This is a genomic window from Pseudomonas antarctica, from assembly GCF_900624995.1.
Classification (GTDB): Bacteria; Pseudomonadota; Gammaproteobacteria; order Pseudomonadales; family Pseudomonadaceae; genus Aquipseudomonas; species Aquipseudomonas antarctica.
In genome coordinates this window covers 1-56,829 of record NZ_UYXQ01000015.1, presented here as the reverse complement: position 1 = coordinate 56,829, position 56,829 = coordinate 1, and the positions used below count along the sequence as shown (strand labels likewise).

At 59.4% G+C, this 56,829-nt stretch carries 52 protein-coding genes, 1 other RNA gene and 1 pseudogene (1 of these 54 only partly in view); 28 read left to right on the top strand and 26 right to left on the bottom strand.

All coding sequences use genetic code 11. The annotated features are described in order from the left end of the window. From E0F99_RS12045 to E0F99_RS12010, 8 genes are all read right to left on the bottom strand, one after another. Window positions 1-185, bottom strand: the 5' end (the start) of a protein-coding gene (locus tag E0F99_RS12045) for an ABC transporter ATP-binding protein (protein ID WP_083357390.1). It extends 541 nt beyond the left edge of the window; the window shows 185 of its 726 coding nt (coding positions 1-185); its start codon is at window positions 183-185; its stop codon lies beyond the left edge, outside the window. 1 nt (window position 186) lies between these two features. Continuing rightward, on the bottom strand, window positions 187-966 hold the full coding sequence (locus E0F99_RS12040) for an ABC transporter permease (RefSeq protein ID WP_083357389.1): 780 nt from the start codon (window positions 964-966) through the stop codon (window positions 187-189). Next, window positions 963-1,541 carry a dTDP-4-dehydrorhamnose 3,5-epimerase gene (rfbC, locus tag E0F99_RS12035; RefSeq protein WP_083357388.1) on the bottom strand — a complete coding sequence of 193 codons (579 nt, stop codon included), beginning with the start codon at window positions 1,539-1,541 and terminating at the stop codon, window positions 963-965. The genes E0F99_RS12040 and rfbC overlap by 4 nt, the downstream gene beginning before the upstream one ends. Then, window positions 1,541-2,422 carry a glucose-1-phosphate thymidylyltransferase RfbA gene (rfbA, locus tag E0F99_RS12030; protein ID WP_083360383.1) on the bottom strand — a complete coding sequence of 294 codons (882 nt, stop codon included), beginning with the start codon at window positions 2,420-2,422 and terminating at the stop codon, window positions 1,541-1,543. The genes rfbC and rfbA overlap by 1 nt, the downstream gene beginning before the upstream one ends. A 5-nt stretch (window positions 2,423-2,427) precedes the next feature. Beyond that, window positions 2,428-3,324 (bottom strand): dTDP-4-dehydrorhamnose reductase, encoded by an 897-nt coding sequence (rfbD, locus tag E0F99_RS12025; RefSeq protein WP_083357387.1) that lies wholly within the window; start codon window positions 3,322-3,324, stop codon window positions 2,428-2,430. Beyond that, a complete protein-coding gene (rfbB, locus tag E0F99_RS12020) occupies window positions 3,321-4,391 on the bottom strand; it encodes a dTDP-glucose 4,6-dehydratase (RefSeq protein ID WP_083357386.1) in 1,071 nt (356 codons plus the stop codon). Before rfbB ends, rfbD begins: the two co-directional genes overlap by 4 nt. 5 nt (window positions 4,392-4,396) lie before the next feature. Continuing rightward, a complete protein-coding gene (locus E0F99_RS12015) occupies window positions 4,397-5,371 on the bottom strand; it encodes a glycosyltransferase family 2 protein (protein WP_269457883.1) in 975 nt (324 codons plus the stop codon). Window positions 5,372-6,008: 637 nt separating this feature from the next. Continuing rightward, window positions 6,009-6,869, bottom strand: coding sequence for a DMT family transporter (locus E0F99_RS12010; RefSeq protein WP_083357384.1), 861 nt, complete (start codon window positions 6,867-6,869; stop codon window positions 6,009-6,011). Window positions 6,870-7,290: 421 nt separating this feature from the next. Here E0F99_RS12010 and E0F99_RS12005 point away from each other — a divergent pair, with 421 nt between their 5' ends. Both E0F99_RS12005 and E0F99_RS12000 read left to right on the top strand, forming a co-directional pair. Beyond that, on the top strand, window positions 7,291-8,082 hold the full coding sequence (locus E0F99_RS12005; protein WP_083357383.1) for a CPBP family intramembrane glutamic endopeptidase: 792 nt from the start codon (window positions 7,291-7,293) through the stop codon (window positions 8,080-8,082). A 74-nt stretch (window positions 8,083-8,156) separates the two neighbouring features. Next, on the top strand, window positions 8,157-9,722 hold the full coding sequence (locus tag E0F99_RS12000; protein WP_083357382.1) for a methyl-accepting chemotaxis protein: 1,566 nt from the start codon (window positions 8,157-8,159) through the stop codon (window positions 9,720-9,722). A 115-nt stretch (window positions 9,723-9,837) separates the two neighbouring features. Here E0F99_RS12000 and E0F99_RS11995 read toward each other — a convergent pair whose 3' ends face one another. Then, window positions 9,838-10,527: an alpha/beta family hydrolase gene (locus tag E0F99_RS11995; RefSeq protein ID WP_083357381.1), complete on the bottom strand. Its 690-nt coding sequence runs from the start codon at window positions 10,525-10,527 to the stop codon at window positions 9,838-9,840. A 79-nt stretch (window positions 10,528-10,606) separates the two neighbouring features. Between E0F99_RS11995 and ccoN (E0F99_RS11990) the strand changes: the two genes are divergently transcribed. The 16 genes from ccoN (E0F99_RS11990) to hemN all read left to right on the top strand — a co-directional run bounded on the left by ccoN (E0F99_RS11990) (window position 10,607) and on the right by hemN (window position 25,368). Continuing rightward, window positions 10,607-12,031 (top strand): cytochrome-c oxidase, cbb3-type subunit I, encoded by a 1,425-nt coding sequence (gene ccoN / locus E0F99_RS11990; protein WP_083357380.1) that lies wholly within the window; start codon window positions 10,607-10,609, stop codon window positions 12,029-12,031. 10 nt (window positions 12,032-12,041) lie between these two features. Then, the gene (ccoO, locus tag E0F99_RS11985) at window positions 12,042-12,650 is read left to right on the top strand and encodes a cytochrome-c oxidase, cbb3-type subunit II (protein ID WP_017134815.1); all 609 of its coding nucleotides are present in this window, start codon (window positions 12,042-12,044) and stop codon (window positions 12,648-12,650) included. Between the two features lie 3 nt (window positions 12,651-12,653). Then, window positions 12,654-12,854, top strand: a complete 201-nt coding sequence (locus E0F99_RS11980; protein WP_083357379.1) for a cbb3-type cytochrome oxidase subunit 3 — start codon at window positions 12,654-12,656, stop codon at window positions 12,852-12,854. Continuing rightward, window positions 12,851-13,798, top strand: coding sequence for a cytochrome-c oxidase, cbb3-type subunit III (gene ccoP / locus E0F99_RS11975; protein WP_083357378.1), 948 nt, complete (start codon window positions 12,851-12,853; stop codon window positions 13,796-13,798). The genes E0F99_RS11980 and ccoP (E0F99_RS11975) overlap by 4 nt, the downstream gene beginning before the upstream one ends. A 350-nt stretch (window positions 13,799-14,148) precedes the next feature. Then, entirely contained in the window at window positions 14,149-15,591 is a 1,443-nt protein-coding gene (gene ccoN, locus E0F99_RS11970) for a cytochrome-c oxidase, cbb3-type subunit I (protein WP_083357377.1), read from the top strand. After that, window positions 15,591-16,199, top strand: a complete 609-nt coding sequence (ccoO, locus tag E0F99_RS11965) for a cytochrome-c oxidase, cbb3-type subunit II (RefSeq protein WP_083357376.1) — start codon at window positions 15,591-15,593, stop codon at window positions 16,197-16,199. Before ccoN (E0F99_RS11970) ends, ccoO (E0F99_RS11965) begins: the two co-directional genes overlap by 1 nt. A gap of 5 nt (window positions 16,200-16,204) precedes the next feature. Next, window positions 16,205-16,390 (top strand): CcoQ/FixQ family Cbb3-type cytochrome c oxidase assembly chaperone, encoded by a 186-nt coding sequence (locus E0F99_RS11960; RefSeq protein ID WP_003183474.1) that lies wholly within the window; start codon window positions 16,205-16,207, stop codon window positions 16,388-16,390. Next, on the top strand, window positions 16,387-17,364 hold the full coding sequence (gene ccoP, locus E0F99_RS11955) for a cytochrome-c oxidase, cbb3-type subunit III (RefSeq protein ID WP_130908778.1): 978 nt from the start codon (window positions 16,387-16,389) through the stop codon (window positions 17,362-17,364). The genes E0F99_RS11960 and ccoP (E0F99_RS11955) overlap by 4 nt, the downstream gene beginning before the upstream one ends. A gap of 157 nt (window positions 17,365-17,521) precedes the next feature. Then, window positions 17,522-17,776, top strand: coding sequence for a type II toxin-antitoxin system Phd/YefM family antitoxin (locus E0F99_RS11950; RefSeq protein WP_016979309.1), 255 nt, complete (start codon window positions 17,522-17,524; stop codon window positions 17,774-17,776). Beyond that, window positions 17,776-18,186, top strand: coding sequence for a type II toxin-antitoxin system VapC family toxin (locus E0F99_RS11945; RefSeq protein ID WP_083357374.1), 411 nt, complete (start codon window positions 17,776-17,778; stop codon window positions 18,184-18,186). The genes E0F99_RS11950 and E0F99_RS11945 overlap by 1 nt, the downstream gene beginning before the upstream one ends. A 207-nt stretch (window positions 18,187-18,393) precedes the next feature. Then, complete coding sequence (gene ccoG / locus E0F99_RS11940; RefSeq protein ID WP_083357373.1) at window positions 18,394-19,809, top strand: cytochrome c oxidase accessory protein CcoG; 1,416 nt, start codon at window positions 18,394-18,396, stop codon at window positions 19,807-19,809. 18 nt (window positions 19,810-19,827) lie between these two features. Continuing rightward, entirely contained in the window at window positions 19,828-20,367 is a 540-nt protein-coding gene (locus E0F99_RS11935) for a FixH family protein (protein ID WP_083357372.1), read from the top strand. A 149-nt stretch (window positions 20,368-20,516) separates the two neighbouring features. Further along, window positions 20,517-22,967 carry a heavy metal translocating P-type ATPase gene (locus E0F99_RS11930; protein ID WP_083357371.1) on the top strand — a complete coding sequence of 817 codons (2,451 nt, stop codon included), beginning with the start codon at window positions 20,517-20,519 and terminating at the stop codon, window positions 22,965-22,967. 22 nt (window positions 22,968-22,989) lie between these two features. Continuing rightward, window positions 22,990-23,202, top strand: a complete 213-nt coding sequence (gene ccoS / locus E0F99_RS11925; protein ID WP_017735332.1) for a cbb3-type cytochrome oxidase assembly protein CcoS — start codon at window positions 22,990-22,992, stop codon at window positions 23,200-23,202. Beyond that, entirely contained in the window at window positions 23,195-23,878 is a 684-nt protein-coding gene (locus E0F99_RS11920) for a sulfite exporter TauE/SafE family protein (protein ID WP_083357370.1), read from the top strand. Before ccoS ends, E0F99_RS11920 begins: the two co-directional genes overlap by 8 nt. Window positions 23,879-23,985: 107 nt before the next feature. After that, a complete protein-coding gene (gene hemN, locus E0F99_RS11915) occupies window positions 23,986-25,368 on the top strand; it encodes an oxygen-independent coproporphyrinogen III oxidase (RefSeq protein WP_083357369.1) in 1,383 nt (460 codons plus the stop codon). Window positions 25,369-25,374: 6 nt separating this feature from the next. Here the strand turns inward: hemN and E0F99_RS11910 are convergent, their stop codons facing one another. After that, on the bottom strand, window positions 25,375-25,845 hold the full coding sequence (locus E0F99_RS11910; RefSeq protein WP_083357368.1) for a hypothetical protein: 471 nt from the start codon (window positions 25,843-25,845) through the stop codon (window positions 25,375-25,377). A gap of 153 nt (window positions 25,846-25,998) precedes the next feature. Between E0F99_RS11910 and fnr the strand changes: the two genes are divergently transcribed. Beyond that, window positions 25,999-26,733, top strand: a complete 735-nt coding sequence (fnr, locus tag E0F99_RS11905) for a fumarate/nitrate reduction transcriptional regulator Fnr (RefSeq protein WP_083357367.1) — start codon at window positions 25,999-26,001, stop codon at window positions 26,731-26,733. Window positions 26,734-26,814: 81 nt separating this feature from the next. After that, window positions 26,815-27,363, top strand: coding sequence for an adenine phosphoribosyltransferase (locus E0F99_RS11900; protein WP_083357366.1), 549 nt, complete (start codon window positions 26,815-26,817; stop codon window positions 27,361-27,363). Between the two features lie 21 nt (window positions 27,364-27,384). Here E0F99_RS11900 and E0F99_RS11895 read toward each other — a convergent pair whose 3' ends face one another. The 5 genes from E0F99_RS11895 to dnaX form a co-directional block, all read right to left on the bottom strand. Then, a complete protein-coding gene (locus tag E0F99_RS11895; protein WP_083357365.1) occupies window positions 27,385-28,533 on the bottom strand; it encodes an acyl-CoA dehydrogenase family protein in 1,149 nt (382 codons plus the stop codon). 198 nt (window positions 28,534-28,731) lie between these two features. Further along, a complete protein-coding gene (recR, locus tag E0F99_RS11890) occupies window positions 28,732-29,334 on the bottom strand; it encodes a recombination mediator RecR (RefSeq protein WP_083357364.1) in 603 nt (200 codons plus the stop codon). A 66-nt stretch (window positions 29,335-29,400) separates the two neighbouring features. Next, a complete protein-coding gene (locus E0F99_RS11885; protein WP_083357363.1) occupies window positions 29,401-30,435 on the bottom strand; it encodes an NADP-dependent oxidoreductase in 1,035 nt (344 codons plus the stop codon). Window positions 30,436-30,616: 181 nt separating this feature from the next. Beyond that, a complete protein-coding gene (locus E0F99_RS11880; RefSeq protein ID WP_083357362.1) occupies window positions 30,617-30,955 on the bottom strand; it encodes a YbaB/EbfC family nucleoid-associated protein in 339 nt (112 codons plus the stop codon). A gap of 48 nt (window positions 30,956-31,003) precedes the next feature. Then, window positions 31,004-33,064: a DNA polymerase III subunit gamma/tau gene (gene dnaX / locus E0F99_RS11875; RefSeq protein WP_130908777.1), complete on the bottom strand. Its 2,061-nt coding sequence runs from the start codon at window positions 33,062-33,064 to the stop codon at window positions 31,004-31,006. A 133-nt stretch (window positions 33,065-33,197) separates the two neighbouring features. On the opposite strand from dnaX, the gene E0F99_RS11870 reads away from it, so the two are divergent. Next, window positions 33,198-33,965: a substrate-binding periplasmic protein gene (locus E0F99_RS11870; protein ID WP_083357361.1), complete on the top strand. Its 768-nt coding sequence runs from the start codon at window positions 33,198-33,200 to the stop codon at window positions 33,963-33,965. A gap of 54 nt (window positions 33,966-34,019) precedes the next feature. Next, window positions 34,020-34,391 (top strand): VOC family protein, encoded by a 372-nt coding sequence (locus E0F99_RS11865; protein ID WP_083357360.1) that lies wholly within the window; start codon window positions 34,020-34,022, stop codon window positions 34,389-34,391. On the opposite strand, the gene E0F99_RS11860 is transcribed toward E0F99_RS11865, so the two are convergent. Beyond that, on the bottom strand, window positions 34,305-35,264 hold the full coding sequence (locus tag E0F99_RS11860) for a DMT family transporter (RefSeq protein ID WP_083357359.1): 960 nt from the start codon (window positions 35,262-35,264) through the stop codon (window positions 34,305-34,307). The two genes, E0F99_RS11865 and E0F99_RS11860, sit on opposite strands and share 87 nt — an antisense overlap. A 102-nt stretch (window positions 35,265-35,366) precedes the next feature. On the opposite strand from E0F99_RS11860, the gene E0F99_RS11855 reads away from it, so the two are divergent. After that, a complete protein-coding gene (locus E0F99_RS11855; RefSeq protein ID WP_083357358.1) occupies window positions 35,367-36,230 on the top strand; it encodes a LysR family transcriptional regulator in 864 nt (287 codons plus the stop codon). Between the two features lie 60 nt (window positions 36,231-36,290). Next, window positions 36,291-37,193 carry a DUF2167 domain-containing protein gene (locus E0F99_RS11850; RefSeq protein WP_083357357.1) on the top strand — a complete coding sequence of 301 codons (903 nt, stop codon included), beginning with the start codon at window positions 36,291-36,293 and terminating at the stop codon, window positions 37,191-37,193. Window positions 37,194-37,278: 85 nt separating this feature from the next. On the opposite strand, the gene E0F99_RS11845 is transcribed toward E0F99_RS11850, so the two are convergent. From E0F99_RS11845 to E0F99_RS11830, 4 genes are all read right to left on the bottom strand, one after another. Then, on the bottom strand, window positions 37,279-37,869 hold the full coding sequence (locus E0F99_RS11845; RefSeq protein WP_083357356.1) for a hypothetical protein: 591 nt from the start codon (window positions 37,867-37,869) through the stop codon (window positions 37,279-37,281). 1 nt (window position 37,870) lies between these two features. After that, complete coding sequence (locus tag E0F99_RS11840; RefSeq protein ID WP_083357355.1) at window positions 37,871-38,917, bottom strand: N-acetylmuramidase family protein; 1,047 nt, start codon at window positions 38,915-38,917, stop codon at window positions 37,871-37,873. 156 nt (window positions 38,918-39,073) lie between these two features. Then, on the bottom strand, window positions 39,074-40,072 hold the full coding sequence (locus tag E0F99_RS11835; protein WP_083357354.1) for an N-acetylmuramidase family protein: 999 nt from the start codon (window positions 40,070-40,072) through the stop codon (window positions 39,074-39,076). Window positions 40,073-40,239: 167 nt separating this feature from the next. Then, a complete protein-coding gene (locus tag E0F99_RS11830; RefSeq protein ID WP_083357353.1) occupies window positions 40,240-42,198 on the bottom strand; it encodes a hypothetical protein in 1,959 nt (652 codons plus the stop codon). A 147-nt stretch (window positions 42,199-42,345) separates the two neighbouring features. Between E0F99_RS11830 and E0F99_RS11825 the strand changes: the two genes are divergently transcribed. After that, complete coding sequence (locus E0F99_RS11825) at window positions 42,346-42,858, top strand: hypothetical protein (RefSeq protein WP_173667111.1); 513 nt, start codon at window positions 42,346-42,348, stop codon at window positions 42,856-42,858. 104 nt (window positions 42,859-42,962) lie between these two features. Here the strand turns inward: E0F99_RS11825 and ffs are convergent. The 6 genes from ffs to E0F99_RS11795 all read right to left on the bottom strand — a co-directional run bounded on the left by ffs (window position 42,963) and on the right by E0F99_RS11795 (window position 52,199). Continuing rightward, window positions 42,963-43,059, bottom strand: an RNA gene (gene ffs / locus E0F99_RS11820) — signal recognition particle sRNA small type. A gap of 115 nt (window positions 43,060-43,174) precedes the next feature. Next, a complete protein-coding gene (locus E0F99_RS11815) occupies window positions 43,175-44,338 on the bottom strand; it encodes a zinc-binding metallopeptidase family protein (RefSeq protein ID WP_083357351.1) in 1,164 nt (387 codons plus the stop codon). A 133-nt stretch (window positions 44,339-44,471) separates the two neighbouring features. Further along, complete coding sequence (gene ligA / locus E0F99_RS11810) at window positions 44,472-46,838, bottom strand: NAD-dependent DNA ligase LigA (protein WP_083357350.1); 2,367 nt, start codon at window positions 46,836-46,838, stop codon at window positions 44,472-44,474. Window positions 46,839-46,925: 87 nt separating this feature from the next. Next, window positions 46,926-47,789, bottom strand: a complete 864-nt coding sequence (gene zipA, locus E0F99_RS11805; protein ID WP_130908776.1) for a cell division protein ZipA — start codon at window positions 47,787-47,789, stop codon at window positions 46,926-46,928. Window positions 47,790-48,048: 259 nt separating this feature from the next. Continuing rightward, window positions 48,049-51,537 (bottom strand): chromosome segregation protein SMC, encoded by a 3,489-nt coding sequence (gene smc / locus E0F99_RS11800; RefSeq protein WP_083357348.1) that lies wholly within the window; start codon window positions 51,535-51,537, stop codon window positions 48,049-48,051. A gap of 2 nt (window positions 51,538-51,539) precedes the next feature. After that, the gene (locus E0F99_RS11795) at window positions 51,540-52,199 is read right to left on the bottom strand and encodes a GntR family transcriptional regulator (protein WP_083357347.1); all 660 of its coding nucleotides are present in this window, start codon (window positions 52,197-52,199) and stop codon (window positions 51,540-51,542) included. A 280-nt stretch (window positions 52,200-52,479) separates the two neighbouring features. Between E0F99_RS11795 and xdhA the strand changes: the two genes are divergently transcribed. The 3 genes and pseudogenes from xdhA to E0F99_RS11780 form a co-directional block, all read left to right on the top strand. Next, on the top strand, window positions 52,480-53,928 hold the full coding sequence (gene xdhA / locus E0F99_RS11790) for a xanthine dehydrogenase small subunit (protein ID WP_083357346.1): 1,449 nt from the start codon (window positions 52,480-52,482) through the stop codon (window positions 53,926-53,928). Beyond that, window positions 53,921-56,308, top strand: a complete 2,388-nt coding sequence (xdhB, locus tag E0F99_RS11785; RefSeq protein ID WP_083357345.1) for a xanthine dehydrogenase molybdopterin binding subunit — start codon at window positions 53,921-53,923, stop codon at window positions 56,306-56,308. The genes xdhA and xdhB overlap by 8 nt, the downstream gene beginning before the upstream one ends. A gap of 120 nt (window positions 56,309-56,428) precedes the next feature. Beyond that, window positions 56,429-56,815 (top strand): annotated as a pseudogene (locus E0F99_RS11780) (XdhC family protein); the annotation flags it as partial. Window positions 56,816-56,829 lie beyond the last annotated feature (14 nt).

The window sequence follows — 56,829 nt, the reverse complement described above, 5'->3', positions numbered from 1 at the left end:
ACTCGATCACCGTCCTTGAGCGTCAAGTTTATATTTTTAAGTGCTTGAATATGGACCGTATGAGAATTATCGCTTGAGATAACCCCACCGGTGCTCATCCTCACTAACTGTTTTCTCAGGGACGCGCCTGCCTCAGTTATTACAGGAAACGTCAGTGACAGATCTTTAAGCTCTATAAATGCCATGTCAAATCCAGAAAACAATATGTTTTTTGTGGCGACCAAAAACCGCTAGCGCCAACGTCCAACCCACCACGCTAAAGACGGCCATACTGGCATAGTCAAGCGAATGGACAGGCAACGAGAGCAATGGATTCTTAACTAACGAAAACAGTGTCGCAATTGGATTATAATCAAACCATGCCGCCGCCGAGACGACGTCGGACTTCTTATAAAGAATGGGTGTCAGGAAGAAAAGAATCGGCATCAGCGCATCAATTGACGGCCCTAAGTCCCGAAACCGAGCCCCCAGCGTAGACACCAGCAGCGAAATCCACCAAAGATTTAGTATGACCAGCAATAAACCCAACAACGCCCAGCCGGCATTTATAAGCGACGGAAAGCCATAAATACAGAACACGACAAGCACAATCGATATGTTATGCCCGAAGTTTATTATATGTTTTGACAGCAGTCGCAACGTGTGCAACGACAACGGCAACGGGTAGTTCCTGATGATTGCCGCCTGGTTTGTAAAGCCGTTTGAAGACTCCGAAATCACCCCAGAAATCATAAACCACAACACTAGGCCAACCGCCAGGTTTGGAAGCATGACATGCAGGTCGACGCTCATCACGGCGCTCCACACCAGCCCCAGCCCGACCACACCCAATGCCGTCCCTAAGGTAATCCACCAGGGCCCTAGCGTACTTCTTGCATACCTTGCTTTAGTGTCACTGATAGCGAAATACAACCAAATATCTCGCCGGGAAATAGCCGCAACTAGATCACTTATACCCTCCCTCATTTACCACCCTCTTGATCAGACAAAAAGCCTGAAGGAAAATATTCCGCATCCTTAAATAGCGAAGCCGCCTTATCCTTAGCGGAAAGGGTCGGATCAATAGACGCTGGCCACTTAATATTTAACTCGGTGTCACTCCAGAGAATTGAGCGTTCCGAGTCAGGATCATAATAGTTAGTGGTTTTATATAAAAACTCAGCACTTTCACTTAGCACAACAAAACCATGCGCAAAACCTTCAGGTACCCACAGTTGTTTTTTATTCTCTGCGCTCAGGTACTCCCCCACCCACTGACCGAATGTGGGAGACCCAAAACGAATATCAACGGCCACGTCAAACACTTCACCCTGCACAATGCGTACAAGTTTACCCTGAGGCTGCTTAAGCTGATAATGCAAGCCTCTGAGCACATTCTTGGCTGAGCGTGAGTGATTGTCTTGTACGAAGGTAACTGATCGCCCTATGGCGCCTTCAAATAGGCGCTGATTGAAACTTTCAAAAAAAAATCCACGTTCGTCACCGAACAACGTCGGCTCAAACAAAAGCACATCTGGAATCGCAAGTCGGTTAGCTTTCATCAATACACGGTCTCATTCAAAATGCGCATCAAATACTGGCCATAGCCATTTTTCAACAACGGTGCTGCAAGTTTTTCCAACTGCTCGCTGCCAATCCACTTCTGTCGAAACGCGATTTCTTCAGGGCACGCAACCTTGAGGCCCTGGCGATGCTCGAGCGTTGCAATAAAATGGCTGGCTTCAAGCAATGAGTCGTGCGTACCTGTGTCCAACCAAGCATAACCACGCCCCATAATCTCCACCGACAGGTTGCCCTGCTCCAGGTAGACACGGTTGAGATCTGTAATCTCCAACTCACCCCGTGGTGAAGGTTTTATGCTCTTGGCGATCTCTACCACATGCTCATCGTAAAAATAAAGACCGGTCACTGCATAATTTGACTTTGCTTTAACCGGCTTTTCTTCCAAGCTGATTGCTTTACCGAGAGTGTCGAACTCTACAACCCCATAACGCTCGGGATCATTGACGTGATAGGCAAAGACACTGGCGCCACCCTGCCTAGCCATGGCGCTACTCAGCAGCGCATCAAAGTGATGCCCGTGGTAAATATTGTCACCCAGCACCAGCGCAGACGGGTCACCACCAATAAAGTCTTCACCAATTATAAAGGCCTGCGCCAACCCATCCGGTGAGGGTTGTACTGCATAGGAAATATTCAAGCCCCAGTTACTGCCATCCCCAAGAAGCTGTTCAAAACGAGGGGTGTCCTGCGGTGTTGAGATGATCAGAATGTCGCGAATTCCCGCCAACATCAGCGTCGTCAGGGGGTAATAAATCATCGGTTTGTCATAAACCGGTAACAACTGCTTTGAAATCGCCAAAGTAGCAGGGTGCAAGCGCGTCCCTGAGCCGCCAGCCAGAATGATTCCTTTACGTTTGATCATATTCATTTCTCTAGTGTTTCTGTAAGCATCCGTGCCACGCCAATTTGCCATTCAGGCAAAACTAATGTTAAGGCATTTTGCAGTTTTTTGGTATTAAGCCGAGAGTTAAGAGGACGTTTAGCGGGCGTAGGATAAGCCGCCGTCTCTATTGCCCCCATATTCGCCGGCGAAACCATTAATGACACTCCAGCAGCTTGAGCCTGCTCAAGTACGAAATGGGCGTAGCGATACCAAGTGGTCTCGCCCGCCGCCGCCAGGTGATAAATGCCTCCCAATTTCGGCTCATAGTTCATGGCACGAATAGCATGAGCGGTGACGTCAGCCAACAGGTCTGCACCTGTCGGTGCACCAAATTGATCGTCAATGACGTTAAGGCTATCTCGCTCTCGAGCCAGGCGCAGCATGGTCTTGGCGAAGTTGTTACCTTTCGCCGCATACACCCAACTGGTACGAAAGACGAGGTAAGCGCAACCGGAGGATTGAATCGCCTGTTCACCCGCGAGTTTGGTAGAGCCGTAGACACTGAGCGGGCCGACCGCATCGCTTTCTTGCCACGGCGTAACGCCATCACCCGCAAACACATAATCAGTAGAGTAGTGCACCAATAATGCATTCAGTTTCAAGGCTTCTGCGGCCAGAACCGCCGGTGCTTCCGCGTTGACACGCAGGGCTTGGCCCGGCTCGCTTTCGGCTTTATCTACCGAAGTGTAGGCGGCAGCGTTGACGATAACGTCTGGAGCGAAACGCTGGACAGTCGCCGAGAGCCCCTGCAAATCACACAAGTCACCGCAGTAGTCCTGGCTTTTCGAGTCGAGTGCAAGCACTTCCCCCAGGGGCGCCAGACTTCGTTGCAACTCCCACCCGACCTGCCCATTTTTACCTAGCAGTAAAATTCTCATGCCGAACGTCCGGTGTAGTTTTTCTCTACCCATTCGCGGTACGAGCCCGATTGAATGTTACTTACCCAATCTTGATTATCCAGATACCAAGCGACCGTCTTGCGGATACCTGTTTCGAAAGTCTCCGCCGGCTTCCATCCCAATTCACGCTCTAGCTTGCGAGCGTCAATGGCGTAACGACGGTCATGCCCTGGGCGATCCGTAACATAGGAGATCTGTTCGCTGTAGGGTTTGCTGTCTGCGCGAGGGCGTAGCTCATCAAGCAAGGCGCATACCGTGTGAACGATGTCCAGGTTAGGCTTCTCGTTCCAGCCACCTACGTTGTAGACCTCACCGACCGTACCGGCCTCCAAGACGCGGCGAATGGCACTGCAGTGGTCTTTCACGTACAGCCAGTCACGAATCTGCTGACCGTCGCCGTACACCGGCAGCGCCTTACCCGCCAGCGCGTTGACGATCATCAACGGAATGAGTTTCTCCGGGAAGTGGTACGGGCCGTAGTTGTTCGAGCAGTTGGTGGTCAACACCGGCAGGCCATACGTGTGGTGGTAGGCGCGCACCAAATGGTCGCTTGCAGCCTTGCTCGCCGAGTACGGGCTATTAGGTTCGTACTGATGCTGCTCGGTAAACGCAGGGTCGTCCTTGGCCAACGAGCCATAGACTTCGTCGGTGGACACGTGCAGAAAACGGAAGGTTTGTTGCGCTTCGCCAGACAAGCTTTTCCAATAGACACGCACGGCTTCGAGCAAGCGGAAGGTACCGACAACGTTGGTCTCGATAAAGTCTTCCGGGCCGTGAATAGAGCGGTCAACGTGCGACTCGGCAGCAAAATTCAAAATAGCGCGCGGCTTGTGCTCAGCGAGCAAGCGCTCGACCAACTGCGTGTCGGCAATGTCACCCTGCACAAACAGATGGCGCTTATCACCGTCCAGCGAGCTGAGGTTTTCCAGATTGCCAGCATACGTCAGCTTATCCAGGTTGATGACAGGCTCGTCCGTCTGGGCGACCCAATCCAATACAAAGTTTGCACCTATAAAGCCTGCACCGCCGGTTACTAGAATAGTCATTGAAGTCAGATCTTTTTGAGTAATGTTGCGAGAATCAGCCCCAGGTTTCCCATGAAGGTTTGCCGGTACAGACCAGCCAACCGGATACCCAGGACGCGTCGAAAGAATGTTTGACCTCTTGCGGCCTTGAAGCGAACAAGCGTCGCCAGATGCTCTTCACGAAGACGATGCTGCATGGATTCAAGCGCGCGAATATTCTGCTCATTCCATTCATAGAAACGGCCCTGGAATACCATGCGCAGGCGAAGCAGCCGTGCAGACCAGCCCGAATTGCTACCGATCAGATTGTCACTGTGCTGACGATAGAGCATCTTCGGTTCGGGATCGTAGTAAATAGCCCCACCAACCCCAGAGACCAATTGATACGCCCACCAATCATGAGCCGGGATGTTCAGCTCCGCACCTGCCTCACGCAAGAGTTCACGAGCAGCCTGGTTGAAAACCATGGTGTTGCCACCAGCGATACTCTGAACAAGCGCATTGGAAAACCCGGGCGGCAGGCAGAATCTAGGCGAAAATCCCAACGCTTTCCCTACTTCGCTGATCAACTGGGTACGCCCGCAATAGAGGGCAGGTATATGCTTGGGAATGGTCTGCAACCAAGCCAGTGCAACCTCAAGTTTGTCGTCCGTCCAGATGTCATCTTGATCAGACCAAGCAAAAAAGTCGGCATCAACGTCGTCACGGCAGGTCAACGACAGGAAATTGGCCGCGAACCCCCTGCTTGGCCCGCTCACGATCTTGAGGCGTTCAACCCCCCAGTTACGCCTGTAATTCTCAAGCAGCGACAGGGTTGCGTCAGCAGAACCATCGTCAGAAACCACCACGACCCAATTGGAATGCGTCTGGCGCTCAAACGAATCGAGCTGGTCGGCGAGGTAGGAGGCGCCGTTGTACGTGCACATGAGTACGGCGACTTTGGCTGCGCGAAAGTCGTACGACCCAACAGAAGAAGGACTACGCAATGTAAAAATAGACACGGAATTCCCTTCGCGAACAACTTATTAACCCGTAGGAAACACGGATACGCGCCCTGAGAAAGACGGAATTATTGCAGTTATTGTTTGTAGGCACAATCTGCACTCTTTAACCAATTGTCGGCTTTTCCATTCCGCAATGCCTCTTTTGCGCTCTGAGCACTGCGGCACCCAAGCTAGAGTCCTACAGCTGCCCCTAACTTTCCTACGACCGCATGCCCACGAGAGCGTTCAACTACCTCCAACGGATATCGCCATCTTCGCCACCGAGAACCTGAGCGCATGCTTCACACCTGAATCCGCGGACACTTTTTACCTCAATAAAGTTCATTAAAATTTTTGGTAATTCGATGAAACCTTGGCGACAACAGCGACTTAACAACTGTCAAAATAATGTGCTATTGCCAACAGTCATTGAGACTAGGTGATTGATATCAAAAAAATGCACAAAGAGCACTTTCAGCTAATGAAACACGGCCTGAAACGTTTTCCAATTCCACCAAATTTCAATCGCCCTGACTTATACATTCAGCGCTCCCGGCACGCGCGACCTGCCCCTTCTGTCGGCCTCTTACCGACTGCGTGTTGAGGCTGGACAGCCCCCTCTCCACCAATGCAGGCAGGGGAGGAGGCTATTTATTCAACGCTTACGAAACACAAACCCCAGCCCAACAACAATCAACCCCATCCCCAACACACTCAATAACGCGAGGCGATTGCCAAAGATCAGGTAATCCATCACCGCAGTCACCGCGGGCACCAGGTAAAACAAGCTGGTGACATTCACCAGATTGCCCCGGGCGATCAGGCGATAAAGCAACAGTGTGGCCAGCAATGACACCACCAGCCCCATCCACAGCACCGGCACGTAAAAGCTGGCGCTTTGCTCAACGTGAAATGGCTGGAACGGTACAAACACCAAACACAGCAACAACCCGGCCAAGTACTGTACGGGCAGCGTGCCCAGTGGGTTATCGGTGATGCGCTTTTGCATGATGGAACCAAACGTCATACTCGCCAGCGCTAAAAGCCCGAACAACATGCCCGACAGTGACATTCCAGACAGACCGATCCCCTGGTAAACCACCATTATCAAGCCTGCCAACCCCAACCCAAGGCCGAACATCCGGCTCCAGGAACGCTGGCGCTCCATCAGCACCACGGTGAGGATCGGCTGTACACCCATGATGGTTGCCATCACGCCCGGCGTCACCTTGAGGTCCAGGGCCAGCAGATAGAAAATCTGATAAGCCCCCAACAACACCAACCCGGTCGCCGCCGCATAGAACATCGGTTTGCCGGGAAGGGGCAGCTTCAATTTCAGGATCGGTACCAGGATCACCAAGCCCGCCAGGGCAATGGCAAAACGGATCAACAGAAAAGCAAAGGGCGAAGCATGGGCCAGGCCCAACTTGGAGAAAATCGCGCCACTGCTCCACAGCAGGACAAACAGGCTCGTCGAGGCCGCCGCGGCCACGGAGTGTTTCGAAAGAACAGACATGGATACCACCTGTAATCAGGCAAAAAAGCCAATTCAGCCAAGGCTGAAACTCAGTAGGTTTTTTTCAGGCGGGCAGCAGGGAACAGCGTTTCGCTGATCAGCCCGAAATGCCAACACCCGGCGGTGATACGACTGCGTACACCGGCGTGCTACTGACAGGTGGGGGGTAATGACTGATCTGCGCAGGCTGCTTATTCCCGCACGGCACGACCACAGCGTTGAGCGCTGAATCGACTACCGCTATGCGAGGGGAAGCTTGCATGGGCTGATCTTGTGTGAAGGGATGAACAAGCGACGACTATAACCAGCCGAGATCAAGTTTTGCAATCGCTTCACTCAGGTGTTTCGCGTGGCGGAGTTTTCATGCCTGCAAATCACACCGGTCGCTATAATGCCGACCAGTTTTTTCCAAGGATTTCACATGATCGCTCTGCCCTGGCTGTACCTGATCCTTCTTTCCATTGGCTATGTGGTGGCCTTGGCTTACGGTCAACTGGGCTTACTGGGTGCAGTATCCGTAGCCATGCTGCTGATCGCCGGGTATGCCGTACGCCAGCAACGCAACCCGTGGGCACGCTCTCTCGGCCACGGGTTGTTCATCGTTTTGGCCTTGGGGTTGGCCATGCACTGGCTGCCGGGCTTCTACAACGGGCGTGGCATTGCACCCCAGCGCTTCACGCCTGATTCAGTGCCATTTTCAATGTACCTGAACCAGGACAAGCCACTGATTGGCTTCTGGCTACTGCTGGCTTGCCCATGGATCGTGGCACGACGTTCGTGGCGCCTGGCAATCTGCGTCACGGCGCTGGCGTTAACTCTGACGGCGATCGCTGCGCTAGGCGGCGCAGCCTTGATGGGGATTATCAGTTGGGCACCCAAATGGCCGGAACAAGCGTGGCTGTGGGTACTCAATAACCTGCTGCTGGTGACGTTGGTAGAAGAAGCACTGTTCCGGGGCTATATACAAGGCGGGCTGAGCCAGCGCCTAAAACACCTGCCTTATGGCGAGAACCTCGCACTGCTATTGGCCTCCCTGCTATTTGGCCTGGCGCACCTTGGGGCTGGCTGGCATTGGGTATTGCTGGCGAGCATTGCAGGCGTCGGTTATGGCCTGGCTTATCGCTTTGGCGGACTGGGTGCAGCCATTGCCACGCACTTTGGCCTGAATCTGCTTCACTTCGGATTGTTTACCTACCCGATGCTGGCCAGCTGATTATTACAATAATTAAGCTAAATAAAAGCCCGTTACGGCCGACAACCCCTGAAAGCCTTGCGGATTGAAAACTCATGCGTAATAACCAACCCGTTACCCAGCGCGAACGCACCTTCCCCGCTCAGCAACGGTTGATCTCCACCACAGACGCCAAAGGCGTGATCACCTACTGCAACGACGCTTTCGTCGAGATCAGTGGGTTCACCCGTGAAGAACTGATCCGGGCCCCGCACAACCTGGTACGTCACCCGGATGTGCCGCCGGCGGTGTTCGCGCATATGTGGTCCACGCTCAAACAAGGCTTGCCATGGATGGGCATCGTTAAGAACCGCTGCAAGACCGGCGATCATTATTGGGTTAACGCCTATGTGACACCGGTCTTCGATGGCAACCAGGTGGTCGGCTATGAATCGGTGCGCATCAAGCCCACCGCCGAGCAGATTCGCCGGGCCGAAGCGCTCTATCAACGTATCAACCAGGGCAAGTCTGCCGTGCCTCGGCGCGACAAGTGGCTGCCGGTATTGCAGGACTGGCTGCCGTTTATCTTGGTCAGCCAGCTCAGCTTCATGATCGGTGCATCACTCAACTCTCACTGGGGCTTTGCCTTGGCGGCGGGGTTGTCGGTGCCGCTGGGCCTGCTGGGTTTGAGCTGGCAACAGCGTGGCCTCAAGCGTTTGTTGCGCCTGGCGGAACAAACCACGTCCGACCCGTTGATCGCGCAGATGTACACCGACAGCCGTGGCGCACAAGCGCGGCTGGAGATGTCGATCCTCAGCCAGGAAGCGCGTCTGAAGACGTGTCTTACACGCTTGCAGGATACGGCCGAGCACCTCAACGACCAGGCGGCGCAGTCCAATACCTTGGCGCATAACAGCTCCAGCGGCTTGGAGCGCCAGCGTGTGGAAACCGAACAGGTGGCCACCGCCGTCAACCAGATGGCAGCAACGACCCAGGAAGTGGCCAGCCACGTGCAGCGCACAGCTGACGCCACGCAGGAGGCTAATCGCCTGACCGGTCGTGGCCGCGACATCGCCGGGGAAACCCGTGAGGCGATCCAGCGGCTGTCGGTCGCCGTGGGTGAGACGGGCGTGACCGTCACTCAGCTGGCCAAGGACAGCGATGAAATCGGCGGCGTGGTTGACGTGATCAAAGGCATTGCCGATCAGACCAACCTGCTGGCATTGAACGCGGCCATCGAAGCGGCCCGCGCCGGTGAGATGGGCCGTGGGTTTGCGGTGGTGGCTGACGAGGTTCGTCAGCTGGCGCAGCGCACGGCTGAATCGACCGGGCAGATTCATGCCTTGATCGCCAAGCTGCAGCAGACTGCCGCCGCCGCCGTGCAAACCATGGACGCCGGGCATCGCCAGGCTGAAGAAGGCGTGGCGCGCGTGATGGAGGCGGACCAGGCGTTGGTGGGCATCAGTGAAGCGGTGGCCAACATCACCGACATGACCACGCAGATCGCGGCGGCTACCGAAGAGCAAAGCGCGGTGGCCGAAGAGATCAGCCGCAATATCAGCACGATTGCGCTGTTGGCGGACCAGACCTCGGAACAGGCGATGAACTCGGCGCAGTTGAGTGAAGAGCTGACGCATACGGCGAATACCCAGTATTCGCTGGTGGAGCGCTTCAACCGCTGATACAGATCGTTCCCACGTTCTGCGTGGGAACGCCTCCTGTGACGCTCTGCGTCACGGCTTTAGGAGCGGACGCAGAGCGTCCAGGGCTGCATTCCCACGCGGAGCATGGGAACGGTCAGACGCCCAAAAACTCAGCCACCTTCACCGCAGCAGCCTCCAAATGCTGCTCATGACTAAACCCCGAAGCCTTCAACGGTTTCAAGTCATGATCCCCCGCCACCAGCCACATCACCTCGATGCTCGGCGACACGTCATACCCCTGCACCGCCGCTCGATTCCCCAGCGCATCGCGCTCGCCCTGCACAATCAACGTCGGCGTCTTCAGCCCGGCCAAATGCTCGACCCGTGGTTTTTCCGGTTTGCCCACCGCGTAAAACGGATAACCCAGGCACACCAGCCCATCAGCGCCTAACTCATCAGCCAAAATGCTCGCCATGCGCCCGCCCATGGACTTGCCGCCAACGGCCAGTTTCCCAGCGACATGACGTCGCACCTCGGCGTACACCTCACGCCAGCATTCCAGCAGTTTCGGCGCCGGGTTCGGCGGTCGTTTACCCCCGTCCACGCGGCGTTGGGCCATGTAGGGAAACTCGAAGCGCAACACGTTCACGCCATGCCCGGCAAGGCGTGCAGCCATGTCGTTCATAAAGGCTGAGTCCATCGGTGCGCCGGCACCGTGGGCCAGGATCAGCGTTACCGGCGCGCGCGCGATAGGCCCCGTCGCCGCATCCCACAACCACCCGCGTTCCCGTACACACTGCGCCCATTGATCCCCGTCAATACTGGCCTTGTGCTCTTTGCCCATGCTTGCCTCGCTTTTTAGTCTGCCTATAACTCCAGCCCAAGTGCCGCATTTGCTTGGGTTGAACCGTGGATGGGGAACCATGAACACTACTTTAAGTACCGCCTATAACTACAAGGTGGTCCGCCAATTCGCCATTATGACGGTGGTGTGGGGCATCGTCGGCATGGGGCTCGGGGTTTTTCTCGCCGCCCAATTGGTTTGGCCTGCACTCAACTTCGATTTGCCTTGGACCAGCTTCGGCCGTTTGCGCCCACTGCACACCAACGCGGTGATCTTCGCCTTCGGCGGCTGCGCACTGTTTGCCAGCTCGTTCTACTCGGTGCAGCGTACCTGCCAAACCCAGCTGTTCGCGCCGAAAATCGCCGCGTTCTGCTTCTGGGGCTGGCAGTTGGTCATTGTACTGGCCGCCATCAGCTTGCCGCTGGGCTACACCACTTCCAAGGAATACGCCGAGCTGGAATGGCCGATCGCCATTCTTATCGCCATTGTCTGGGTCGCCTACGGCGTGGTGTTCTTCGGCACGGTGATGAAGCGCAAAACCAAGCACATCTACGTCGGTAACTGGTTCTTCGGCGCCTTTATCATCACCGTGGCCATTCTGCATATCGTCAACCACGCCTCCCTGCCGGTGAGCTGGACCAAGTCCTACTCGGCCTACGGCGGCGCAACGGACGCCATGGTGCAGTGGTGGTATGGGCATAACGCGGTAGGCTTTTTCCTCACCGCTGGCTTCCTCGGCATGATGTATTACTTCGTGCCCAAGCAAGCCGAGCGTCCGGTGTACTCCTATCGCTTGTCCATCGTGCACTTCTGGGCGCTGATCACCCTGTACATCTGGGCTGGCCCGCACCACCTGCACTACACCGCACTGCCGGACTGGGCGCAGTCGCTGGGCATGGTGATGTCGCTGGTACTGCTGGCGCCAAGCTGGGGCGGCATGATCAACGGCATGATGACGCTCTCAGGCGCCTGGCATAAGTTGCGCAGCGACCCGATCCTGCGCTTCCTGGTCGTCTCACTGGCCTTCTACGGCATGTCGACCTTCGAAGGGCCGATGATGGCGATCAAGACCGTCAACGCCCTCTCCCACTACACCGACTGGACCATCGGCCACGTACACGCCGGTGCCCTCGGTTGGGTGGCGATGATTTCCATCGGCGCGCTGTACCACATGATCCCGAAAGTCTTCGGCCGCGAGCAGATGTACAGCCTCGGCCTGATCAACGCGCACTTCTGGCTGGCCACCATCGGCACCGTGCTCTACATCGCCTCGATGTGGGTCAACGGCATCGCCCAGGGCCTGATGTGGCGTGCGATCAACGAAGACGGCACCTTGACCTACTCCTTCGTCGAAACCCTGGTGGCCAGCCACCCAGGCTTCATCGTGCGGCTGGTGGGCGGGGCGATCTTCCTCAGCGGCATGTTGCTGATGGCGTACAACACGTGGCGCACCGTGCGCTCGGTGCAACCTGCCGAAGCCGCCCCTGTCGCGCAGATGGCCTGAGGAGTCAGTGATGAAACACGAAACGATTGAAAAGAACGTCGGCCTGCTGATGCTGTTGATGGTACTCGCCGTGAGCATCGGCGGCCTGACGCAGATCGTCCCGCTGTTCTTCCAGGACGTCACCAACAAACCGGTGGAAGGCATGAAGCCCTACACCGCGCTGCAACTGGAAGGTCGCGACATCTATATCCGCGAAGGCTGCGTACAGTGCCACTCGCAGATGATCCGCCCGTTCCGCGCCGAGACCGAACGCTACGGCCATTACTCGGTAGCGGGCGAAAGCGTGTGGGACCACCCGTTCCTGTGGGGCTCCAAGCGCACCGGGCCGGACCTGGCCCGCGTCGGCGCGCGCTACTCGGACGACTGGCACCGCGCACACTTGTACAACCCGCGCAACGTGGTGCCGGAGTCGAAAATGCCGGCCTACCCATGGCTGGTCACCGCACCGGTCGACAGCAGCCACACCGAGACCAAGTTGAAAGTAATGCGCACCCTCGGCGTGCCCTACACCGACGACGACATCAGTGGCGCCGTTGCCAGCCTCAAAGGCAAGACCGAGATGGACGCGCTGGTTTCGTACCTGCAAGTGCTCGGCACTGCCATCAAGAGCAAGAGGTGAGCCATGGGATTTGAATTCGATGCAGGCACCATCCGCGGCCTTGGCACGCTGGTCGTCGCCATCGCCTTTATCGGCCTGTCGCTGTGGGTGTTCAACAACAAGCGCAACGCGGAGTTCGAGCAGGCACGCCTGCTGCCCTTCGCCGATGAACCTTCTCCCTCTGACGCTCAAGAAGAGCCTGCAACAAGGAGCAACCGGCCATGACTACCTTCTGGAGTACATGGATCTGTGTACTGACCCTCGGCAGCCTGATCGGCCTGACCTGGCTGTTGATCGGCACCCGCAAGGGCGAGACGAAGGGCAGCGTCGACCAGACCATGGGCCACGCGTTCGACGGTATCGAGGAATACGACAACCCGCTGCCTCAGTGGTGGTTCATGCTGTTCGCCGGCACGTTGGTGTTTGCGGTGGGCTACCTGATCCTCTACCCGGGCCTGGGCAACTGGAAAGGCGTGTTGCCGGGCTATGAAGACGGCTGGACCTCGGCCAAGGAATGGGACAAGGAAATGGCCAAGGCCGATACCAAGTTCGGGCCGATCTTCGCCAAGTTCGCGGCCATGCCGGTGGAAGAAGTCGCCAAAGACCCGCAAGCGTTGAAGATGGGCGGTCGCCTGTTCGCCTCCAACTGCGCGGTGTGCCACGGCTCGGATGCCAAGGGCGCGTACGGCTTCCCAAACCTGGCGGACACTATCTGGCGCTGGGGCGGTTCGGCTGAGGCGATCAAGACGACCATCCTCAATGGTCGCCACGCGGCAATGCCGGCCTGGGGCGAAATACTGGGCGAAGACGGTGTGAAGAACGTCGCCGCCTTTGTGCGTCACGACCTGGCCAAACTGCCATTACCCGCCGACAGCAACGTCGATCTGGCGGCCGGTCAAGCCGCTTTCAACACCACCTGTGTAGCCTGCCACGGCCCACAAGGCCACGGCATGCAAGCGATGGGCGCGCCAAACCTGACCGAGCCCGCCGGTTTCATTTACGGCACCAGCTTGACGCAACTGCAGCAGACCATCCGCCATGGCCGCCAAGGCCAGATGCCGGCGCAGGACGTGCTGCAAGGCAATGACAAAGTGCACCTGCTCGCAGCCTATGTTTACAGCCTGTCCCACAACGCTGATGGCGCAATGCCAGAAAGCCAACCGCAGTAACCGGTGACTGCCGCCCCAATACGGGGCGGCAGCGCTACCTTTCTAAGCGACCAAGTGTCGCACCCTTCCCGACAGCAACTTTCGCCTCCCGCCATTCGGGTCTACGCTTGCCTGCACAGCGGACCGGTTTTGGCGCACGCAGCGACTGCCGTTGCGACCCGAAAAAATTCTTGTCCATTCGATCAGCTTTCTATTTTGAATTTTGTCCTTACGCCAAACATGGAAAGGGCGCAGAATCTGGCGTGGAACGCATTGATACAGGTCAGCCATTGCGTTGCAATGGCCCCTCGCTTTCTACATACTTGCGGCCGATTTTACCTATAAAAAAACCTAAACCGTGGAACCTTAGAATGAGCACAGCAATCAGTCCGACTGCTTATAACTATAAGGTAGTCCGCCAGTTCGCCATCATGACGGTGGTCTGGGGGATCCTTGGCATGGGGCTCGGGGTGTTCATCGCCTCGCAATTGGTTTGGCCGGAATTGAATTTCGGTTTGCCATGGACGACCTTTGGCCGCCTGCGCCCGCTGCACACCAACCTGGTGATTTTCGCCTTCGGTGGCTGTGCCTTGTTTGCCACCTCCTACTATGTCGTGCAGCGAACCTGCCAGACGCGACTGATCTCCGATGGCCTCGCCGCCTTCACCTTCTGGGGCTGGCAAGCAGTCATCGTCGGTGCCATCGTCACCTTGCCGCTGGGCTACACCACCACCAAGGAATACGCCGAGCTGGAATGGCCGATCGCCATTTTGCTGGCCATCGTCTGGGTGACCTACGCCGTGGTGTTTTTCGGCACCATCGTCAAGCGCAAGACCAAGCACATCTATGTGGGCAACTGGTTCTACGGCGCCTTCATCCTGGTGACGGCGATGCTGCATATCGTCAACCATGCGTCCCTGCCGGTCAGCCTGTTCAAGTCCTACTCGGCCTACGCCGGGGCAACGGACGCAATGATCCAGTGGTGGTACGGCCACAACGCCGTGGGTTTCTTCCTCACCACCGGCTTTCTGGGGATGATGTATTACTTCGTGCCCAAACAGGCCGAGCGTCCGATCTACTCGTATCGCTTGTCCATCGTGCACTTCTGGGCGCTGATCACCCTGTACATCTGGGCAGGTCCCCACCACTTGCACTACACCGCGCTGCCCGATTGGGCGCAGTCGCTGGGCATGGCGATGTCGATCATCCTGTTGGCCCCGAGCTGGGGCGGCATGATCAACGGCATGATGACCCTGTCGGGCGCCTGGCATAAGTTGCGCACCGACCCGATCCTGCGTTTCCTCGTGGTGTCGCTGGCGTTCTACGGCATGTCGACCTTTGAAGGGCCGATGATGGCGATCAAGACCGTCAACTCGCTGTCCCACTACACCGACTGGACCATCGGCCACGTCCACGCCGGCGCTCTGGGTTGGGTGGCGATGATCTCCATCGGCGCGCTGTACCACATGATCCCCAAACTGTTCGGTCGTGCGCAGATGCACAGCGTCGGGCTGATCAATGCGCACTTCTGGCTGGCCACTATCGGCACCGTGCTCTACATCGCCTCGATGTGGGTCAACGGCATCACCCAGGGCCTGATGTGGCGTGCGATCAACGATGACGGCACCCTCACCTACTCCTTCGTCGAAGCGCTGCAAGCCAGCCACCCGGGCTACATCGTTCGCGCCATCGGTGGTGCGTTCTTCGCCAGCGGCATGCTGCTCATGGCCTACAACGTCTGGCGCACGGTGCGTGCCTGCGACCCGGTAGAAGCCGAGGCCGCCACCCAGATCGCCGTTGTGGGAGCTCACTGATGAAGCATGAAGTAGTCGAGAAGAATATCGGCCTGCTGGCCTTCTTCATGGTCATCGCCGTGAGTATCGGCGGCCTGACCCAAATCGTTCCGCTGTTTTTCCAGGACGTGACCAACAAGCCGGTCGAAGGCATGAAGCCGCGCAGCGCGCTTGAACTGGAAGGCCGCGACATCTACATCGCCAACGGCTGCGTGGGTTGTCACTCGCAAATGATCCGCCCGTTCCGCGCCGAAACCGAACGCTACGGCCACTACTCGGTCGCCGGGGAAAGTGTGTGGGACCACCCCTTCCTGTGGGGTTCCAAGCGCACCGGCCCGGACCTGGCCCGTGTCGGCGCACGTTACTCCGACGACTGGCACCGCGCGCACTTGTACAACCCGCGCAACGTAGTACCGGAATCGAAAATGCCGGCGTACCCGTTCCTCGTAGAAAACAAGCTCGACGGCAAGGACACCGCGAAGAAGATGGAAGTCTTGCGCACTCTGGGCGTGCCTTACACCGATGAAGACATCGCCGGTGCAGCCGCAGCCGTTAAGGGTAAGACCGAAATGGACGCACTGGTGGCCTACCTGCAAGGCCTTGGCACCATCATCAAAAGCAAACGGTGATCTTCATGGATATCGGGATGATTCGTGGCTTGGGCACCGTGGTGGTGATGGTGGCCTTTATCGGCCTGGCATTGTGGGTGTTCAGCCCCAAACGCAAGTCGGAGTTTGACGACGCAACCCTGTTGCCCTTTGCGGATGACCCCGAAGCCATCAAGCACGTCGAGCAAGCGTCTAGGAGTAACAAAGAATGACTACGTTCTGGAGTCTGTACGTCACAGTCCTGAGCCTGGGTACCATCTTCGCCCTGACCTGGCTGCTGCTGTCGACCCGCAAGGGCCAGCGCACCGAGCAAACGGACGAGACTGTCGGCCACTCGTTCGACGGCATTGAGGAATACGACAACCCACTGCCAAAGTGGTGGTTCATGCTGTTCGTTGGCACCATCATTTTCGCCCTCGGCTACCTGGTGCTGTACCCAGGTTTGGGCAACTGGAAAGGCCTGCTCCCGGGCTACAACTACCTCGACAACGACAAGCAAACCCCCTTCGCCAATGGCCAGACCGGCTGGACCGGTGTGCACGAATGGGAAAAGGAAATGGCCAAGTCGGACGCCAAGTTCGGGCCGATCTTCGCCAAATTCGCCTCGATGCCGATTGAAGACGTCGCCAAAGACCCGCAAGCCTTGAAGACGGGTGGCCGCCTGTTCGCCTCCAACTGCTCGGTGTGCCACGGCTCCGACGCCAAGGGCGCCTACGGTTTCCCCAACCTGACCGACGCCGACTGGCGCTGGGGCGGCGAGCCGGCGACCATCAAGGAAACCATCATGAAGGGCCGCCACGCGGTGATGCCGGCCTGGGCCGAAGTCATTGGCGAGCAAGGCGTGGCCGACGTGTCAGGCTTTGTGGTGACCAACCTCGACGGCCGCAAACTGCCGGAAGGTGCCAAGGCTGACGTGGCCAACGGCGCGAAACTCTTCGCCGCCAACTGCGTGGCCTGCCACGGCCCTGCCGGTAAAGGCACACCCGCGATGGGCGCCCCCGACCTGACACACCCGGGCGCATTCATCTACGGTTCGAGCTTCGCACAACTGCAGCAGACCATTCGTTACGGCCGTCAGGGCCAGATGCCTGCGCAGGAATTGTTGCAGGGCAATGACAAGGTGCACTTGCTGGCGGCGTATGTTTACAGCTTGTCCCATGGCGATAAGCAAGCTGAGGAGCAGTAAGGCCTCGACACCGAAAAAGCCCCGCATTGCGGGGCTTTTTCGTTTCTAACGCCTGAGCGATTCAATGGACGCATGACCGCTGGTAACGACGAGTTTGATGCCTGCCATCGGCAAGTAGTAACGTAACTACATATAGCCTGCCGAAGGGGGACTCCCCATGACCATCACCACCATTTCCAGCCGTGAATTCAATCAAGACACAAGCGGTGCCAAAAAAGCCGCCCGTCAGGGGCCGGTTTTTATCACCGATCGCGGCAAGCCTGCCCATGTACTGCTAAGCATTGAGGACTACCAGAAACTGACAGGCCTCAACGCCGACATCGTTGACCTATTGGTGATGCCAGAAGCGGCCGAAATCGACTTCGAAACCGAACGCGCCGTGATCACTCATCGACCCGTGGACCTCTCTTGATGTATCTACTCGACACCAACGTAATCTCTGAGCTTCGTAAACCCCAGGCCGACGCAAACGTGGTCGCCTGGGCCAAAAGCGTCATTGCGCTGCGTATGTTTATCTCCGCGATTACGCTTAAAGAATTGGAAACCTTGGTACTGCGCCTGGAGCGCAAAGACCCGGCCCAGGGAAAGGTTTTGCGTACTTGGCTCAAGCGTCATGTCCTGCCGGCATTCGAGGCCAGAATCCTGCCGGTCGATGCCGCAGTCGCTTTGCGTTGCGCCCATCTGCATGTGCCAGACCAGGCGAATGAAAGTGATGCGCTGATTGCTGCCACTGCTCTGGTTCATGGACTTACTGTCGTCACGCGCAATGTCAGTGACTTCAAATCGAGCGGCGTTCCATTGCTTAATCCGTGGGGCGAATGACCAGCCTGCGCGCAAAAACCAGCCATACTTCACAAGTCAATTGATCCACGTCACATACACCATCAATTGATTTCCCCCAACGCGACCAAAGGTCGCACCCTTTCAGCAGTATCAGGGGCGTATCATTACGCCACTGCAAGACCCTATTTTTGACCCCGGTTGGCACGTACTGGCCGAGGCAAATCTCCACCGCCGTGGGATGCAATGATGAGCAACCAAATACCGGTACATGACGTTACCCCGCCTGCCAAAAACTCGAGTCAATCCGTTGACCTTTATGCGTCGCGAGAGAAAATCTACACCCGCGCCTTCACCGGCCTGTTCCGCAATTTGCGCATGCTCGGTGGCGCCGGCTTGTTCCTGCTTTACTTCGGCACCGTGTGGCTGAACTGGGGTGGCCATCAGGCCGTGTGGTGGAACCTGCCGGCGCGTAAATTCTTCATTTTTGGCGCAACCTTCTGGCCCCAGGATTTCATCCTGCTCTCGGGCATTCTGATTGTGGCCGCCTTTGGCCTGTTCTTTATCACCGTGTACGCCGGGCGCGTCTGGTGTGGCTATACCTGCCCGCAAAGCGTGTGGACCTGGATCTTCATGTGGTGTGAAAAGGTCACTGAAGGCGACCGTAACCAGCGCATCAAGCTGGATAAAGCGCCAATGGGCGCCAACAAATTGCTGCGCAAATTCAGCAAGCACACGCTCTGGCTGTTGATCGGTTTTGTCACCGGCATGACCTTCGTCGGCTACTTCTCGCCGATCCGCGAACTGGTGTTCGATTTCTTTACCGGCCAGGCCGATGGCTGGTCGTATTTCTGGGTCGGGTTCTTCACCCTCGCCACCTATGGCAACGCCGGCTGGCTGCGCGAACAGGTGTGCATCTACATGTGCCCGTACGCACGGTTCCAAAGCGTGATGTTCGACAAGGACACCTTGATCGTCTCCTACGACCCGCGCCGGGGCGAAGTGCGGGGCCCGCGCAAAAAAGGCATCGACTACAAGGCCCAGGGCCTGGGCGATTGCATCGATTGCACGATGTGCGTGCAGGTGTGCCCCACCGGTATCGACATCCGCGACGGCCTGCAAATCGAGTGCATCGGCTGCGCCGCCTGTATCGATGCCTGCGACAACATCATGGACAAGATGGACTACCCGCGCGGCCTGATCAGCTACACCACCGAGCACAACCTTTCCGGGCAGACAACCCACAAGCTACGCCCGCGGCTGATCGGTTATGCGTTGGTGTTGCTGGCGATGATCAGCTTGTTGGCCGGCGCATTTTTCATGCGCTCGCTGGTCGGTTTCGACGTCAGCAAAGACCGCGTGCTGTTCCGCGAAAATGCCGAAGGTCGCATCGAAAACGTCTACAGCCTGAAGATCATGAACAAGGACCAGCGCGATCACACCTATGTGCTCGACGCCTCGGGCCTGCCGGACCTCAAGCTGCAGGGGCGACGCGAGATCAAGGTGGCGGCCGGGGAAATCTTCAGCATGCCGGTGGAGTTGTCCAGCGCACCCGAGCAACTGCCGTCGAGCACCAACGAAGTGAAATTCGTCCTCCGGGATGCCGATGACGACAGTGTCCACATTGAAGCCAAGAGCCGATTCATCGGCCCTCAAGTCCGTTAACAAACAGAGAGCGAAACAATGCCCGTAGCGACTGCCGCAAGCCCTTGGTACAAGCACCTCTGGCCCTGGATCATCATTGCCATCCTGGCCTGCTCGGTGACCTTGACCTTGACCATGGTGACCATTGCGGTGAAGAACCCGGACAACCTGGTCAACGACAACTATTACGAGGCTGGCAAAGGCATTAACCGCTCCCTGGACCGCGAACTGCTGGCCCAGACCCTGCAACTGCGCGCCAAGGTGCACCTGGACGAGTTGACCGGTGAAGTCGAATTGCACCTGACCGGCAACAGCAACCCGAGCACCCTGGAACTGAACCTGATTTCCCCGACCCAGCCGGAGAAGGATCGCAAGATCAACCTGGCTCGCAGCGACAGCGAACCCGGCCGCTACATCGGCCAGGTCACCGACAAAGTAGAAGGCCGGCGCTTCGTGGAACTGCTCGGTGTCGAGGGCGATAGAACCTGGCGCCTGTTCGAAGAAGAACAGGTCAGCCACGACAAGGACTTGCTGCTGGGTGATGAGCCGTTGCAGGGCGCTGAAGACCTGAAGAATTAAACAGCCTGCGCTTAGATCGTTCCCACGCTCTGCGTGGGAATGCAGCCCGTGACGCTCTGCGTCACAACAGCGGACGCGGAGCGTCCAGCGAGGCGTTACCACGCAGAGCGTGGGAACGATCATCGGACAGCCGACTAAGATCTATACCCATGAGCACCCCAACCCCCTGCTACCACTGCGCCCTGCCCGTGCCGCCCGGCAGCCGGTTTACCGCCGTAATCCTCGGCGAGCGCCGCGAGCTGTGCTGCCCCGGCTGCCAAGCGGTGGCCGAAGCCATTGTGGCCGGTGGGCTGGAAAGCTATTACCAGCACCGCAGCGAAGCCTCGGCCAACCCCGAGGCGCTGCCGGTGCAACTGGCCGACGAGCTGGCCCTGTACGACCGCGCCGACGTGCAAAAACCCTTTGTGCGCCACGACGGCGAACTCGCCGAAACCACCCTGATGATGGAAGGCATCAGTTGCGCCGCCTGTGGCTGGCTGATCGAAAAACACCTGCGCAGCCTGCCCGCCGTGGCCGAGGCGCGGCTGAACCTGTCCAACCACCGGCTGCACGTGCGCTGGGCCGACGGGCAATTGCCATTGAGCCAGCTGCTCAGCGAGCTGCGCCACATCGGCTATGCCGCCCACCCTTACCAGGCGGATCGCGCCGCCGAGCAACTGGCTGGCGAGAACCGCCTGGCCCTGCGCCAACTGGGTGTGGCGGGCTTGCTGTGGTTCCAGGCGATGATGGCGACGATGGCCACCTGGCCGGAATTCAACATCGACCTGAGCCCGGAGCTGCACGTGATCCTGCGCTGGGTGGCGATGTTTCTGACCACGCCCATCGTGTTTTACAGCTGTGCGCCGTTCTTCAAGGGCGCTTTGCGCGACCTGCGCACGCGGCACCTGACCATGGACGTGTCCGTGTCCCTGGCGATTGGCGGTGCGTATCTGGCGGGTATCTGGACCGCGATTACCGGTACGGGCGAACTTTACTTCGACGCGGTGGGTATGTTCGCGCTGTTCCTGCTGGCCGGCCGCTACCTGGAGCGCCGAGCGCGGGAACGCACGGCCGCCGCCACCGCGCAGTTGGTCAACCTGTTGCCCGCCTCGTGCCTGCGCCTCAAACAGGATGGCCAGAGCGAACGCATCCTGCTCAGCGAATTGGCCGTGGGTGATCGTGTATTGGTGCATCCCGGCGCGGTATTGCCGGCGGACGGGGTGATTCTCGACGGCCAATCGAGCATCGATGAATCCCTGCTCACCGGCGAGTACCTGCCGCAGCCCCGCAACGTGAGTGATGCGGTCACCGCCGGCACACTCAACGTCGAAGGCGCGCTGACCGTCGAGGTACGCGCCTTGGGCCACGACACGCGCCTGTCCGCCATCGTGCGCCTGCTGGAGCGCGCCCAGGCCGAGAAACCACGCCTGGCGCAAATCGCCGACCGTGCGGCGCAATGGTTTCTATTGTGTTCGCTGATCGCCGCCGCCTTGATCGGGCTGCTGTGGTGGGAGCTGGACGCCTCGCGGGCATTCTGGATTGTGCTGGCGATGCTGGTAGCGACCTGCCCGTGCGCGCTGTCGCTGGCCACGCCGACCGCGCTCACCGCCGCCACCGGCACGCTGCATACACTCGGGCTGTTGCTGACACGCGGGCATGTGCTGGAAGGTTTGAATCAGATCGACACAGTGATCTTCGACAAGACCGGCACGCTGACCGAAGGCCGCCTGGCACTGCGCGCGATCCGCCCCTTGAGCACGCTGAACAGCGATGAATGCCTGAGCCTCGGCGCCGCCTTGGAAAACCGCTCCGAACATCCGATTGCGCGGGCTTTTGGCCGTGCGCCGTTGGCCGCCGATGAAGTCCTCAGTTTCCCTGGCCTGGGCCTTGAAGGCCACGTAGGCGAGCGCCAATTGCGCATCGGCGAGCCGGCTTTTGTTTGCGCACTGAGCGGCTGTCTGATCCCCGAGTCTCCGGATGAGGCGGGCCAATGGCTGCTGCTCGGCGACCGTGACGGCGCCCTCGCCTGGTTCGTGCTGGATGACCGCCTGCGCAGCGACGCGCCGGCCTTGCTGGCCGCGTGCAGGGCGCGCGGTTGGCGCACGCTGTTGCTGTCGGGCGACAGCTCGCCGATGGTCGCCAGTGTCGCCGCCGACTTAGGCATCGACGAGGCCCACGGCGGCCTGCGCCCCGACGCTAAACTGCAGGTGCTGCAACAACTGCACAAGGAAGGGCGCAAGGTGCTGATGCTCGGCGATGGCGTCAACGATGTGCCGGTGCTCGCCGCCGCCGATATCAGTGTGGCGATGGGCTCGGCCACGGACCTGGCGAAAACCAGCGCCGACGCGGTACTGCTGTCCAACCGCCTCGACGCATTGGTGCAGGCGTTTACCCTGGCACGGCGCACCCGTCGGGTAATCATCGAGAACCTGCTATGGGCCGGGCTGTACAATGGCCTTATGCTGCCGTTTGCTGCCCTCGGCTGGATCACCCCGATCTGGGCGGCGATCGGCATGTCCCTCAGCTCGTTGACTGTGGTGCTCAATGCCTTACGCCTGACTGGCCTGCCGAGCGCGCCGGCTAAAAGCGCCACCTTAGTAACCCGCTCGCTGCCGGCTTGAGCCGCGCGAGCATGGAGTGCAGATGCCAGCTCTATACGTGATGATTCCAGCGGCACTGCTGTTAGTCGGCGTCGCCATCTACATCTTCTTCTGGGCGGTGGACAGCGGCCAGTACGACGACCTCGATGGCCCGGCCCACAGCGTGCTGTTTGACGACCAGGACCCGAACCACTTGGCGGCTGTCGACGAAGCCAACGGGCCAGAGCAACCGCCCAAAGACCCACCCCATGCTTGAACTCGCGCCGCTGCTGGTCTCCGCGCTCATCCTTGGCCTGCTGGGTGGCGGCCACTGCCTGGGCATGTGCGGCGGGCTGATGGGCGCGCTGACCCTGGCGATCCCCAAGGAACAACGCAGCCGCCGCTTTCGTTTGCTGCTGGCGTACAACCTGGGGCGCATCTTCAGCTATGCCGCCGCCGGGTTATTGATCGGCCTGGCCGGCTGGGCGGTGGCCAACAGCCCGGCGGCGATGTTCATGCGTGTGCTCGCCGGCTTGCTGCTGATCAGCATGGGCCTGTACCTGGCCGGCTGGTGGAGCGGCCTCACCCGAATCGAAAGCCTCGGACGCGGCCTGTGGCGCTATATACAGCCCATCGCCAACCGTTTGCTGCCGGTGTCCAGCCTGCCCCGCGCGTTACTGCTGGGCGCGCTGTGGGGCTGGCTGCCATGCGGGCTGGTTTACAGCACCCTGCTGTGGGCCGCGAGCCAGGGAAGCGCGGTAGACAGTGCGTTGCTGATGCTGGCGTTCGGGCTGGGTACCTGGCCGGTGTTGCTGGCTACCGGGCTGGCGGCTGAGCGAGTCACGGCTTTGCTGCGCAAACGCAGCGTGCGTGTAGCCGGTGGTTTGCTGGTGATTCTCTTTGGTCTATGGACGTTGCCCGGCCCGCACCAGCACTGGCTGATGGGCCATTAGTGCCTTGCCTCTGTGGCATAGCGCCGCTCCCCGTTGATGCAAATCAAGATGCCATCCCAACCCTGCCCCTAGACTCGGCCCACTAGCCAATCCCGGGGACCGCCCGCATGCTCGACGCCATTCGTTGGGACACCGATCTGATTCACCGCTACGACTTGGCGGGGCCGCGTTACACGTCCTACCCCACCGCCGTACAATTCGACAGCCAAGTCGGCACCTTCGACCTGCTCCACGCCCTGCGCGACAGCCGCAAAGCCGTACGGCCCTTGTCGCTGTATGTGCACGTACCGTTCTGCGCGAACATTTGCTACTACTGCGCCTGCAACAAGGTCATCACCAAGGACCGTGGCCGCGCCCAGGCCTATCTGCAACGCCTGGAGCAGGAAATCCAGCTGATGGCCTGCCACCTCGACCCCAAACAGCCGGTTGAGCAATTGCACTTCGGCGGCGGTACGCCGACCTTTCTCAGCCACGACGAACTGCGCCAGGTGATGGCATGCCTGCGTCAGCATTTCAATTTGCAGGGCGATGATTCCGGCGACTACGGTATCGAAATCGACCCGCGTGAAGCCGACTGGGCAACGATGGGCCTGCTGCGTGAATTGGGCTTCAACCGCGTGAGCATTGGCCTGCAAGACCTCGACCCCGAGGTGCAACGTGCGGTCAATCGCCTGCAAAGTCTTGAAGAAACCCGCGCAGTGATTGATGCGGCGCGCACCCTGCAGTTTCGCTCAATCAATATCGACCTGATCTACGGCTTGCCCCAGCAAACGCCGATCAACTTCGCGCGCACCGTGGAGGAAGTGATCAAGCTGCAACCCGATCGTTTGTCGGTGTTTAACTACGCGCACCTGCCGGAGCGGTTCATGCCACAGCGGCGGATCAACACCGACGATCTGCCCTCACCGGCGGAAAAGCTGTTGATGCTGCAAACCACCATCGAGCAGTTGACCCGCGCGGGCTATCGTTACATCGGCATGGACCACTTTGCCCTGCCGGATGATGAACTGGCGGTGGCCCAGGAAGAAGGCACGCTGCAACGCAACTTCCAGGGCTACACCACCCACGGGCATTGCGACTTGATTGGTTTGGGGGTGTCGGCGATCAGCCAGATCGGCGACCTGTATTGCCAGAACAGCAGCGACCTCAATCACTACCAGAACGCTCTGGCCGGCGCGCAACTGGCCACCAGCCGTGGCTTGGTGTGCACCACGGATGATCGGTTACGCCGTGAGGTCATTCAGCAGTTGATCTGCAATTTCAGCCTGAGATTCGAACAGATCGAACAGGCCTTCAATATCGATTTTCGCGGCTATTTCGACGAACTATGGCCGCAGTTGGAGACGATGGCCGACGACGGGCTGATCGAGCTGGACGCGCAAGGCATTCGCGTACTGCCCGCCGGGCGCTTGTTGGTGCGTTCGGTGTGCATGGTGTTCGATGCCTACCTGGAGCACCAGAACAGGCAACGATTTTCGCGGGTGATCTGAAGGCAGCTACTTCATTGCCAGGGCAGCGGTCTTAGCTGCGTCGTTGGCAGGCATGTCTTTCATCGCCTTAGTCAAGGACGCCTGAGCGCCATTCAAGCTCGCTTGTAAAGCGCTCAGCGCACTTTGCAGACCAGAGAGGCGGGCTCGCATCTGATCAGGGCTGAGGTTTTTATCAGCCATCAGCGCAGTCATCTCAGCCTGCTTCTCGGCAATCTGCTTTTTGATCTCACGAATCATCTTCAGCAGATTCTTGACGTTATCCGACAGGCCGCTGTCGTCGATATCGCTGTTGGAGGTTTTCTCATCCGCCGCAGCCTTCATCGCCGCACCGGAAATCGTAACCGCCACACCTTCGACCGCCGTGGAATCGGCCAGCGGTGACGAGTTGTTGGTAGTGTCTCCCACCTTGTCCTTTTGGGGTTGTGGCGCAGCAGGAATACGAATACTTGAAGGATTTATACTACTGATGGAAGACATAACTCTGGTCCATGGTTACTGAGTTGTCATCTTGTATCGACCCCGATACAAAAAGCTTTATATCTTTGCTGCTTTTTTGTACACGCTGGCCTCACAGCACCCCGGTGCGTTACCCTTACGTCTTATGTGTGTTTCCCCACAAGGATTTAAGAAATGTCCGAGCCAGTCAAACTGCGCGCTCACAGCCAGGCCCATTGCAAGGATTGCAGCCTGGCCCCCCTCTGCCTGCCACTTTCGTTGAATTTGGAAGACATGGAAGCGCTGGACGAAATCGTTAAACGTGGTCGCCCCCTGAAAAAAGGCGAGTTTCTGTTTCGCCAGGGCGACAAATTCGATTCCGTTTATGCAGTGCGTTCGGGGGCGTTGAAGACGTTCAGCCTGAGCGACGGCGGCGAAGAGCAAATCACCGGTTTCCACCTGCCCAGCGAACTGGTCGGGTTGTCGGGCATGGACACGGAGATTCACCCGGTGTCGGCCCAGGCGCTGGAGACGACCTCGGTGTGCGAAATCCCCTTCGAGCGCCTGGATGAACTGGCCCTGCAATTGCCGCAGTTGCGCCGCCAACTGATGCGCGTGATGAGCCGCGAAATTCGCGACGACCAGCAGATGATGCTGCTGTTATCGAAGAAAACCGCCGACGAGCGCATCGCCACGTTCCTGGTCAACCTGTCGGCACGTTTCCGTGCCCGTGGGTTCTCGGCCAACCAATTCCGGCTGAGCATGTCACGCAATGAAATCGGTAATTACCTGGGCCTCGCGGTGGAAACCGTGTCCCGCGTGTTCACCCGTTTTCAGCAGAACGAGCTGATTGCCGCCGAAGGCAAGGAAGTGCACATCCTCGACCCTATCCAGCTCTGCGCGCTGGCGGGGGGCTCGCTGGAAAGCTGATGCAGGCACCTGCGGCCGCGCCAATCAGCGAAGCCGCAGGTATACTTCGAGTCCGTTTTCCGCTCCCAGGACTCTTCGACGATGACCTTCGATTCGTTCGACATCAAATCCCTGATCCGCCCCGTCATCGACTTCCCCAAGCCTGGGGTGATCTTTCGTGACATCACGCCCTTGTTTCAATCGCCCCGGGCCCTGCGCCTGGTCGCCGACAGTTTTGCCCAACGTTATGTCGAAGCCGACTTCAGCCACATCGGCGCGATGGATGCGCGGGGCTTCCTGATCGGCTCGATCATCGCCTACCAACTGAACAAACCGCTGATCCTGTTCCGCAAGCAGGGCAAGCTGCCGGCTGACGTGCTGGCCGAGGGCTACCAGACTGAATACGGCGAAGCCTTCCTGGAAGTGCACGCCGACAGCCTGTGCGAAGGCGACTCGGTGTTGATGTTCGATGATCTGATCGCCACCGGCGGTACCTTGATCGCTGCCGCTAACCTGGTGCGGCGCATGGGCGCGAAGATTTTTGAAGCGGCGGCAATCATTGATTTGCCGGAGCTGGGTGGCTCACAGCGCTTGCAAGACATGGGGATTCCGACGTTTTGTCTGACCCAGTTTGCGTTGACTGAGCGTTAAAGGTCGCTTGGACTGACGCCATCAAAGCCCCATCTGCTTGCTGATGATTTCATTCATCACTTCGCGGGTGCCGCCACCGATGGACAGGATGCGGTTGTCACGATAGAGCCGCTCCACCAGGCTGCCGCGCATGTAACCTTGGCCGCCGAGGATCTGCACCGCGTCGTAAGTAACGCGATCGGCGGTGTCGGTGGCCAGGTTCTTGGCCATCGAAATCTCCTTGATCACACTCATGCCCGCCGCCATTTTCGCCGCCTGGCGATAAGTGAATTCCCGAGACACTTCCACCGCAGTCGCCATCTCGGCAAGCCGATGCTTGAGCACCTGAAATTTGCCGATGGGCTTGCCAAAGGCTTCGCGTTGGGCGGCCCATTTGAGGCTTTCCTCCAGCGCCAGTTGTGCGGTCATATTGGCCATCAACGCCAGGGCCAGGCGCTCACGTTGGAAATTGCCCATGATGCAGGCAAAGCCCATGTTCTCGACGCCGATCAGGTTGCCCACAGGCACGTGGCAGTCGTCAAAGAACAACTCAGCCGTGTCCGACGCCCACCAACCCATTTTCTTCAACGGCTGACCGACCGTGAAACCGGGGGTGTCTTTTTCGATGAGCACTAAGCTGATACCGCCAAAGCCCGGCCCGCCCGTACGGACGGCCACGGTGTAGAAGTCGGCGCGAATGCCACTGGTGATAAAGGTTTTGCTACCGCTCACGCGGTAATGCTCACCATCACGGATGGCGCGGGTTTGCAGGTTGGCTACATCGGAGCCACCACCAGGCTCGGTGACGGCCAAGGCGATGATCTTCTCCCCGGCTAACACCGGGGGCGCGACGCGCTTACGCACCTCGGGCCGTGCCCATTTGACGACGGGCGGCAGGCCGATATCCAGCGAACCCAGGCCTGCCACGACCCCACCGGAACCACAGCGCATCAACTCTTCGCTGGCGGCAACCTTGGCGAACAGATCACCTTCGTGACTGCCGCCCAGGCTTTCGGGATAACCGATGCCCAGAATGCCCGCCGCGCCGGCCTTGAGGTACAGCTCACGGGGAAAGCTTTCGGCCTCCTCCCACTGCTCAATGCCCGGCAACATCTCGCGCTCGACAAAACGGCGCACGCTGTCGCGGACCAATTGGTGGCTGGGGTCGAAGTAATCCTGGTAGGCAGACATCGGCAAGCTCCACGGTGAGGTGGAACGAACTTACCAAGCGCTTGCTTGGTTTTCAAGCCAAATGCATTTCCCGCCAACACCACACAACCACTGTGGGAGAGGGCTTGCCCCGAGAGCGGTGGGCCAGCCCTAACCAGGCTGACTGAGACACTGCAATCGGAAGCAAGCCCCCGCCTACCTTTCAGATTGTGTTGTTCTTTAAAGGGCGATCGGTTTGCGCCCTGCAAACGAATGCGCCAACGTCCCGCCGTCCACCAACTCCAGCTCACCACCCAACGGCACGCCATGGGCGATACGCGAGGTGATCAAGCCTTTATTGGTCAGCAACTGGGCGATGTAATGCGCGGTTGCCTCACCCTCCACCGTCGGGTTGGTCGCCAGGATTACCTCGGTAAAGGTGCCCTGTTCTTCAATGCGCGCCACCAGTTGCGGAATGCCGATGGCTTCCGGCCCCAGCCCATCCAACGGCGAGAGGTGCCCTTTAAGCACAAAATAGCGGCCGCGATAACCGGTTTGCTCCACCGCGTACACATCCATCGGCCCTTCCACCACGCACAGCAGCGTGTCGTCGCGGCGTGGGTCGGCGCATTGTGGGCAGAGGTCTTCCTCGGTGAGGGTGCGGCACTGGCGGCAGTGGCCTACACCGGTCATGGCCTGGCTCAGGGCCTGGGCCAACCGGGTGCCGCCGCTGCGATCACGCTCCAGCAGTTGCAGCGCCATACGCTGGGCGGTTTTCTGACCCACACCCGGCAAGGTGCGCAGGGCGTCGATCAGTTGGCGAATCAGGGGGCTGAAGCTCATGAGCGAATGGTCCGACAAAACAACGAGACGCGGTTTATACCCGCGCCTCGGATTAGCGTCAAATGGTCAATCCTGCGCGACGCGCACCACCAACTTGCCGAAGTTGCGCCCCTCAAGCAAACCAATAAAGGCTTCGGGCGCCTGCTCCAGGCCCTCGACCACGTCTTCGCGGAACTTGATCTTGCCATCACGCACCCACGGCGCCATGGCGCTGAGGAATTCAGGCTGGCGATCACCGTAGTCGTCGAACACGATAAAGCCCTGGATGCGCACGCGCTTGGTCAGCAAGGTGCGTTGCAGCGCCGGCAGACGGTCGGGACCGGTTGGCGCTTCATGGGCGTTGTAGCCGGCGATCAAGCCGCACAAGGGAATCCGTGCTTTGGGGTTGAGCAACGGCAGCACCGCGTCGAACACCTTGCCGCCGACGTTTTCAAAGTAGATGTCCACGCCGTTGAAGCAGGCCTGGGCCAATTCATTGGCAAAATGGGCGCTCTTGTGGTCGATACAGGCGTCAAACCCCAACTCATCCACCACGTAGCGGCACTTGTCTGCGCCACCGGCGATACCCACCACGCGCAAGCCCTTGAGCTTGGCCACCTGGCCCACCACCGAGCCGACCGCGCCGGACGCCGCCGCCACCACCAGGGTTTCCCCATCCTTGGGCTGACCGATATCCATCAGGCCCATGTACGCAGTCATACCCGGCATGCCCAGCACACCCAGCGCCATCGACGGGCTCGCAAGGCCCTTGGGCACCGGGATCAGATTAAGTCCGTCGCAAACGCTGTGGCTTTGCCAGCCGGTGGAGCCGACTACCAGGTCACCCACTTCGAATTTCGGGTGGCGCGATTGCTCGATACGGCTGACAGCGCCACCGGTCATAACCTCGTCGATTTCAACCGGAGCGGCGTAGGACGGTGCGTCACTCATGCGGCCACGCATATAGGGATCGAGGGACAGGTACAGCGTTTTCAATAGCACCTGGCCCTCCGCCAACTCGGGCAAGTTCACGCGTTCCAGGCGGAAATTTTCCGGGGTCGGTGCGCCTTGAGGGCGCGAAACCAGCACAACGCGCTGGTTCAGAATCGTTTCTTCAGACATCAGGGAACTCCTTTATCGAATCCATCGGTATAGGGTGCAGACCCTGTCTGGCGCGCCAGGGTTCATATTGAACGCAATGCGTCCAGGCGGCGTGAGGTTACTGCCCACCGAAACGATCACCGCACAAACAAAAATGCCAGGCTCGATGCCTGGCATTTTCATTCTAGCGAAAGCTCACCGATCAGAACGGCATCTTCATGCCCGGCGGCAATTGCATACCAGCCGTCACGCCGGACATTTTGTCCTGGCTGTTGGCTTCGATCTTGCGCACGGCGTCGTTGACGGCCGCAGCGAACAGCGCTTCAAGCATTTCCAGGTCATCTTCGCTGGTGCCTGGCAATACGCTTGGGTCGATGCTCACGCGCTTGATATCGTGACGACCGGTCATCACTACGCTGACCATATCGCCACCGGCTTTACCGGTGACTTCGGCGTTGGCCAGTTCTTCCTGCATCTTGGCCATCTTTTCCTGCATCTGCTGCGCCTGCTTCATCAGGCCGGCCATGCCACCTTTCATCATGGGAATCACCTCAAAAGTACGTGGATCAATTTAGTTAATAGCCCCGTGTCATGACGCTTGGGGCACCGGGGCTTCGACAGGTTCAATAGTATCGTGACGCACGACCGCGCCGAACTGTTGCATCATTTGCTGGATAAGCGGATCACCCTGGATCGATTCTTCGGCCTCGCGCTGACGGTTGATACGTCGACGGGTTGCCGCCTGGGCCGGGGTTTCCTGCTCGGGCTTGATCAACTCGATGGTGATGGTCAGGGTGCGCTCATGGTATTGGTTCAGCGCATCGTTGAGCCGTCGCTGCTGGGTCGCGTTGAACAAGGCGCTATGGGCAGGGTCCAGGTGCAACACCCAGTGGTCGCCCTCGACGGCAATCAAGGTGCAGTTGGCGGCAATGCTGCCGGTCATGCCGGAGATCGGCAACTTCGGAAACAATTCCAGCCATTGCAACGCCAGGCCGGTGGCCGGGGCGGCAGCAGGTTCCGCTTCGGGCTCAGGAGTAGGCTCGGCGGTGTGTTCGCTGGCCAGGTCATCCAGATAGCTGTAGGCCGAATCCATGTCCGGCTCGATGTAATCTTCGTCCAGTGGCGGCTCGTCGTCGAGGTCGATGCCCGGGGTGGCGGCTTCGACTTGGGCAACGGTCGGCTCTGGAACGGGGGCTGAAACCCACTCGGGCGCCGCCTGCACCACGCTGTCAGGCGTCGATGCTGGCATTGGCGTCAGTTCGGGCTGCTCGCCGCTGGTTTCCAGTACAGGCTCCACGGCAGGCTGCAGTTCAACCTCAGGCTCGGCGTCTACCGGGTCGTTCCAGGGCAGATCGACCACCGGGGCCGGCTCAGGCTCAGGCTCGATCACCGGCGTAGGCTCAACCACAGGCGCGGCGACCACAGGTTCAGGCGCCGGAGCTGCCGGCGCAGGCGCAGCAACGACTGGCGCGACCCTTGCCGCGCCAGCCACTGGTTTGGCGGAATCAACTGTGGCCTGGCTGATCCCCACTGGCTTTAGCGGCTGTCTCGGTGCGTCTGCCGTATCCGCCGGCCGGAACGCCAGCATGCGCAGCAGGACCATTTCGAAGCCTGCGCGCGGGTCCGGTGCCAGGGGCAAGTCGCGTCGACCAATCAGGCCCATCTGGTAGTAGAACTGCACGTCTTCGGCCGGCAATGCCTGGGCCAACGCCAATACGCGGTCGCGGTCGCCATGGCCGTTGTCGACGCCTTCAGGCAAGGCCTGGGCGATCGCAACGCGGTGTAAGACGTTAAGGATTTCCGAGAGCACGCCGTTCCAGTCCGGGCCTTGCTCCGACAAGTGGCGCACGGCCTCGAGCAACGCCTTGGCGTCACCTTCGATCAGCGCGTGCAGCACGCCGAACACCTGGCCGTGGTCGAGGGTGCCGAGCATGGCGCGCACGTCGGCGGCCATGACCTTGCCTTCACCGAAGGCAATGGCCTGGTCGGTGAGGCTCATGGCATCGCGCATCGAACCATCTGCAGCGCGCCCGAGCAGCCACAGGGCGTCGTCTTCGAACGGCACGTTCTCGACACCCAACACGTGGGTCAAATGTTCGACCACCCGCTCAGGGGTCATATTTTTCAGCGAGAACTGCAGGCACCGCGACAGAATAGTTGCAGGAAGCTTCTGCGGGTCAGTGGTGGCCAGAATGAATTTGACGTAGGGCGGCGGCTCTTCCAGGGTTTTCAACAAGGCGTTGAAGGAATGGCTGGAGAGCATGTGCACTTCGTCGATCAGGTAGACCTTGAAGCGGCCACGGCTCGGTGCGTACTGCACGTTGTCGAGCAGCTCGCGGGTGTCTTCAACCTTGGTGCGGCTCGCGGCGTCGATCTCGATCAAGTCGACAAAACGCCCTTCGTCGATCTCCCGGCATACCGAGCAGGTGCCGCAGGGGGTCGATGTGATACCTGTCTCACAGTTCAGGCATTTGGCGATGATCCGCGCAATGGTGGTCTTGCCCACCCCCCGCGTACCGGTGAACAGGTACGCGTGGTGCAGCCGTTGGCTGTCCAAGGCATTGATCAGAGCCTTGAGCACATGGGTCTGGCCGACCATTTCGCGGAACGAGCGCGGGCGCCATTTACGTGCAAGAACCTGATAACTCATCGAAAACCGTCGCAACTGGGAAGCGGAAGCCGGTAATGCTAGCGGAGCAAGGGGGAAATTGCATCCGGCACGCTCGTCTAATCTGACTAAGCTCTCCTCAATGGCCCCGCAAAGGCCTGAACCCGGAGAGTGTATGCGCGTAGTCCTGGGCGCCTTATGGATGATTTGCGGTGCCAGCCTCGCGGCACCCACGCCGTTGCGCTTCTCGGTTTCCGACAGCTGGGCGATGCCCATGGTCCAACTGGAGAACAACCGGCCGACCCAGGGCATTTTGTATGACTTGATGTTAAGCCTGGCCACCCAAGTCGGGCGCCCCGCCAAGTTCCACGTACTGGCCCGAGGGCGCATCGCCAATGCGATGAAGCGCGGCCACATTGATGTGCGCTGTTATGTCACCCAGGCCTGGGTGGACGACCTGCCCGGCGACTACGTCTGGAGCGTGCCGCTGATGGTGCAGCGCAATGTGATGGTCAGCAGCCACACTGCGCGGTCACCTGTGCAAGTGGGCAAACTGGCACCACAGCCGATCGGCACAGTGCTCAACTACCGCTACGCGGCACTCGACCCGCTGTTTGCCAACGGCCAACTGACCCGTGACGATTCGCGCAGCGAAGAACTGGTGCTGCATAAGCTGGTGGCCGGTCGTTTCGACTATGCGGTGATCAACGAATGGACATTGGACCGCTTCAACCTGAATCTGCCGCCGAAGCAGCGCTTGCACAAGGTCGCGATCGTCGACGAGCAACGCCTGGGCTGCATCGTGCGTAACGATCCGAACGTGCCGGTGCAGCAGATTTTACGCACGCTGCAGCAGATGAAGATGTCGGGAGAGATCGACGACACCATCAAGCTTTACACCGGTGAGAATGCGCAGCCCCTGCACACTCCTGACAAGAACTGACAGCACCGCCTTATAGACTGGGCTCACGTAATCGCCCGTTCTCAAGGAACCCACATGACCAGCGTCGCCCATTATTTCCTGCTCTACGTCGACAGCCCGGCCACCAGCGCCAACTTCTACAGCCGCCTGCTGGACAAGCCGCCGGTGGAACTGAACCCGACCTTTGCCCTGTTCATTCTCGACAACGGCGTGAAGCTGGGGTTGTGGTCGAGACACACCGTGGAGCCGGCAGCGCACATTACCGGCGGCGGTGGCGAGGTCGGATTTTCGTTGCCCGACCCAGCTGCCGTGGAGGCCCTGCACGATCAATGGGTTGCGCGCGGCGCGACGATCATCCAGTCACCGACGACCCTGGATTTCGGCTACACCTTTGTCGCCGAGGACCTCGATGGCCACCGGCTGCGCGCGTTCAGCCTGAGCGACTGACCGCCAGCGGCCCTCCAGGCTGATGGCCGCCACGCTGGCCAGCACCATCACTGCGCCCAGCATCACCTGCCGGGCAATGTGCTCGCCCAGCAGGGTCGAAGCCATCACCATGGCCACGGGCGGAATCAGGTACATCGCCACCGATGCGCGGCTGACCTCGACGTGTTTCAACACGTAGGCCCAGCCGAGATACGCCAAGGCGCTGGGGAAAATGCCGAGTATCAGCACTGCCAGGTTTTCCAGCGGCGGCGCCTGCCCGACGGCATTGGCCAAGCCCGGCAGGTTCACGCTCAGCATCAGGGTGCCCGCCCACACCATGTAGCACGCCATGGTCAGCGGGCTATAACGATGGGCGTAGTGTTTCTGGATGGCGAAGTAAAGGCTCCACGAGGCCGCTGCCAACAGGATCAGCAAACCATGCGGGTCGATGTCGCCCACGCCCTGATCGCCCCAGATCACCACCAACACCCCGAGCAAACCCAGCAACACACAACCCCAACGCCAGGCACTGACCCGCTCCTTCAAGCAGAAGAACGCAATCAACACACTGAACAGCGGTGCCGACTGCGCCAGCACACTCGACGCCGCCGCGGTCACCCACTGCTGCCCGTAATTGAGGCTGGTGTGGTGCACGAACACCCCGAAAAAACCCAGTACCAATAACCACGGCACATCGCGCCAACGCGGGCGGCCGATGCCCACCACCAACGCCACGCCCGCCATGAATACTGATGCGATCAGGAACCGCAGCAGCGCCAACTGGCCAGGGCTGTAGCTGTGCAGCCCCATGTGCACACCAATCGGTGAATAGGCCCAGCAGAGGATGACGCCAGCGACGACTAGCGTAAGCTTTAAGGGTGACGGGGTATTCATCGATGACGTCCGGCAACCGAGAAGGAATGCCGTCAGTCTTGGCCCGCGCAACGCGTAGGACCATTAAGTGTTTCTGACTTCTGAAATCATTGGAACTGAGCAATGGAACTGGCCCAACTGAAAATGGTGCGAGCCGTGGCGCAAACCGGCAGCGTGGCCCAGGCCGCCCTGCAGTTGCACTGCGTGCCGTCCAACATCACCACGCGCATCAAACAGTTGGAAAGCGAGTTGGGCACACCGCTGTTTATTCGTGCGGGCCGCGGGTTGGCGATCAGTGCCGCCGGTGAGATCTTCCTGGATTACTGCGAACGCATCCTGGCGCTGGTGGACGAGTCCAAACGCGCGGTGGATGCCAACGCCATTCCCCGCGGCACCTTGCGCATTGGCGCCGTCGAGTCCAGTGCCAGTGGCCGCCTGCCGCCGTTACTGGCGCAATACCATCGGCGCTACCCCGACGTCTCGCTCGAACTGGTCACCGGCGCCTGGGCGCAGTTGCTGGACGATTTGCAACACCACCGTCTCGACGTGGCCTTGGTGGCGTCCGGTGGCAAACGCGCCAAGCTCGAACACAGCGTGGTCTACAGCGAACGCCTGGTGCTGATCGCCAGCGCGTCCAGCGCGCCGATCAACAGCGCCGAAGACCTGGCCGGGCGCACCTTGCTGGTCTGGCCACCCGGCTGCCCGTATCGCGCGGCGCTGGAAAACTGGGTCAAGCCCCACGATTTCAAGCCAAGCATCGCCACCTATGCCAGCTGGGGCACGATCATCGGCTGCGTCAGCGCGGGGATTGGCGTGGCGTTGGCGCCGGAAGGCATCCTGGCCCGCTATGAGCAGGCGAATCAGTTGGCGTCTTATCGGTTTGAGGCGTTGCAGGCCGTGGACAACCTGCTGTTCTGGCACAAGGACACCCAGCGACACTTGGCACGGGATGCGTTCGCCGAGCTGCTGCGCGAGACGTTTGGCTAACCTAAGCGGCAAATTTCAGATATTCTCCCGCGAAATTAATTCAAAATGTAAGGGACTACCATGAATTACTTCCGCGCGTTGATCGCGGCGGCCGCCTTGAGCCTGTCTGCCATACCCGCCTTTGCTGCCCCAGCGCCTGCGCCTGACGAAGCCAGCGCACCCGCCGAAACGGCTGAGCACTTCCTCGCCTCACTCAAGCAGAAGACCGGCACGGTCACTCTGCCCAGTGGCATAGCAACGCTCAAGCTCAACGATGAGTTCTACTACCTCGACCCCGCCGACACCGAGCGCTTGTTGACCGATGGCTGGGGTAACCCGCCAGGCTTCAAGACCTTGGGCATGATCGTGCCAAAAGCAGTCAGCCCGTTGTCGGAACGCGGCTGGGGTGTGATCGTCAGCTACAAGGCTGATGGGCATGTTTCCGACGAGGACGCGGCGAAAATCGACTACGCCGAACTGCTCAAGCAGATGCAGGAAGAAGACGAAGAGGACAACAAACAGCGCCAGAAACAAGGCTACGCTGGCCTGCACCTGCTTGGCTGGGCCGAGCCGCCGCGCTACGACGCCACCACTCACAAAATGTATTGGGCACGCGAGCTGAAGGCCGACGACGCCCAACAGACCACCCTCAACTACAGTATCCGCGTGCTGGGCCGTGAAGGCGTGTTGGAACTCAACGCCGTCGCCGCCATGGCCGACTTGGCCACCATCCAGCAGGAAATGCCCCAGATTCTGGCCTTTACCAACTTTACCGATGGCAACCTGTACACCGACTTCAACCCGAAGACCGACAAGCTGGCCACTTATGGCCTGGCTGCATTGGTTGCCGGTGGGATAGCGGCCAAGGCCGGGTTGTTCGCCAAGATCGGCATATTCCTGCTGGCGGCGAAGAAGTTTCTGGTGATCGGTGTGGTGGCGCTGCTCGCTGTGATCCGCAGGCTGTTCAACCGCAACAAGGCCTGAACCCCGGATATAAAAACGCCGCAACGTGCATGGCACGTTGCGGCGTAGAGGGTTGGCTCAGTTCTACACAGCTCTGGCTGCTGGCTCAGCTTTTGGGTGCAGACAGGCGACTGTATTGGTCCTGGCTGATCCAGCCGGTGAACGTATGGTCCTTGGCATTGGTGAACGCCACCTGGGCCCAACCATCCTTGAACGCCAGTACGCCGACCACATCATCCTTGATGATATACGGGTGCTTGCCAGCAGTGTCGCCAGGGGTTTTCAGCAGCGGCGCCTTGTCGGCAGTCACCGTCACCAGGCCGATCCATTGGTTGCTGGCGGTCTGGGTCAGGTCCAGCCCGGTGGCGATTTCCGGCATCAGCACGCTCATGCAGCCCGGATGCTGACGGCCCTGTTCCACGGTCAGCGTCACGCCGTCGGAGGAGGCCGCCACGCTGCCAGGGTAGGCCTCATCGAGCCAGGTGGTGAGCGCTTCGGGCTTGCCTTGCAGATAGAACGTGCACGTGCGCGTCACGCCCTCGCCCAATTCTTCTACGTAGTAACCTTCGACTTGGTGATCAGGCGTGACCGCCAGCATCAACCCTTCGTACTTGCCCGAGTGCAACTCGGCGGTGCTGGCCCATGCGGGCGTCACGGCACATAACGACAACACGCCCACTGCTAGAAATCGGATCATCTTATTTCTTCCCCTCAAGTGCTTCGTAGGCATGCTTGATACGGCGGTCATAATCGCCGTAATCCTTGCCGTTATAGTTACGCGCCATGGCGACGTAGTCTTTGTCTTTCATGGCTTTGATCAACGCCGGGCTTTTGCTGCAAAAACCGAGGAATGCCTTTAATTGGTTGCCAGCATTTATCTTTAATGCCGCCGCGAATTCAAACACGGTTTTGTAACCACAAGAGGTGTAGTTGAACCCCATGATCTGAAACATGCCCCAGGACGCTGACATCAACGCCGCTTCCTGGTCCAGCGCAAACGCGGTGGCCATGGTTTCCCACGCCTTGGTTTGGTCTTTGTTATTGGCCTGCCACTGCGGCCCGGCTTTCTTCACATAGGGATACGACAGCAGCGGGTGCGCCTGGTCGTAGATATGCTTGGTGTACTTGCGAAACAGGTGCCCTTCAAAAGCGATCACCGGCAATTTGGCGGGACCGAAACCGGAGCGCCCACCGGACTCGACGGTAGCGAAGGCCTTGATGATATTCACCGAAATACCGCTGCCCAAGTGTGTGGCGGCGTTCTGGAAGTCGGTCTCGGTGAGCGTCATGCCGCCATCGCACGTGGCCTGGAGCATCAATTGCCGGTTGCGCCGCTCGGCCTCGACCATCGCGCGCATGCGGTCCAGGTACACATTGACCGTGGCCTGCACGGCGTCGCCGTTGTTATTGCCGAACACATTGAGAAAGCTCGGAATACGCATGGTCGGGAAGGTTTTCACCGGCACCTTCACCGCTTCTTCGATCAGGCTATTGAAGGTCCGGCCGGTAGGGTCGATCACACCATCGGGGTGCGCGTATTTGAGATGGCGAAACTGATACTGGCTGATGCACTGCACCAACTGGCCGTCGCATTTGCCGTTTTCGGTCAGCGGGAAACCCATCTTGGGAATGATCAAATTGAATAAATACTGGATGCACTGAACATCGGCAGGCAAGTTGCGCGCTTTACTGGGCGCGCCTACCGAAGCACTGATAAGACGGGGCAACCCTTGCAGGCTTTTCATCACAGACATCCTTGTTAGTTAAAGAAGTGATAGCACTTCAATATCAAGCCGGCACACTTGTCACATATTGAAACAAGTGGCCGGCGCAAACTAACAAGATGGTTTTCGGTTGTCCAGTAGGCGCTATGAGCGTTGTGAAACAGCCGTCATGCGCGGCTACTTTTTCCTTTCCAATGCCTCATAGGCTTTTTGGATTCGCTTGTCGTAGTCGCCATAATCACTGCCGTTGTAGTTGAAGGCCATGCCGGCATAATCCTTATTCTTCATGGCCTTGAGCAAGGCCGGGTTCTTGCGGCAAAAACCGACGAACGCCTGCAATTGGTGGCCAGCATTGAGCTTCATCGCGCTGACAAAATCGAACACGGTCTTGTAGCCGCAGGCGGCGAAGTTGAAGCCCATGATTTGAAACATTCCGTAGGACGCCGACATCAGCGCCGCCTTCTGGTCCAAATTGAACGCATCGGACAAGGTCCTCCACGCCGTCGCCTGGTCCTTGTTATTGGCTCGCCATTGCTGGTCGGCCTTGACCAGGTAAGGAGCAGACAAATAGGGATGGCTCTTGTCGTATTTGCCCTTGGTATATTTACGAAAGATGTGCCTCTCATAGGCAATTATCGGCATTTTGGCTGGCCCGAACCCGGAGCGCCCACCGGACTCGACAGTGGCGAAAGCCTTGATGATATTCATCGAGATAGCGCCACCTAACTGAATGGCAGCGTTCTGAAAGTCAGCTTCGAGCAGGGTTACGCCACCATCGCATGTGGCCGTCGTAACCCATTGCTGCTTGTCCGACAGAGGTTGGATCGGCGCCGGGGCGAGCCCAGGGAGCTGTTTAACCTTGGCAGCAAACTCATTGGCCTGGGGGGCGGAATTTGCCTTGCGCGCCTCTTCAACCAAGCTGCTGAAGGTCCGACCTGCCGGGTCAATCACCCCATCGGCATTGGCAAACTTGAGACGATTCAACTGATAGTCGCGGATGCGGTGGATCAACAGAGGCCCGCACCTGCCGTCCAACACCAAGGGCGAAACCGATGTGGGTGCGATCAGATTCAACAGAAGCTGGATAGTGTGAACATCAGCAGGCACATTGTGGGCCTTGCCTGGGGTGCCCACAGAGGCACTGATAAGACTGGGTAACCCTTGAGGGCTGGTCATGGCAATCATCCTTGTTAAGGAAATAAGTGCCATCACATCTTCACTACTCCAGCACCACGGTCATGTTCTAAAAAACCATTTATGACGTTAGCACGCGGCGTAGAGTTGTCCAGCAGATTGCCGTATTGGCTTGCTAAAAACGTGCTCAGTAAGACCTGTGCAACGCCTCAAAAACCGGGGGTTTCACGGTATTGATGACCGTGGTACTCGATCCACTCGACCACATCGTAAGGAAGATAAAGCTGCTGCTTGGCGCGCGAGATTGCGATGTACACAGCACAGATCCGCGCATCCAGCTCATAAGCATTCTTGAACCTCACGCTGGTGAGCAGTTCGGTCGTCAGCAGAACCCGATCGAACTCCATGCCCCCGGCGTCCTCCGCCATCATCAGCAGGCAGCTTTTGCCGGGTGGACCGATCATCCGGTTCAATTGGGTTAAATCGGCGACTTTGAAGCCATTATCCAACTCGGACTCAACCCAGAGAAACGCTTCATCAAATTGATTGGCCTCACGCACCTGTTTCCAGTCGGGCAAGTCGCTGAAATACGGGTGCACGCCCTTTGTGCTCTGACCGGGGGTGTAGAAGTCCGACTTGAACAATTCGATCGCGGTGGTCATGAAATAGATGAGATCGCGCTGCGCCGCGGCCTGGGCAAAACTGAATGCACAATTGGCATCGTGCAGTTGCAGGGCCCACTTCATCATGTCCCATTTGGACGCGGTCAACACCACACAGCCTTGCGGTGGCACAAAGCCCATCGGGTAAAACTCAATGCCGACGTCAGCATCACGGGCGCCCTCGAAAAGCACCTTGCTCTTGTTCGAGTGCCGGTGGATCAGCGGATTAACCAATTGCTCGACATTGCGGCCTGATCGCACGGAGTAGCTGATATTACTGTGCCGAACATCGCGCCCCCGTGTGACCATGACCCCACGGGTCTGCTGATACTCATCCCCAAGGGTAATCAGCACTTGACGGCCACGCTCAATAATCTGCATCAACGATTCGGGAATATCCTGGCTCTCGTCAATGAACACGTGCGTATAACGAGGCGGCACCACACAGCCCGCCAAGCTTGCACGCTTGATCATCAACAACGCATCAAAGCCCGTCTGGCTGGCCCATAGCGGGTTCGCCTCAAGGTAGCGCCACACACGGCTCGAATACTCCAGGAGCACCCTGATATCCACGCTGGCCAGAGGCTGCTTGAAAAAAGGCAGGTGCCGCTCCGACAGGCTGTAATCCCGGGAACTGCAATAGCATTCGAGCACCTTGAAGCACACCTCCAGGGCAGCGGGCGCATCGAGGTGACGAAAGCCGAGGACATTCAACTCCTGCGCCAGCGCTTCCCGGCTCGGCCCTCTCAGCGGCGTACGCGCCGATTGGGCCCTTGGGCCGTACAACAAGGTGCTCGCAAAGCCCTGGAAGGTCTGGCCTGCTCGCTTCTCAGTCTGCGTCACCATGCGTCGACGCAGTGTGTCCAACTTGTCATCGCTGCGCGCCAACAGCAGTGCTTTTCCCGGCTGCAGGTGTTCGATCAAGGCAACCAGCAGGTGGCTCTTGCCTATCCCGGCATAGCCTTGCACATGCAGGTTCTCGTCCAAATTGGCACGAAAGGTTTTGATTAGTTTGTCTTGCTCAACGCTCAACCAACGCTCGCGATGCCTGGGCGTGACCATCTGCTGACTGAACGGGTTGTTACCTTGAAGGTGACGCAGCTTGTACCCCGCATCCCACTGGCCATCAGGCAACAGATACGCCTGCGCCAGGACTTCATCGGCCAGCAGAAAACGCAGCTTCAACTTTTTCACGACGTCCAGGCCGAAGTACAACTTACGCGGGTCGAACAGACGCCGTGCCTCCGACTGTAACCCCCCAACCGCTAAATGCCTGGCCTCGACAGCCCAGCCAATCAGCTTGGCCAGAATTTTCTCGGCATTCTGAGCGGTGAGATCCTTTTCAGGCATTTGCGCCAGGTTCTGTATGACCAGCAGCGCGGCCAATTCGGGATTGGTCAGGGTGACAAGTGCCTTTACGTCAGCGGCTTCCAACACGCCCTTGGCGGTTTCAAAGGTGATGGGCAAGAAAACGGGGCTGGATAAATCAAAATGTTCGGGGTGCATACATCCTCAGAGCCAGTGAAGATTCGTCACGGCTATCATCATCTGACGCGCAGGTCGTTTCAGCGGGCAAACGCCAAGTATGCCACCCTTCAGCGCAGGTGATAGCCCTTCTGGGCTACTGTGAATGGCGCCAAGGCCCCTGGCGCCGTGGCACCTGATCTGTCGCGCCCTTCAATTGCGCAAACCCATTCAGTGATATTCGACGGCAAAACGTTTGTACTGAAATTCCAGAAAAATGGCCTGCGGGAGTATTTCCCAGAGAACGAAAGCGTCGAAGCCTGGAATGAAAGGGTGGACTTCACCGTGGTCCCTGCCGAACTGAACCGCTTCGAACCCCTGGAACTGCGCACACGCACCGTCCAACTGCACCAGAAGGAAAACCCGCAGATGCCGGCGATCATGTCGACGGACAACCGCACCGGGATCCTGTATTTGATGCTGTTTTATCCCTCGGCGCTGCGTAAAGACGGGCACTTTTGTGAATACAGTTTCTTCAAGTATTACCGCGACAGCGGCACGGGCCAGACCATCATCTTTCATTTCGCCAGGAACGTACCGGCCGATAAACCGCAGACACCGGCCGAGCTTTCACAAAGCGTGACGGCAATCGGGCAGGAAATAGTGCCGGTGATAAAGGCATTCCCCCTTTACCGCCCGTAGTGCTATCGAGCGCACAGCAAAAAACACTTCGCAGGCAGTGAATGCCAGCAAAACACATAAAAGATTGGAATTTGGGGGATACAAGCAGAGCGTTATGGAGGCAACCCCACCAGCCACACCCCGGCACACAATGTTCCCGCTGTGGCTGCTGCCTTCCGGCTCTGACCAGGTTCACGGGTAATCGTTGCGGGGGGACCGATGGGGTCACCATAACGACGCTGGCCTCTCGGCAAGCCGCGCCATTGTACCGATCTGATCGGAACTTACAACCGTTGACGCCGGATTAAAATATGAATCGACTCAAGCACTTGTGCCACTACCGAATCACGGACTCATCGGCCCTGCCACCCTCCTCCTGGATCACCAGGTGAATGAAGTGCAGCTTGGCGATCACCGCCGGCGGCAACACGAAGGGATAGAAATCCGGCTGGCCCATGCTGCGTGACAGCTCATTGAGCATGCCAGCCAGTTCGATCCACGCATTGACGAATGACAGGAACGCCGCACCACCGGGGTGTTCGGGGTCGTGGAGCGTGCTCAGGGGGAAGGGCTGATAATCCAAGTCCATCTCGCGGGCGCTCATGCCAAAGCCCAGGGCCGTGTCGACGGCGTCCATCATGTGCAGGTAGTGGGCCCAGGTTTCGGCCCAGTCTTCCCAGGGGTGCATAGTGGCGTAGGCGCTGACGCACGTTTGCGCCCAGTCCGGACGCGGGCCGTGCTGGTAATGCCGGTCGAGAGCCTCGGCATAGCTGGCGCGTTCGTCGCCGAACAGGGTGCGAAACGGTTCGAGCCAATGGCTGTTAGCGATCAGTTGGTCCCAATAGTAGTGCCCGACCTCATGGCGAAAATGGCCGAGCAGCGTGCGATAGGGCTCGCGCATCTGTACGCGGAGTTTTTCGCGATGGGCGTCGTCGGCTTCCTTGATGTCCAGGGTGATCAAGCCGTTGGCATGGCCCGTGGTGGGCGCGTTGCCCTCCAGGTCGATGCCGACGAAATCGAAAGCCAGGCCGGCGTCTTCATCGACGCTTTTAGGCACCACCTGCAAGCCCAGGCTGATCAATTGCGCGACCAGTCGGCGCTTGGCAGTTTCTACTTTGCCCCAGCGTTCGGGGTTTTCCGGCACAGACAAGTCGGGAATGGTGCGATTGAGGCTGCAGGCCACGCATAACGGTGCGGTGCTATGGGCGGGAATCAGCCAGTTGCAGGCTGCCGGAGTGTCGAGGTTGGCACAGCGGCGGAAGGCGCCGGCCGCCAGGTTGTCGTCCGCAAGCCACGTGCCGGCGACCGGTCCAGGTTGCAGCGACGACAAGCGGCTTTGCTGCGGCTGATAGCCCAGCAGCGCTTGGCAAGCCAGGCACTGGCTGTTGCGAAAGAACAGGGACTGACCGCAACGGCATTGCCACACCTTGCTGTTGCGCGAGGTTTGGCCCATGAACGGTGCGCCGATGCGCGAACTGAGTTGCTCGAAGTAGCGGAACATGGCGAACTCTCCCTAGGTGACCAAGACTAGATCATATTCCGCCTGCAATCGTTCAACGCGCGATGGGGCTGCTGCGCAGCCCAACACGGCGCAAACCCGCTCGCCACAATAAGCTCACGGCCCACACGCGCCGTCAGACGGTGATGTTGTGTTTGGCCAAGAACGCCACAAACGCTTCTTCGTCGAGTACCTTGAGCCCCAGCTCGGTGGCCTTGGCCAACTTCGAGCCGGCGCCAGGCCCTGCGACCACGCAATGGGTTTTGGCCGACACCGAACCCGCGACCTTGGCGCCCAGGCTTTCGAGTTTGTCCTTGGCCACATCGCGGCTCATCAACTCCAGGGAGCCGGTCAGCACCCAGGTATGCCCGGCTTCCGGCAAGCCTTCGACGACCCTCTTCTCGCTCTGCCAGTGCATGCCGAAGTCCTTGAGCTGCTGCTCGATGGCCAAGGCATGGTTGGCGTTGTCTGCGTTATCGAAGAAGTCGCGCACGGCTTTGGCCTGCTTCTCGGGCAGCGCCTGGCGCATGTCCAGCCAGTCGGCCTTGATCACGCCTTCCAGAGAGCCAAATTTATCCGCCAGTTTCTGCGCAGCGCCAGGGCCGACGCTGGGCACGTACAGCTTGTCGAGCAAGCCGCCCAATGTGGTGCTGGCAGCGAACTCGGCGCTCAGGTCGCCCTGCTCCTGCAATTGCAGGGCGCATTCGTCTGGCGACAACAGCGCGCCAATCACCTCCTGGTTGTGGCTGTCTTCGAAAAAGCTGTGAATCTCGTGCGCCACTTCCAGGCCGACGTCCGGCAGGTACGTCAGCACTTGCGGCAAGGCCATCTGCACGCGCTCCAGGGACGCCAGCGAGCGCGCCAGCACCTTGGCGGTCTCCTCGCCTACATCAGGAATGCCCAGGGCGTAGATGAAGCGCGCCAGGGTCGGCGTCTTGCTGTTTTCGATGGCGGTAATCAACTTCTTGCTGGAAATATCGGCAAAGCCTTCCAGGTCGATGATCTGCTCATACTTCAATTTGTAGAGATCGGCCGGCGAACCGATGAGCTTCTCATCCACCAGTTGTTCGATGGTCTTGTCGCCCAGACCGTCGATGTCCATGGCACGGCGCGAGACAAAATGGATAATCGCCTGCTTGAGCTGCGCGCCACAGGCCAGGCGCCCGACGCAGCGGTACACCGCGCCTTCGCTGACGGTTTCCTTGCCCTTGCTGCGCCTCACCAGTTGCGTGCGCTCCACGTGGGAGCCGCACACCGGGCAATGCTCGGGGATCTGCACCGCACGCGCGCTTTGCGGACGGCGCTCGGTGACCACCGACACGACCTGCGGAATCACATCCCCGGCGCGGCGGATGATCACGGTGTCGCCGATCATCAGGCCCAGACGCGCGACTTCATCCATGTTGTGCAAAGTGGCGTTGGACACGGTTACTCCCGCGACCTTGACTGGCTTGAGGCGCGCCACCGGCGTCACCGCGCCGGTGCGGCCCACTTGGAATTCCACATCAAGCAGTTCGGTCAGCTCTTCCATGGCCGGGAATTTATGCGCAATGGCCCAGCGCGGTTCGCGGGCGCGAAAGCCCAGTTCGCGCTGCGAGGCAATGCTGTTGACCTTGAACACCACGCCGTCGATTTCATAACCCAGGCTGTTACGCCGTTCGCCAATGTCGCGGTAGTAGTCCAGGCATTCCTGGATGCCATTGGCCAACTTCAACTCGTGGCTGATCGGCATGCCCCACTTCTGCAATTGCTGCAAGTTGCCGATGTGGGTGTCGCTGATATCCGCCGTCACCTGGCCAATGCCATAGCAGCAGAATTCCAGCGGGCGGCTGGCGGTAATCTTCGAATCCAGCTGGCGCAGGCTACCAGCAGCAGCGTTACGGGGGTTGGCGAAGGTCTTGCCGCCGACTTCCAACTGCGAGGCGTTCAGCCGCTCGAAACCGGCCTTGGACATGAACACTTCGCCACGCACTTCAAGCGTCGCCGGCCAGCCGCTGCCGTGCAGCTTCAGCGGGATATTGCGCACGGTGCGCACATTCACGCTGATGTCTTCGCCGGTGGTGCCGTCGCCACGGGTGGCGCCGCGTACCAGCTCGCCGTTTTGATACAAGAGGCTGACCGCCAGGCCATCGAGCTTGGGCTCGCAACTGTATTGCACCGCCGCGCCGCCGCCGAACAGATCGCCCACCGGCAAGTCCAGACCTTCGGTGACCCGGCGATCAAACTCGAGCATGGTGGTTTCATCAAAGGCGTTACCGAGGCTGAGCATCGGGATTTCGTGCTTTACCTGAGTGAACGCCGACAACGCAGCACTGCCGACCCGCTGCGTCGGTGAATCACGCGTCACCCACTGCGGATGCTCAGCTTCCAGGGCCTTTAGCTCGTGGAACAACCGGTCGTACTCGGCGTCCGGAATGCTCGGCTCGTCGAGGACGTGGTAGCGGTAGTTGTGCTGATCCAGTTCAGCGCGCAGTTGGAGGATGCGGGTATGGGCGGCGGTCATGGGTGTTCTCTCAGAAAGCAAAAGAGCAGCCGAAGCTGCTCAATATGTTAGTGCGCTTATTCTACCGACAACGCTGAAGACCAATCCTCAGCGTTTCTGTGTCAGGGCGCGACGCTCGAACTCAACGATGCGCTGACGGTAGTGTTCGATGGTCTGGGCAGTCAGGACGCTGCGTTGGTCGTCCTTGAGCTCGCCATTGAGTTCCTGCGACAGCTTGCGTGCGGCGGCCACCATCACGTCGAAGGCTTGTTTGGGGTGACGCGGGCCTGGCAGGCCGAGGAAGAAGCTCACGGCCGGCGTGCTGAACAGGTCGATATCGTCCAGATCGAAGGTGCCCGGCTTGACCGCGTTAGCCATGGAGAACAGCACTTCGCCGTTACCCGCCATGCTTTCGTGGCGGTGAAAAATGTCCATCTCGCCAAACCGAAGGCCGCTTTCCAGGATGTTCTGCAACAGCGCCGGGCCTTTGAAACCAGCAGCGTCGCGGCAGATCACGCTGATCACCAAGACTTCTTCGGCGGCCGGCTGATCGTTGACCGATTGGCGCGCCGCGCCCTTGGTTGGGGTCTCGTCAGGGAAGTCGTCATCGCGGCTGCTGAAGCTTGGGCCGTCATCGACGTCCAGGTTCAGGTCGCCCTGATGCGGCTCGGCAACGGCAGCACTGCCGCGCTTGCCACGCTTGGAAGACGGTTCACGGCCCTCACGGACCGGCGCGCTCATCGACGGCAAGTCGTGTTCGTCCAATTGCGGCTCTTTATGCGTATCCAGCACACGAGGCGGCCCCAGCAGCCCGGCGCTGCCGTCGTCGTCAGGCAAGTTGGACAGGTTGCGGTCCAGACGGAATTTAAGCTTGCCCTTGCCACCGCGCATGCGGCGCCAGCCATCAAAAAGAATACCGGCAATGACAATAATGCCGATGACGATCAGCCACTCGCGCAGACCGATTTCCATGTAATCCCGTGCCTCTAATAAAAAATGCTGAAAAATAAGGGGTTTAGCACCGTGCAAACCGCTTTAAAACGTGGCGCCAACTCTATGTTCTGACTGACGTTTTGCCCACGCATACGAAAAATTGACATTAAACTAGCACGACCAAAGATAACTTTACACCGTCTGTCAAAATGGCTTGAAAAAATATGTCCATTTGCCACTTTCGCCAGCCCCGTAAACCCTCCTACAGCCCGCTATAAAAATCCTTTCCCGGCGCGGTTCAGGATTCCACCATCGCCATCGCTTCTTCGACATCCACCGCTACCAATCGCGAACAGCCCGGTTCGTGCATCGTCACACCCATCAACTGATCCGCCATTTCCATGGCGATCTTGTTGTGGGTGATATAGATGAACTGCACGGTCTGGGACATCTCTTTAACCAACCGGGCGTAGCGTCCAACGTTAGCGTCATCCAGCGGCGCGTCAACTTCGTCGAGCATGCAAAACGGCGCCGGGTTCAACTTGAAGATCGCAAATACCAGGGCCAATGCCGTCAGGGCCTTCTCGCCACCGGACAACAAATGGATGGTGCTGTTCTTCTTGCCCGGAGGCCGCGCCATGATCGTCACCCCTGTATCGAGTAGATCTTCGCCCGTCAGTTCCAAGTAGGCGCTGCCGCCACCGAAAACTTTCGGGAATAACGCCTGTAAACCACCATTAATCTGATCAAAGGTATCTTTGAAGCGATTACGGGTTTCCTTGTCGATCTTGCGGATCACGTTTTCCAGGGTGTCCAGGGCTTCCACCAAGTCGGCGTCCTGGGCATCCAGATAACGTTTGCGCTCCGATTGTTGCTGATACTCGTCGATGGCCGCGAGGTTGATCGCGCCGAGTCGCTGAATACGTGCAGCAATCCGTTCAAGTTCTTCTTCGGCGTCTTTCTCGTTGGCCTGGGCGGTCAACGTATTAAGCACGCCGTGCAAGTCGTAGCCGTCTTCCAGCAACTGGTCTTGCAGGGTCTTGCGGCGCACGGTCAGGGCTTGCCATTCCATGCGCTGTTGTTCGAGCTGGCCGCGAATCAGCTGTGATTGCTGCTCGGCCTGGGTCCGGCGTTTTTCCGCGTCGCGCAGTTCGCGGTCGGTGTCTTCCAGCGCGATCTGCGCGGTCTTGAGTTCTTCGTCGACGCTCATGCGTTTGTCGAGCAACGCTTCCAGCTTGAGCCGCAGCTCTTCCAGCGGCGCCTCGCCCTCTTCCAGGTTGAGGCTCAGTTGCTCGCGCTTTTCGGTGAGGCGTTCGGATTGCATCTCCAGGCGCTCAAGGGCCTGGCGCGTGGACGTGTGCTGAGCCTGCAGCGAGCCTAGGCGCACCGCCAACTGGTGGGCGTGATCCTTGTGCTGACGGGCTTCCTGGCGCACACGATCGAGGCGTTCGCGCAGGCTGTCGCGTTGGGCCAGCAACAGTTCGCGCTGCTCGGTGTCCAGCGCCATGCTGTCGAGGGCTTCCTGCAACTGCAGGCGCGCTTCGCCGATTTGCTCGTGTTCCAGAACACGCTGCTCGCCCATCTCCGCCACTTCTTCGTCGAGGCGAGTGCGGCGCAAGGTCAGTTGTTCGGCCTTGGCTTTGCTCGCCGACAGCTGGGCTTTGAGTTCGCCTTGCTGGCGCGCTTCATCCTGCAACAGACGGCGCAGGTGCTCACGGCCGGTCTCTTGCTGGCGCTGGGTGGCGCGCAGGGTTTGCAGTTCGGTTTCCAGGCTTTCCAGGGTGGCTTCACGCTCTTCGCGTTCGGCGCTCAGGTTGACGATTTCCTGGCCACGGGCCAATACGCCGCTTTCGGCTTCGCTGGCACGGCGCACACGCAGGAAGTGGCGGCCCACCCAGTAGCCATCGCGGCTGATCAGACTTTCGCCGGCCGCCAGCTGACCGCGTTGGGCCAGGGCTTGCTCCAGCGAGTCCACGGGCTTGACCTGACCCAGCCATGGCGACAGGTCAATCGCCGCTTCAACTTTGTCGAGCAGACTGCCTGGCACGCGGGTGCCATCGGCAGCCGGGCTGAGCAAACGCAGATCGCCTTGGGAGAAACCGGCCAAGTCGAAGCCGCCAAAATCATCGACTAATACAGCCTGCAGATCGGCACCGAGCACGGTTTCCACCGCCAGTTCCCAGCCCGCCTCAACCTTCAAGCCTTCGGCCAGGCGCGGGCGTTCGGCCAGGTGTTGGTCGCGCAGCCACTCGGCCGTGCCGGTGCCCGGGTCCAGGGCAGCTTGCTGCAAGGCTTCGAGGGACGCCAAGCGTCCGTTCAGCCGCTGCAAATCGCCTTGGGCCTGTTGCTGCGCCTGGGTCGCCTGTTGCAGTTGCTGACGCAATTGCTCCAGGCGCTCCACTTGCTGTTCTTCGCTGGCTTCAAGCTCTTCGAGGGTCATTTCGCTTTCAGCCAGTTGCTCGCTCAGCGCCATGATTGCCGCGTCTTCCGGGTCGGCGGCGAGCAACACGCGCTCTTCCTGCAGACGACGCTGACGCTCGGCCAGGCGCTCCATGCTGGTTTCCAGCTGCTGGATGCGCGACTGCTGCACCTCGGCCTGGCGGCGCGGCTCGGCGGATTGCAGGTTGAAAGCGTCCCACTGCTCCTGCCAGCCGTGCATGGTGGTTTCGGATTCTTCCAGGGCGGCGGCGGCCTCTTCGGCGGCCGCGCTGGTGATTTCCTGCTCCGGGGTGAGCATGTCCAGCTCTTCGCCGAGGGTCAGCAGCAAGGTGCGGTCGTGACCCAGGTGCGATTCGGTTTCAAGGCGCGCACGCTCAGCTTCCTTCAAGTCGTCCTGCAACTGGCGCAGACGCTGCTGGCCGTGCTGGATGCTCTGTTCGACCCGGGCGATATCACCGCCCACCGAATAAAAGCGCCCCTGCACCAAGTTGAAGCGCTCGGAGAGGTCATGGTGACCGTCACGCAGGCGCTCAATGCTGGCGTCGGCATTGCGTTGTTCGGCCACCAGCGCTTCAAAGCTGATTTCCTGGGTGCCGATGATCGCTTCGCGCTGGCCGACCTGATCATTCAGCGCCTGCCAACGCAGGGCCGAGAGTTGCGCCTTGAGCTGGCGTTCTTCGCCCTTGTATTCCTGGTACTTCTCGGCGGCCTGGGCCTGGCGGTGCAGGCGCTCCAACTGACGCTCCAGTTCTTCACGCAAGTCGGTCAGGCGGGCGAGGTTTTCATGGGTACGGCGGATGCGGTTTTCGGTCTCGCGACGGCGCTCCTTGTATTTGGAGATGCCGGCCGCTTCTTCGATAAAGTTGCGCAGGTCTTCGGGCTTGGCTTCGATCAGCTTGGAGATCATGCCCTGTTCGATGATCGAGTAGCTGCGCGGGCCCAAGCCTGTGCCGAGGAAGATATCGGTGATGTCACGGCGCCGGCACTTGGTGCCGTTGAGGAAGTAGCTGTTCTGGCTGTCGCGCGTCACTTTGCGGCGGATCGAGATTTCCGCGTAGGCCGCGTATTCACCGACCAGGGTACCGTCGGAGTTGTCGAACACCAGCTCGATACTGGCCTGGCTCACCGGCTTGCGGCTGGTGGAGCCGTTGAAGATGACGTCGGTCATCGACTCGCCGCGCAGGTTTTTTGCCGAGCTCTCGCCCATCACCCAGCGGACGGCGTCGATGATGTTCGACTTGCCGCAGCCATTGGGCCCCACCACTGCCGCCATGTTACTGGGGAAGTTCACCGTGGTCGGGTCGACGAAGGATTTGAACCCCGCCAGTTTGATGCACTTGAGCCGCACGCTTAGGCGTCCGCCAACGCAGCGATCACCAGCGAGGAACTGCGCTGGCCATAGGCCGACAGTACCTGGCGAATCTGCACCAGGTCACGGGCCAGCACGGCGGCGAGCAGTTGCTCGAACAATGCCAGGTACTCGCTCATGGATGCCTTGCGTTGATCCAGCGCCAGGTAATAGGCGCGGTTCATTGCCGGCTGCAGGTTTTCGACGGTTTCCTGCAAATAGGGGTTGTTGGCAAAAGGGTAAGCAGCGCGCATCACGTTGAAGCTTTCTTCGACGAAGGCACGGATATCCTGACGCTCAAAACTGCCCACCAGACGCTGCTGGATTTGCAGGAACGGCGCCATGTCGACCTGGGTCTGCCAGCCCAGGGCCACTGCGTTACCGAGCAGAATGTACAACTCGCCCATCAACGTGCACAGGCTCTGCGCCTTGTGTGCGGTCAGCTCGGTGACGTGGGCACCACGGCGCGGCAGAATCGCGATCAGGTGGCGACGTTCGAGGATCAATAAGGCTTCACGCACGGAACCACGGCTGACATTTAATGCCAGCGTGACTTTCTGTTCCTGGATCCGCTCCCCAGGCTTGAGATCGCCGCGAATGATACGTTCGGCGAGGTGGTGAGCAATTTGCTCGGCGAGACTGTCCGGCGCCTTGAACGTCATGTTTTCCCTTCAGATTCTTCTATCTGTACAAACGCGGCAGTGTAGCGCATTGGCCCGCTGATGGCGCTACGCCCACGGTGGCGAATTTGGCATGAAATAAGCAGCGTTGAAAACCCACACGCCGCCAAAAACGCCGGTTCCAGAAGACTGGACCATAATTGAACGTGTTGCGATCGCAGTTTCTTGACCTTCCGGTCAGAAAATCATTGACCGAAAAGTCAGACATGACTAGATTCGGCGCAAAGCGGTTAACAACAATAATGAGTCTGCGAGGCCTTCCGTGATCCAGTTTTTACTTAACCAGGAACTCCGTAGTGAGCACGCCCTGGACCCCAACCTGACCGTGCTCAACTATTTGCGTGAGCACCTGGGCAAATCCGGTACTAAGGAAGGCTGCGCCAGCGGCGACTGCGGTGCGTGCACCGTGGTGGTCGGTGAGTTGCACACTGACGCGCAAGGCGCGGAGCGGATTCGTTATCGCAGCCTCAATTCGTGCCTGACCTTTGTGTCGTCGTTGCACGGCAAACAATTGATCAGCGTCGAGGACCTCAAGCACCAAGGCCAACTGCACAGCGTGCAACAGGCCATGGTCGAGTGCCACGGCTCGCAATGCGGTTTTTGCACACCCGGCTTCGTGATGTCGCTGTTTGCCCTGCAAAAGAACAGCGACGCGCCCGACAGCCAAAAAGCCCACGAAGCCCTGGCCGGCAACCTGTGCCGCTGCACCGGCTACCGCCCGATTCTTGCGGCCGCCGAACAAGCCTGCTGCAACAAACCAGTCGACCAGTTCGACAGCCGCCAAGCCGAGACCATCGCGCGCCTCAAAGCCATTGCGCCAACGCAAACCGGCGAGCTCAACAGTGGCGACAAACGCTGCCTGGTGCCGCTGACCGTCGCCGACCTGGCCGACCTCTATGACGCTTACCCACAAGCCCGACTGCTGGCCGGCGGCACCGACCTGGCGCTGGAAGTCACGCAGTTCCACCGCACCCTGCCGGTGATGATCTACGTCGGCAATATCGACGAGATGAAGCGCATCGAAAACTACGACGACCGCCTGGAAATCGGCGCCGCCACCGCCCTTTCCGACTGCTACGGTGCGTTGCATCACGAATACCCGGACTTCGGCGATTTGCTGCACCGCTTCGCCTCCCTGCAAATCCGCAACCAGGGCACCTTGGGCGGCAACATCGGCAACGCCTCGCCGATTGGTGATTCACCGCCGCTGCTGATCGCCCTAGGTGCGCAAATCGTACTGTGCAAGGGCAATGTGCGCCGCACCTTGGCGTTGGAAGACTACTTCATCGACTACCGCGTCACCGCGCGCCAAGACAGCGAGTTCATCGAGAAAATCATCGTGCCTAAAGGCCATTCGCTATTTCGCGCCTACAAGGTTTCCAAGCGCCTGGACGATGACATTTCCGCTGTGTGCGCCGCCTTCAACCTGAAGATCGACAACGGGGTAATCAGCGAAGCCCGCGTGGCCTTCGGTGGCATGGCCGCCACGCCAAAACGCGCGAAAAGCTGCGAAGCCGTATTGGTCGGCGCCACCTGGAACGCCGCCAGCGTAGAGAAAGCCTGCGCCGCCCTCGCCGAGGATTTCACGCCGCTGTCGGACTTCCGCGCCAGCAAGGAATACCGCCTGCTCAGCGCGCAGAACTTGCTGCGTAAATACTTTATCGAACTGCAAACACCGCACATCGAGACTCGGGTGACCGCTTATGTCTAACCATCACGCCGTCGTTAAAACCCAGGCCGAACTTGCCGAGCTATTTACCCAGGACCTGACCTCCGGAGTCGGGCGCAGCGTCAAGCATGACAGCGCCGCCAAGCACGTCAGCGGCGAAGCGCAGTACATTGATGACCGCCTGGAATTCCCTAACCAATTGCACCTGTATGCGCGCATGTCAGACCGCGCCCACGCCCGCATCATCAGTATCGACACTGCGCCTTGCTACGCCTTTGAAGGTGTGCGCATCGCGATCACCCACGAAGACGTGCCGGGCCTGAAAGACATCGGCCCGCTGATGCCCGGCGACCCGTTGCTGGCCATCGACACCGTGCAGTTTGTCGGCCAAGTGGTGCTGGCGGTGGCCGCCCGCGACCTGGAAACCGCACGCAAAGCTGCCATGGCCGCGGTGATCGAATACGAAGACCTGGAACCGGTGCTGGATGTGGTCGAGGCCTTTCGTAACAAGCACTTTGTGCTCGACAGCCATACCCACCAACGCGGTGATTCGGTGGGCGCGCTGGCGACGGCAAAAAACCGTATCCAGGGCACGCTGCACATCGGTGGCCAGGAACACTTCTACCTGGAAACCCAGATCTCGTCGGTGATGCCCACCGAAGACGGCGGCATGATCGTCTACTGCTCCACGCAAAACCCCACCGAAGTGCAGAAGCTGGTGGCCGAAGTGCTCGACGTGTCGATGAACAAAATCGTGGTCGACATGCGCCGCATGGGCGGTGGTTTCGGCGGCAAGGAAACCCAGGCCGCCAGCCCCGCGTGCCTGTGCGCGGTGGTCGCGCGCCTCACCGGCCAGCCGACCAAAATGCGCCTGCCGCGCGTCGAAGACATGCTGATGACTGGCAAGCGTCACCCCTTCTATATCGAATACGACGTGGGCTTTGACGACAGCGGCCGCCTGCACGGCATTAACTTGGAACTGGCGGGTAACTGCGGCTGCTCGCCCGACCTGTCGAACTCGATTGTCGACCGCGCGATGTTCCACGCCGACAACGCGTATTACCTGGGTGACGCCACGGTCAACGGCCATCGCTGCAAGACCAACACCGCGTCCAACACCGCCTATCGCGGCTTCGGCGGCCCGCAAGGCATGGTCGCCATCGAAGAAGTCATGGACGCCATCGCCCGCCACCTGGCGCTGGACCCGTTGGCGGTGCGCAAGGCCAACTACTACGGCAAGACCGAGCGCAACGTCACCCACTACTACCAGACCGTCGAGCACAACATGCTCGAGGAAATGACCGCCGAGCTTGAGGCCAGCAGCCAATACGCCGAGCGCCGCGAAGCGATTCGCCTGTACAACGCCCATAGCCCGATCCTGAAAAAAGGCCTGGCGCTGACGCCGGTGAAGTTCGGTATTTCGTTTACCGCCAGCTTCCTGAACCAGGCCGGCGCGCTGATCCACATCTACACCGACGGCAGCATCCACCTGAACCACGGCGGCACCGAGATGGGCCAGGGCTTGAACACCAAGGTTGCGCAGGTGGTGGCCGAAGTGTTCCAAGTCGAAATCGACCGCGTACAGATCACCGCCACCAACACCGACAAGGTGCCCAACACCTCGCCGACGGCGGCTTCCAGCGGTGCCGACCTGAACGGCAAGGCTGCGCAGAACGCCGCCGAAACCATCAAGCAACGCTTGGTGGAATTTGCCGCGCGCAAATACGACGTGAGCGAAGCGGACGTGGAATTCCACAACGGCCATGTGCGCGTGCGCGATCAGATTCTGACCTTTGAAAGCTTGATCCAGCAGGCGTATTTCGCCCAGGTCTCATTGTCGAGCACCGGCTTCTACAAGACCCCGAAAATCTTCTACGACCGCAGTCAGGCGCGCGGGCGGCCGTTCTACTACTTCGCGTTCGGCGCGGCCTGTTGCGAGGTGATCGTCGACACCCTCACCGGCGAATACAAGATGCTGCGCACCGACATCCTCCATGACGTAGGCGCCTCGCTGAACCCGGCCATCGACATCGGCCAGGTCGAAGGCGGCTTTATCCAGGGCATGGGCTGGCTGACCATGGAGGAGCTGGTGTGGAACAACAAAGGCAAGCTGATGACCAACGGCCCGGCCAGCTACAAGATCCCGGCCGTGGCGGATATGCCGCTGGACCTGCGCGTGAAGCTGGTGGAAAACCGCAAGAACCCGGAAGACACCGTGTTCCATTCCAAGGCCGTGGGCGAGCCGCCGTTTATGCTCGGGATTGCCTCGTGGTGCGCGATCAAGGATGCCGTGGCGAGTTTGGGCGAGTATCGCCATCAGCCCAAGATTGATGCGCCGGCGACACCGGAAAGGGTGTTGTGGGGGTGTGAGCAGATGCGGCAGTTGACCGCTGCAAAAGCCGTCGAAACTGAGCTGGCTTGATCGTTCCCACGCTCAGCGTGGGAATGCCGCCATGGACGCTCTGCGTCCGCTCTTGTGACGCAGCGCGTCACGGTATGCATTCCCACGCGGAACGTGGGAACGATCTGACTGGAGGTGACTATGAACAACTGGATCAGCGCCCTCGCCGACCTGCAGAACAGGGGTGAACCCTGCGTGCTGGTGACCATCATCGAAGAGCTCGGCTCCACGCCGCGCAATGCCGGCTCAAAGATGGTCATCAGCGCCGCACAGACCTTCGACACCATCGGCGGCGGGCACTTGGAATACAAGGCGATGCAGATCGCCCGCGACATGCTCGTGCGTGGCCAGCAAAACACCCATCTGGAGCGCTTCAGCCTCGGCGCCAGCCTGGGCCAGTGCTGCGGCGGCGTGACCGTGCTGCTGTTCGAACCCATGGGTCAGGTACAAGCCCAGATCGCCGTATTCGGTGCCGGCCACGTTGGCCGTGCCTTGGTGCCGTTGCTGGCCAGCCTGCCGTGTCGGGTTCCGTAGGTCGGAGG

What these genes read in the sequence shown, in the direction of transcription:
- zipA (WP_130908776.1), bottom strand. Translation starts at nt 47,789, where the DNA reads ATGGAAATCGGTCTGCGCGAGTGGCTGATCGTCATCGGCATTATTGTC.
- E0F99_RS11860 (WP_083357359.1), bottom strand. Translation starts at nt 35,264, where the DNA reads ATGAATACCCCGTCACCCTTAAAGCTTACGCTAGTCGTCGCTGGCGTC.
- E0F99_RS11885 (WP_083357363.1), bottom strand. Translation starts at nt 30,435, where the DNA reads ATGTCTGAAGAAACGATTCTGAACCAGCGCGTTGTGCTGGTTTCGCGC.
- dnaX (WP_130908777.1), bottom strand. Translation starts at nt 33,064, where the DNA reads ATGAGTTATCAGGTTCTTGCACGTAAATGGCGCCCGCGCTCGTTCCGC.
- E0F99_RS11845 (WP_083357356.1), bottom strand. Translation starts at nt 37,869, where the DNA reads ATGATCCGATTTCTAGCAGTGGGCGTGTTGTCGTTATGTGCCGTGACG.
- E0F99_RS11855 (WP_083357358.1), top strand. Translation starts at nt 35,367, where the DNA reads ATGGAACTGGCCCAACTGAAAATGGTGCGAGCCGTGGCGCAAACCGGC.
- E0F99_RS11950 (WP_016979309.1), top strand. Translation starts at nt 17,522, where the DNA reads ATGACCATCACCACCATTTCCAGCCGTGAATTCAATCAAGACACAAGC.
- E0F99_RS11815 (WP_083357351.1), bottom strand. Translation starts at nt 44,338, where the DNA reads ATGTTCCGCTACTTCGAGCAACTCAGTTCGCGCATCGGCGCACCGTTC.
- ccoO (WP_083357376.1), top strand. Translation starts at nt 15,591, where the DNA reads ATGAAGCATGAAGTAGTCGAGAAGAATATCGGCCTGCTGGCCTTCTTC.
- recR (WP_083357364.1), bottom strand. Translation starts at nt 29,334, where the DNA reads ATGAGCTTCAGCCCCCTGATTCGCCAACTGATCGACGCCCTGCGCACC.
- fnr (WP_083357367.1), top strand. Translation starts at nt 25,999, where the DNA reads ATGTCCGAGCCAGTCAAACTGCGCGCTCACAGCCAGGCCCATTGCAAG.
- E0F99_RS11870 (WP_083357361.1), top strand. Translation starts at nt 33,198, where the DNA reads ATGCGCGTAGTCCTGGGCGCCTTATGGATGATTTGCGGTGCCAGCCTC.
- E0F99_RS11865 (WP_083357360.1), top strand. Translation starts at nt 34,020, where the DNA reads ATGACCAGCGTCGCCCATTATTTCCTGCTCTACGTCGACAGCCCGGCC.
- E0F99_RS11980 (WP_083357379.1), top strand. Translation starts at nt 12,654, where the DNA reads ATGGGATTTGAATTCGATGCAGGCACCATCCGCGGCCTTGGCACGCTG.
- xdhB (WP_083357345.1), top strand. Translation starts at nt 53,921, where the DNA reads ATGTCTAACCATCACGCCGTCGTTAAAACCCAGGCCGAACTTGCCGAG.
- E0F99_RS11920 (WP_083357370.1), top strand. Translation starts at nt 23,195, where the DNA reads ATGCTTGAACTCGCGCCGCTGCTGGTCTCCGCGCTCATCCTTGGCCTG.
- ccoN (WP_083357380.1), top strand. Translation starts at nt 10,607, where the DNA reads ATGAACACTACTTTAAGTACCGCCTATAACTACAAGGTGGTCCGCCAA.
- ccoO (WP_017134815.1), top strand. Translation starts at nt 12,042, where the DNA reads ATGAAACACGAAACGATTGAAAAGAACGTCGGCCTGCTGATGCTGTTG.
- E0F99_RS11935 (WP_083357372.1), top strand. Translation starts at nt 19,828, where the DNA reads ATGCCCGTAGCGACTGCCGCAAGCCCTTGGTACAAGCACCTCTGGCCC.
- hemN (WP_083357369.1), top strand. Translation starts at nt 23,986, where the DNA reads ATGCTCGACGCCATTCGTTGGGACACCGATCTGATTCACCGCTACGAC.
- E0F99_RS11840 (WP_083357355.1), bottom strand. Translation starts at nt 38,917, where the DNA reads ATGAAAAGCCTGCAAGGGTTGCCCCGTCTTATCAGTGCTTCGGTAGGC.
- ccoP (WP_083357378.1), top strand. Translation starts at nt 12,851, where the DNA reads ATGACTACCTTCTGGAGTACATGGATCTGTGTACTGACCCTCGGCAGC.
- rfbD (WP_083357387.1), bottom strand. Translation starts at nt 3,324, where the DNA reads ATGAGAATTTTACTGCTAGGTAAAAATGGGCAGGTCGGGTGGGAGTTG.
- E0F99_RS12010 (WP_083357384.1), bottom strand. Translation starts at nt 6,869, where the DNA reads ATGTCTGTTCTTTCGAAACACTCCGTGGCCGCGGCGGCCTCGACGAGC.
- E0F99_RS11835 (WP_083357354.1), bottom strand. Translation starts at nt 40,072, where the DNA reads ATGACCAGCCCTCAAGGGTTACCCAGTCTTATCAGTGCCTCTGTGGGC.
- E0F99_RS12040 (WP_083357389.1), bottom strand. Translation starts at nt 966, where the DNA reads ATGAGGGAGGGTATAAGTGATCTAGTTGCGGCTATTTCCCGGCGAGAT.
- E0F99_RS11945 (WP_083357374.1), top strand. Translation starts at nt 17,776, where the DNA reads ATGTATCTACTCGACACCAACGTAATCTCTGAGCTTCGTAAACCCCAG.
- rfbB (WP_083357386.1), bottom strand. Translation starts at nt 4,391, where the DNA reads ATGACTATTCTAGTAACCGGCGGTGCAGGCTTTATAGGTGCAAACTTT.
- E0F99_RS11930 (WP_083357371.1), top strand. Translation starts at nt 20,517, where the DNA reads ATGAGCACCCCAACCCCCTGCTACCACTGCGCCCTGCCCGTGCCGCCC.
- E0F99_RS11900 (WP_083357366.1), top strand. Translation starts at nt 26,815, where the DNA reads ATGACCTTCGATTCGTTCGACATCAAATCCCTGATCCGCCCCGTCATC.
- E0F99_RS11795 (WP_083357347.1), bottom strand. Translation starts at nt 52,199, where the DNA reads ATGACGTTCAAGGCGCCGGACAGTCTCGCCGAGCAAATTGCTCACCAC.
- E0F99_RS11960 (WP_003183474.1), top strand. Translation starts at nt 16,205, where the DNA reads ATGGATATCGGGATGATTCGTGGCTTGGGCACCGTGGTGGTGATGGTG.
- ccoN (WP_083357377.1), top strand. Translation starts at nt 14,149, where the DNA reads ATGAGCACAGCAATCAGTCCGACTGCTTATAACTATAAGGTAGTCCGC.
- E0F99_RS11830 (WP_083357353.1), bottom strand. Translation starts at nt 42,198, where the DNA reads ATGCACCCCGAACATTTTGATTTATCCAGCCCCGTTTTCTTGCCCATC.
- ligA (WP_083357350.1), bottom strand. Translation starts at nt 46,838, where the DNA reads ATGACCGCCGCCCATACCCGCATCCTCCAACTGCGCGCTGAACTGGAT.
- E0F99_RS11880 (WP_083357362.1), bottom strand. Translation starts at nt 30,955, where the DNA reads ATGATGAAAGGTGGCATGGCCGGCCTGATGAAGCAGGCGCAGCAGATG.
- E0F99_RS12005 (WP_083357383.1), top strand. Translation starts at nt 7,291, where the DNA reads ATGATCGCTCTGCCCTGGCTGTACCTGATCCTTCTTTCCATTGGCTAT.
- ccoP (WP_130908778.1), top strand. Translation starts at nt 16,387, where the DNA reads ATGACTACGTTCTGGAGTCTGTACGTCACAGTCCTGAGCCTGGGTACC.
- E0F99_RS12000 (WP_083357382.1), top strand. Translation starts at nt 8,157, where the DNA reads ATGCGTAATAACCAACCCGTTACCCAGCGCGAACGCACCTTCCCCGCT.
- E0F99_RS11850 (WP_083357357.1), top strand. Translation starts at nt 36,291, where the DNA reads ATGAATTACTTCCGCGCGTTGATCGCGGCGGCCGCCTTGAGCCTGTCT.
- ccoS (WP_017735332.1), top strand. Translation starts at nt 22,990, where the DNA reads ATGCCAGCTCTATACGTGATGATTCCAGCGGCACTGCTGTTAGTCGGC.
- E0F99_RS11895 (WP_083357365.1), bottom strand. Translation starts at nt 28,533, where the DNA reads ATGTCTGCCTACCAGGATTACTTCGACCCCAGCCACCAATTGGTCCGC.
- rfbC (WP_083357388.1), bottom strand. Translation starts at nt 1,541, where the DNA reads ATGAAAGCTAACCGACTTGCGATTCCAGATGTGCTTTTGTTTGAGCCG.
- E0F99_RS11910 (WP_083357368.1), bottom strand. Translation starts at nt 25,845, where the DNA reads ATGTCTTCCATCAGTAGTATAAATCCTTCAAGTATTCGTATTCCTGCT.
- E0F99_RS11995 (WP_083357381.1), bottom strand. Translation starts at nt 10,527, where the DNA reads ATGGGCAAAGAGCACAAGGCCAGTATTGACGGGGATCAATGGGCGCAG.
- ccoG (WP_083357373.1), top strand. Translation starts at nt 18,394, where the DNA reads ATGAGCAACCAAATACCGGTACATGACGTTACCCCGCCTGCCAAAAAC.